The following is a 57,671-nucleotide window of genomic DNA, read 5'->3' on the forward strand; positions in this document are numbered from 1 at the left end:
GGACTGGGGACTGGGGACTGGGGACTGGGGACTGGGGACTGGGGAATTGTCATTTGTTATTAATTATTCTCCGCGTCCCCGCGTCCCCGCGTCCCCGCGTCCCCAGTCCCTCACTGAATCAAATAACTACGCCAAACTGGTTGAGTATTTTTACTAGCCTTATCTGGTAGTAGTAATCGCCAAGTTTTGCCTTCTTGCTGAATTTGCAGGTAAACTTCAAAGGGTTTTTGGGGTTGCGTCAAGCGTCTTTTTGGTAGTTTGATAATCAAGTCGTAGGTTCCCCGGACACGGAAAGCTGGTAAACTATCAATATTCAGCGGTTGTTCTTGCTCAATTGATAGCCGTTTGATTTCAAATCCTCGGAAATCTAAATCTAGTTGCTGGCTGAGTTGCTGCTGGGTTTGCGATAGCTCAAGTGCGATCGCTTTTTTGACTAACTGGTTATTCGGTAACAATCCAGCACTACCACAAGCTGTCAATAATACTAGCAAAATCGCTGTCAAAACCCACCGCACCATGTTATTCCTGATATCTGACTCTCCAGCGATAGTATAACGGTAGATGCCTTACATTTTCTCATCTACCATGCCGAAACAAACCACTAATCTTGATAACCAACTTTACAATTACCTTTTATCTGCTTCGTTGCGAGAACCGGAGATGCTTTTGCAGTTGCGCCAAGAAACTGCTAACCATCCCAGAGGTGGAATGCAGATTTCACCAGAACAAGGGCAATTTATGGCTTTATTAGTAGAGCTAATTGGCGCGAAGAAAACCTTAGAAGTTGGCGTATTTACAGGTTATAGTTCACTTTGCATAGCCTTAGCACTGCCTGCTGACGGGAAAATAATCGCGCTTGATGTGAGTGAGGAATATACTGCGATCGCTCGACGCTATTGGCACAAAGCAGGGGTTGCTGATAAAATTGACCTACGCTTAGCTCCAGCTTTGGAAACTTTAGATGAGCTGTTGGCAAGTGGACAAGCACAGACATTTGATTTTGCTTTTATCGATGCGGATAAAGAAAATTATGATGGATATTACGAGAGATGTCTGCAACTAGTACGTCCTGGTGGATTGATTGCTATTGATAATGTGTTGTGGTCTGGACAAGTTGCCGACTCACAAATTCAAGATGAAAGTACTCAAGCTATTCGCGCTATTAATAACAAATTACACCACGACGAACGCGTCGCCCTCTCCCTTGTCCCCATAGCCGATGGACTAACTTTGGCACTCAAGCGAGGGTGAGAATGGGGACTGGGGACTGGGGACTGGGGACTGGGGACTGGGGACGCGGAGAATAAATCAATGATTAATGACAAATGACAATTACCAATTCCCAATTCTCAAGAATTTAATTAACATCATGTTTACTATTACCTAGTTCCATCCAGGTTGAGTCTAGTTCCAACAATTCTAAATTTTGATTAGTAGTTTGAGGAAGGTTATTTTTTTCAGGTAGAGGGTTGTTTTTTATTAAGCGAACGAAGGTGCGATAAGGTATATATTCTAGAGGATTATACCCAGTAAAATAAAGGATTAAAACACAAGCCCACGAGTATTTACCAGCGAGAATGGCTTGGATAATTTGTGCTAATTCTTCGTTTTTTAAATTATATATCTTATTTATTGCTTCGTTTGGCTCGAAGAAATCTTGAGTCATATAATTACCTTCAAAAAATTACAAAAGCTTCTGTTTTTTGGGTATAAAAGTAAAGGAATAGGGTGTAAAGTAAATTTACACCCCTTTTTTCTTGGTGACAAACTTGTTAAGCGTTCCCTTATTCGATAATTTTTATAACTTCAATGAAGTATAGATATCTTCTGAGTTGGCGTTGAGATAAGGACGCTGTAACTCAATATTGTGTAAGGAGAAGTGGTTTAAAATTGATACCATTCTACCATCTGGAGTGTCGTTACCATTTAGCCACGCTTCAATTAAACCATTAGCAATAACTTGACAGCGGTTTGTGCCAAAACTTTCTTGTTCACCAAATTTGTGGTCTGGTTCTTCAGCAATTGCTAAGCCTGGTGCAATTAATTTGGTAAACAAAGGTACTTCTTCAGAAAAATAGGATTGATGTTCTATATATAATCTCTCTAATACAGAATGAACAATTTGATAATTAATTTTGTTAAAGTAAAACACCGCTGAGTCATAACGCTCATAATCTGAAGGGTTGTATAGAGCTTTAAACGAGAAACGAATTGAGAGAGCGTTGAGTTGTTCGGTCAAGCTGCTCATCATGGCAACTGCGCCTTCTGGAGTTAAATTAAAGTAGACGCGCACCATGTTCTCATGAGATTGAGAAGCACCAGCATTCCCTACAGCCATATAAAACCCATTTTGCACAATATTCTTGGGCATTTTGATTGCTACTGTGTTACCAACAGTAGCAGCTTGATGTTGTGGTTGCAAATGGTGATCGCGTTCTATATGTAATGTTAAACCATTCCTAAGTACTGCCAAAGTACCATCTGTTTCTTCTCTGACAACTAGCCAAGCGTCACTCCAGTAACCTTCACCTCTGTTGCTATCATGCAAGCGATTGTAAAATCCTACATCAACACCTAACAATGTATTGTTTTCTAAATTTTGATTAAGTGCTAAATTCGTTACATCCGCATCAGGTGCAAGGGCACTTTTCAAAGAGCCATTGTAGTAAATGCCATAAAGAAAACTACGTAATTGTATACTCAAATATCTATTTTGATTTTCTAAAGGCAATTGCTGAAAGCGAGAAATTGCTGACTCTGGCAATTCTAAAGCTTTGTAGTCTGGATGTTTAATAGAATAGTGAGATTCTATCTGAACCTGGTTAACAATATCTTGCAGCAATGTCTGCAATGACTCTGAAAGTTCTAACAGTTGGTTTTCTGGCAAATTTAATAGTTGCATATGTGTTGAGTGGGGAGTAGGGAGTAGGGAGTGGAGAGTGGCTCTTATGGGTAGGTTTTTTAGATTTCGCGTTTTGGTTGACGCGGAGACGGGGAGACGCGGGGACGCGGAGAAAGATTTCGGAACGGAAAAATAGGCTTTTTCAGACTGAATATGAAAAACCTACCCTTGAAAGGTGGAGAGTGGGTTGAGCGAAGTTGAAACCCACGGTAAATTGAGAGTAGGGAATAAACAGTGGGTTGAGTAAAGTCGAAACCCATGGAGAATGATTATTTCTCCCCTGCCCCCTCATCCCTCTACGCGAGAGACAAGGTTGCAGGCATGAGATCTGAGATTTCAACACCAAAAATCGATAAAATTGACTCTTCCGGACGGCAAAGCAAACTCTTAGCAACTTGCAGCATACAAATCCCGGCATTCCCAAAAGTTTTTTCATGCTGGAGTGTTGCTTGAATAGCTCTAATTAAAGCTAAGCCGCAAAATTGCATCACTCGCTGCAAGAAATCGGGACGTTGCTCTAAGATTTCTGGGAAGTTAATCAAGTAAGCATTAACTAGTGCTGTCATCGAAGGTTGGAGCAGTTGCAAAGGAGTTGTCGCTAAACGTAAAGATTGCTCAATTGCCATCGATTTGCTGGTAATCATGCTATTCAACCATATTTGCAAATAGCTGGCAATTACTGTTCCTAAATCGTTAGCTGGATCTCCCCATGCACAGCGTTCCCAATCAATAAATCGAATGATGCTTTCTTCTAAAGGGTAGTCCTCGTAAATTGCTGCTTCCCAACTCAAGGATAAAAGAATATTGTTCAGCTTGAGGTCATTATGGGTTAAACAACAGGGTGTAAAAATATTGTTTAAATCTGCGATCGCTTTTCCTAAGCTGTCATAACGTTGATATAAAGTAAAGAATTTCAAACCATCGCTAGGAACAGCACCAAAAATTGCTGGAGTGATTCTCTCTAGACTCCGAGCTAAGTTAGGAGTCTGTTGCTCAAAACCATTCTCAGCATTTTGAAAGAAATTTTGATAGTCTTGACAGTCAATAGTTAGGCGATGAATTGATGATAGAGTAATTCCAATTGCCGTGGCAATTTCATGAGGAAAAAAAGTCTCTTTAATGTAGAAATCTGTTAAGTCACGATAATCATTGAGATAATTGAAAACAATGATTGAATGATCATTATCAAAATTCACTGCTTCTGAGAAATAATGACGAATTGGACTCAATTTTGTAAATCTGTGGAGTAAGTCGTGAACTCGCCATTCTTGCAAAAATTCGCCAGCGGTTTTACCTTCACGATTATAACGCTCTTGTTTAACCAAGAGTTTCCGATTATTCGGTAAATTCAGTAATAAATTAAAGTTTTTAGCAGGTTTTAACTCTATTTGGCTTGATGATTTTTCTTCTTGAGTACACAAACCTTGGGCAATTAGGTAATCAAAAACGTTTTGAGAACTTAATACAAATGGTGGCATGGCTTTAAATAAAGTTCAAAGTTAACGACTAGTGAATGACTTAGCTATTTGCGTAATAGCATAGATTGCAAGCAGTGCGATCGCAGCCCTAGTAATCATCATTAGAAACTCAATATTTTGCTCAAGCACATAGTCTTGACCACCATATACAGATGTCGAATCCCTATCGGTCAAGTCGTTGATAAAATTTTCTGCATCAGCAGCTTGCAATTCATAAAATATGATAGTTGCCATTTTATTTATATCTTAGACAATGGCTAAGTAGGAGCCAAATTAAGCAATTAGTATCTTAATTTGGCTCAGCAATTCACTACAAGCTAGTCAATCACAATGTAGGCGAGTTAGCGTTAATTAATAACTTGGTTAAAAAGACAACTTTGTTAATGTTAAAGCGCGATCTATCTCAATAAACTTATGTAGCTCAGTAATCTACTACAAAACTAAGCTTCAGAATGGCTGCTGAATGACTTAGCTAAGTAAGCAATATGTCCAATAGCGTATATATTGACATATCCTTCAATTAGCTTGTCAAATCCAGACATGTCGCTAAAGCCATAACTACCACCGGAAATAGCGTCTACATCACTTAAGTCATTGAGAAAGCTTTCAGAATCTTGGAACAATTGAGAACCAACGTGAAGCTCAGAAAGAGTGATATTTGCCATGACTAACTCCTACAATGTTTATTACAAATTGTTTAGTTTAATTAGTAGCTATCCTGGGGGTTGAATAATCTAAAAATCTCATATTTATCACAGAGATTACTTTGATTTTTATGGCCCAGGAAAGCCATCTAGCTCAGTAGTTAATTACAAAGCTATTATTAGTAGCCGTAACCATCATTTGAGCTAAAGGATTTAGCTAAGTAGGTTACATGACCGATGGCGTATACGTTGACATAGCCTTCGATGATTTTGTCAAATCCGTAAAAATTGCTAACGCCATAATTACCACCAGAGATTCCATCTACATCGCTCAAATCATTGAGGAAGCTTTCGGAATCTTGGAACAATTGAGAACCAACATGAAGCTCAGAAAGAGTGATATTTGCCATGATTAACTCCTAAAATGCTTATTACAAATTTTTTAATTTTGTTGGCTATCCTGGGCGTTTAGTAATCTAAAAATCTCATATTTATCACAGAGATTACTTTGATTTTTATGGCCCAGGAAAGCCATCTAGCTCAGTAGTTAATTACAAAGCTATTATTAGTAGCCGTAACCATCATTTGAGCTAAAGGATTTAGCTAAGTAGGTTACATGACCGATGGCGTATACGTTGACATAGCCTTCGATGATTTTGTCAAATCCGTAAAAATTGCTAACGCCATAATTACCACCAGAGATTCCATCTACATCGCTCAAATCATTGAGGAAGCTTTCGGAATCTTGGAACAATTGAGAACCAACATGAAGCTCAGAAAGAGTGATATTTGCCATGATTAACTCCTAAAATGCTTATTACAAATCATTTAATTGGGGTTGCTATCCTGGGTACTTAGTAATTCAAAAATCTCTTGTTAATCACAAAGATTGTTGCTTTTATTTTGTAAACCCAGGAGAGCTATATAGCTTAGTAGTTAACTACAAAGCTATTAGTAATCGTAACCACCGTTTGAACTAAAGGATTTAGCTAAGTAGGTTACATGGCCAATAGCATATACATTGACATAGCCTTCAATTAACTTGTCAAATCCCCAGAAATCACTGAAACCAGAACCACCACCAGAGATTCCATCTACATCGTTCAATTCATTCAGAAAGCTTTCAGAATCTTGAAACAATTGAGAACCAACGTGAAGTTCAGAAAGAGTGATATTTGCCATGATTAACTCCTGAAAGAGTAGCTTAAAATCAAGTTTTTTTGCAATCGATTAAGCTGTGTTTTGCTTAACCGTTAATGCAATTTTTATTCAGAACAATTTAGAAAGTCAAGGCTATAAATTGGCTGAAAAAGACATAAATAAATGACTTGTGTCTTTTATAGTTTTATTTGTAAACTGAGATTCTTTCACATAATAGAGATGTGAATTATGTGGAATACACTTGTTTTTCTCTCTAACAGGGGTAGGTTAATAGATAAGCTGTTAAACATTTAATTTGCGCGTTGAAAGGCAGGGGAGCAAGAAAGCTACTGCGGTCTTTACTCCCCACTCCCCACCTATCGCGCTCGCGCTGCGCTTCTGCGTGAGATGCTTCGCGAACGCGTACCACGCAGATAATTTCATGAATTTACTCAGATTCTGACATTAATATTTACCATTAAAAATCGTGTATTCTAATGTTAATTAAACTTAGAATACACGATTATAAGGAAAATTCAATTCCAAAAATCTGCTCAAGAATGTGTTTCTTAACCCAAACTTTGAAGTGATTCATCCAATTGACCGGCAATATCAGCGAGAATAACGCTGATATCATCTAAAGTGGCTGATAGATTGGTTGAATCGATTGTCAGTGAGCTTCTCCGTCGTCTTCGTCTTCTTCTTGTGCCATTCTCTACAGTACCTTCTTCTACTGTATTACCACCTTGTATCGACCTCATTTCCCAAGATTCTAGTTCAGTGAGCAGATTTTCTTCTCTAATAACAACCAAATTGGAGATTATTACCCTAGCCATTTTTCACCTCTCAAAAGTCAGTGAGCTTAAATAAATAACTTTGGATCAGATGAAACTTCAAATCCAAAATATCTCTCTTCTATTTTGGAGTTTTATTTGATAAAATCAAGGCTTTTAGGTTAACTTCAAGGACACAATTAAAGTAATTTGGTCTGGGAAACTGAATATTTTAGAGTATTGGAAGTTTTTTGTCTTACTTGTTAGTTAGGTGGGAATTGACAATGGAAGTGGATACTTTTATTTGCTCTGGTAAATTGTATCTGCAAATCAAATTTTATTGCTGTAGTAGTTTAAGAGCGATCGCTCTTGGGTAGAAGTAGTAATTTTACTTATCCCACCGCTTTTGATAAAAATAAGCAAATCGATGTTTTGATAACCGCGAGATTTTGAGTTATTTAGTTACCAGTATTAATTAACTAAGACTAATACCTAATGAATTTGGAGGCAGGCAATTATTCCTCCTAACCCTTGAAATAACAGGATTACCACCGATTTTTTTGAATTCTCAAATCACATAATTGTGTAAGATAATACTTAAACTTATTACTTCAGATGGATACATGATCAAGTAAGTAAATCTATTACTTCAGATAGATGCATAAAATGTATTTTTTATGTCCACCTTTTACTCTTTTCTTAGTATAAGTTAAAGCTACTTAATAGTAGTTTTTGAATTTATTAAGTATTACCCTCATCAAAAATTTCATAAAAAAGCTCATATTCCGGCTTAAATCAGCCAAAATTAAGCTAAAATCCGGTTGAAATGTTGCTTTACTTTAAAAGTATGTTGACTAAACAGAGAAGAATCTGCTAATTAAATAACAGTGCTATTAGCACATGGTTAAAAAATAAGAGTTGCTAGTAGACTTCAAAAATCCCTATCGTGACTATCTTCCCTTGTAACTCTCGTTTAGTACAAGCACAGATACTGGTTACGGTCAAGTCTAGGCAGGTCTTTGAAACTTAACCCATTAGTGTAGAGTTTCCTGTTTGATTTAGGTTTTAGAGTCAGGTTCGGCTGTGTCAGTAAATAATGTTGCTGAGATTGGAGGTAAATCTCTGATGCAGAGCATATATCTGGGGACTAATTTTATAGCCATGTTTCCCACCTACTACGTGCAAATGCCTTGAAAAACTTTACTCAAGGTTGATCCGGTATCCGAGTTTTTCCAAATAATCAAGCACTATTATTTTTGTTACTCAGCAAAGTTTTAATTAAGATTCAAGATTTCGTGAGATTCGCAAAACCACAAATTATCATATGGTGTGCTTTAGATTTTTTAAGTGTTTTTCTGCTTTAGGCTTAGCGGCTATCGAAAGCAGACCACAACACAATAAAAATTTCTTATAAATCCGGGACAACTTCCCTAGACTCGCAAAGCACTAGGGAAGAGAACCCGGTATTTAGTTGCACATCATGTAAATGGTTAATTAGCGTTTGCAGGACTAATTAATTTTGCAGCTGCTGAATTAGCTGCCAGGCTTTTGACAGCTGCAAAGGACAAGTTCGTCCACGTTTTACATTGGAAGGCAACTGGGTTGTATTATGCCACACTATTACAGTCAATACAAGGCTTTCGAGAATTACAACAGCACGCGAAAGAACAAGTTTTCAACACCTTTTCAGCTACAAAAGCAAGTAAGTAGCTTGATATTAGATATACAAGTAAATATTGTCGAAAAATCCAGATTTGTCAGATATTGGGTTTTTTTAAGTTAATTTACCTGATAATCAGCAATTGTTACACCAATAGCTGTGTAACGAATAGGTTTGCTTACTCAGTAAAAACTCTTGAGTGTCATCTTTAAATGGGGAGTGGGGAGTAGGGAACTTTTATGGGTAGGTTTTTGAAATTTCGCGTTTTGAGCGACGCGGTGAGTCCAGTGAGTAAAGGAGGGTTTTCAACGCCAGTCGCTCATGGGGGAAACCACACCACTTGCTACAACGGGGGTGGCTCCCAGGGGAAGACGCTAATATGCAACGTTAACACTCAGCATTGATTCGGTGATGTGAAACTTGCAGGAGGAAACTGTGTTTTCACGGCAACAGTTAGAACAGCAACTTAATCAAGTTTTGGGCGAGAAACTTTCGCATCAGGAACTTGACGGATGTTTGGCAGCGGTGGAAATCTTGGAACCAACTGTAGCAAGGCAGTTCTGGCAAACAACGGAGGCAAAGGCGGGAATTTATCTGATTTTGGCGGGAAAAGTCAGACTGCTGGATAGTTCTGAGAATTTAATCACGACGCTGACGACTGGGGGGTCGTTTGGCGAGATGACTTTATTTGGAAAACAGGAGTTTCAACCTTACGCCGCTAGATCTGCTGTGAATTTAAAGCTGGGCTTTTTCGAGGAGAAAGCTTTACAAGAGGTGATGTGTAAATATCCGATAATTTGCGATCGCCTTTTTGCTCGTGCTGAGATGACAGATGTGCTGCTCTGTTGTCAAAAGCCGCTCCAGGGAATGCTCGGCGCTCTGTCTCTATTTGAGAGGCATCAACTAGCAATAGGTTCTGTGAGTGCTTCATTACCTCCAGATGCCAAATTGTGGTTGTTGTACAAAGGTCAACTAGAGCATTGTGATGGTTATATCTTGACACCAGGAAACATTTTGGCTTTAGAACCAGAAAAACAAGCCAGCTGGCAAGCAACGCTACCCACCACCCTATATGTTCTCAGAAATGCGGATTGGGAAACTGCACTGCAACATTGTCCACAGTTAGGGGAATTAGTAGACGATGAACAGATGCTTGTGGGGATATCGCCAAAGCCGCAGACATCCTCAGAACGGATTTCCGCTAGGAATGTCATACCCTTTCCACAGCGAGATTTCCAGTCACAACCGCAGCCAAAAAGCGACCCCTATTTTCCCACACCCAAGGTTGCAGTTGGGCATTTATGGGAACGCCTAACCAAAAGCTATCCTTTCTTTGCTCAACATAGCGCCTCCGACTGTGGCGCAGCTTGTTTGGTAATGATCGGCCGTCATTGGGGTAAGCATTTCAGCGCCAATAAAGTGCGAGAGTTAACCAACGTCAATCATAGCGGTGCATCCTTGCCTGCTTTGGCAGTAGCGGCCGAAACTCTCGGTTTTATTAGCCGTCCCGTGAAAGCCAGCTTAGATAAATTAGCAGAGCAAGCTTTACCTGCGATCGCTCATTGGCAAGGCAAACATTACATTGTTGTTTATGAGATTACCAAAAAACGGGTGATTATCTGCGATCCCGCGATCGGACAACGCAACCTGACTCGCGCGGAATTCAACGATGGCTGGACTGGTTATGCATTGCTATTGCAACCCACCGCAGCACTCCAAGATACCGAAGTAGCAAATAGCTCCTTGTGGCGATTCTTTGATTTAGTTAAACCCCATTGGAGAGTGCTGCTAGAGGTATTTCTAGCATCTTTGTTACTCCAAGTATTCGGATTAATTACGCCAATCTTTACCCAACTACTACTAGACAGAGTGATTGTACAGGGCAGTACCATTACTCTAACCGCCGTCAGTTTAGGATTAATAATTTTTGGATTGTTTAGCATTGTCATGAACGCCGTGCGGCAATATTTGCTAGCGCATACAGCGAACCGTGTCAGTGTTGCACTTTTGGTAGGTTTTATCAAACACACGTTTCGATTACCCTTATCTTTCTTTGAGTCTCGTTACGTTGGCGATATTGTTTCGCGAATCGAAGAAAATGAGAAAATACAGCGTTTTCTCACAGGGGAAACTCTATCGATCATCCTGGATTTATTAACAATAGTTATCTATCTGGCAGTGATGTTCTGGTATAACAAGAGCATGACATTGTTGGTGCTGTTGATTGTGCCGCCATTTTTCATCTTGGCATTGGCAAGTACAAACATTTTGCGTCGCATGTCCAGAGAGATTTTTAATGCTGGAGCCGAGGAGAACAGCTATCTAATTCAATCTCTGACAGGGATTCGTTCTGTGCGCTCAATGGCGATTGAGCAGACAGTACGCTGGCATTGGGAAGAATTACTCCACACTTTAGTCAAAAAAGGTTTTAATGCACAGGTAATTGGCATTCGTTTGCAAGTAATCAGCGCTAGCATCGATACCTTGATGTCTGCGGGGTTGTTGTGGTATGGGGCATGGCTGGTGATTAATCAAGAACTCACCATTGGACAGTTGATAGCTTTCAATATGCTGATGGGAAACGTTATCAGTCCCTTCAAGCGATTGGCAGGAGTTTGGAACCAGTTGCAGGAAATCTTTATTTCCGTAGAACGACTAAACGATGTCTTGGAAGCAAAGCCAGAAGAAGACCTACTCACCTGTTCTCGCAAACCTTTATCTACACTCCGCGCTCATATCCGCTTTGATAACGTGACTTTCCGCTATCACCCAGAAAGCGATGTGAATATCCTCGAAAATATCAGCTTTGAGATTCTACCAGAGCAAATGATCGCCGTTGTTGGGCGTAGCGGTTCAGGGAAAACAACCCTGAGCAAGTTAATTTTAGGTTTATATCCCCCCACAGATGGCAAAGTCTTAATTGACGGTCATGATCTTAAGAGTATTGCTTTGCGATCGCTACGGACGCAGATTGGTGTCGTTGATCAAGATAACTTCTTGTTTGGCGGAACAGTCAAAGAAAATATCGGCATTGCTCATCCCCACGCTTCCTTAGAGGAAATTACAGAAGCAGCACATCTAGCGGGAGCAGACGAATTTATTCAACAGTTACCCATGGGTTACGAAACCCAAATAGGTGAAGGTGGCGGAATGCTCTCCGGTGGACAACGCCAACGCTTAGCAATAGCCCGTGCTTTGCTAGGGAATCCCCGCTTATTAATTTTCGATGAAGCCACCAGTAATCTCGACGCCGAATCAGAACACATAATTCAAAACAATTTAAAAACAATTCTCAAAGGACGGACAAGCTTAGTGATTGCTCATCGCCTTTCTACCGTGCGTCATGCAGACTTAATCCTAGTCTTAGATCACGGTGTTTTAGTCGAAAGCGGTACTCACGAAGAATTAATCGCCAAAAAAGGTCATTACTTCTACTTAAATCAACAACAACTGGATGTCAGTTATAGCAAAGTGCTGAGTGCTGAGTGCTAAGTGAGAAATAAAATCTTTCCCACCCACTCCCCATTCCCCATACTTCTCCTGTCGCAAGATCCCGTAGGGTACGACTCCGCTCAGTAGAAGTTCCGAATTACGAATTACGTTAGCGCAGCGTTAGCGAGTCCTCGAGCGTCATTACGAATTACGAATTATGCCACACCCTCATAATTCATCCTCTGCTCTTGCTGATCAACAAGCAGAACAGGATGACCAAATTTACATCGAACCTGGTGAATCTGTTGAAACTGCTCATCAAGCAGAAACTGAAGATTGGTTTTACGGAACTGAAGAACTACTAGATGCCCTGCCCAAACTTTGGACACGTTCTGTACTGTACGTCATGCTGGGTTTTGCTGTGATTGTCCTACCTTGGTCGATGTTTGCCAATGTGGATGAAACAGGCAGCGCCAGAGGCCGCATAGAACCTAAAGGAGCAACACAAAAATTAGATAATTTATTTGGAGGTAGGGTTACTGCTGTCAGAGTCAAAGAAGGAGACACCGTTAAAGCAGGGCAAATTCTACTGGAACTAGAATCTGATATGCAGCAAGCAGAACTGCAACAAGCTCAAGCTCAGCTATTTGGGTTACTCACTCAGCAGACGCAGCTAGAATTACTCAAAAACCAATTACAGTTAACAATCAATGTCCAAGAGCAACAAAACAAATCTCAAGAATTAGAAAAAGTTGCCCAACTTAACCAGGCACAGCAGAATTTTAAGGCTAAACAGAGTAACTACAACCTACAAAAATTAGAAAAACAGGCGCTAGTTAGTCAGGCGCAGCAGCAGATTAACGCTACTCAAGACGATCAAAAGACAGCCCAAACTCGTTTGGGTATAGATTCAAGACAAGTCAAACGCTTTAGCCAACTTGTGAGTGATGGTGCAGTTTCTGCAACTCAAGTTGACGAACTCAAAAAAGAACAACAGGAGAGTAAAAGACTTTATCAAAAAGCACAGTCTGACATCAAACAAGCCCAATTGCGCTTAAGCGAAGAAACAAATCGTTACCAAGCAACAATCAATCAGCTCGAGTCTGATATCAACCAAGCAAAACTCCAACTCCAAGAACAACAGAGCAACTATGAAAGCGTGGTGCAAGCCGGAAAACTAGCTGCGCTCAAAAGTCAAGAACAACTCAACAACCTAGAGACACAAATTACTGGACTGCGATCGCAAATCGTTCAAACCACAAGCCAGATTGCATCCTTAAAGTTTCAGTTAGCGCAAAAAGTGGTGCGATCGCCCATTGACGGGATGATTTTTGAGTTCCCAGCCTCTAAACCCGGAGTAGTACTACACCCAGGCCAAAGGATTGCTCAGATTGCCCCTAAAGATGCTGGTTTTGTCCTCAAAGCTAATATGCCCAGCCAGCAAAGCGGCTTTTTGAAAGTAGGAATGCCAGTAAAAATCAAGTTCGATGCTTATCCTTTCCAAGAATACGGGGTTATGCCAGGACAGGTAAATTGGATTTCACCCGATACGAAGGTGCAGCAAACACCCCAAGGTAGTATCGAAAACTTTGAGTTAGAAATCACCCTCGATAAACCTTATCTCCAGAGTGGTAAGCAACATATTCAATTAAGTTCTGGCCAAACAGCTACAGCAGAAGTAATTACCCGTCGCCGTCGAGTAATTGACTTCATCTTAGATCCATTTCAAAAAATGCAAAAAGGCGGTTTAGAACTTTAGTCAAAATGCTGCGTAATACAAATCAGGACTTACGGTTTGATTCTTCCGTCACTCCCTCATAAATCCTACAAATAAAACAAAAACTTTCTTCCCCCACTCCCCACTCCCCACTCCCTACTCCCTCAATATATTGGAGGTATCGTATTATGCCCCAGAGCTTGATAATTTCTAGTTCCGATATTATTCACAGCCTTAAACTTTCCTGCCAAATACCTGATGTAGTCAATACAATAGCATCCCAAAGCATTATTGCTGAAACAGCTCAAAATCTGGGAATTACAGTCATACCAGAAGAACTACAGCAAGCAGGAGATGATTTAAGGTTTGCAGAAGGGCTTGTAAAAGCCAAAGATACTTGGACATGGTTAGAAAAACATCACCTATCTGTGAATGAGTTTGAAGAATTAACCTACAACAATGTTTTGTTCAAGAAGTTAGCAAATCAATTATTTTCAGATCAAGTTGAAAAGTTCTTTTATGAACACCAACTAGATTATGTTGCTGCTGTCACCTACGAAGTTCTCTTTGATGCACGAGACTTAGCTTTAGAGCTTTTTTATGCCCTAAAAGAAGGTGAAATCAGCTTTCCACAAGTCGCCCGTCTATATATCTCAGAACCAGAACTCCGCCGCACTTATGGATATCAGGGATTCCAATACCGCAAAGATTTTCGTCCTGAGATTGCAGCAGCTATCTTTGCTGCTGCACCACCAGAAGTTCTCAAGCCAATTACGACTTCCAAGGGAGTGCATTTAATTTGGGTGGAAGAAGTTATTCAACCCCAACTAGATGAAAAATTGCGGCAAAAAATTATTACAGAATCATTTTCTGACTGGTTAAGGCAACAAGTCCAAGCGGTGGAAATTTATCTGCAAATAAACTCAGAGAATAGTTTGCGATCGCCGCATCAATTACTAGAACAATCTTAAATCTGTTACTCACAACACCAAGCTTTAAAACCTTTAATTCCTCCCATTTACAAAAAATATTTTTGGCATGATTAAAACATAAAAATTAATCACTGTAACTCATGTCAGACAACGAAAATTTACTTTCGCTGCTTTATTTTTTTATGCGTTTTTATCCTTTATTTTTGTTAAATACTTGCTTAATAAAATCAAAAGTACTAATCATTTTTTTAGTATTTTTCTGCAAAAGCTATTGACTTTTTATCAAAGCAGACATATAGTAAATGTGTAACCAACAAACACAAATTGGTTAAGGCAAAAATCCCAAACAACTTACACATTCGGGAGAAAGATGATGATTATTTCTGATCTAAGCTACTTGGAAAATACCTCTGAAGAAATCTTTGGTGGTCGTGGTACTACAATCAGGAACACCTTTACTTCAGACAAGAGAGTTAGAGCCGTTGTTGACGAAACATACACTAAGACAGTTACTACTAACTTGGGTGGCTTAAGAGGATATACAGCTGAATTAGTTGTTAGCTCCGATGCTACTAGCGGCAGAGGAACCTTCACTAGTGTTATTGGTGGTGTACAAACCGAACGCGGCCGTTCTGAAACTTTCGTTAACGCTATTTCCGTTAGCAGATAGCAGAAGTGGCTAGCTGATAAAACTGAATTGGCTTGATATGAAGCTTAAAAACCAAAGCAGGCTAGAGTGAGCAAGAAAACCAACACTTAGGGGCAATTATTTTGTTGGGTTATTCAATACTCTACTCAACCTACTATTGGATGTTCAAAAATTGCTGAAAACTATAACTCCAATATAGTTTTCAGCAGTTTTCTAAATTTATGCAAACATACACTAACATAGTTCGTGAGATGGTTGCAAGGCTTATGCTTCCATTAATCACGAATATCTCTTCATTAATCGCGAGATTTTCGTACTTTGATTCAGCAACGCCGTAAAATTCAGTTGCACTAGTGCGATAGTATTCAATCCTGATATCAAGTCAATAATGGTAACACTTTCACAGTTTAGTCTCTAATTATAAGTACCAAAGTTGACGCTTCAAGATTAGAGGAGTTGTAAGGCTGATATTACCACTCAAGCAGGGTAAAGAGAGAGTGTAATGAGTACCTTTAAAGCCAGAGTTTCCAGTAGCAGTGTTTCTGTCAGAGGTCTGTCCTACACCAATACAACTGGTGCTGGCAGTAGTATAAATGTAATAGCTACTTCCCCTACAGGCCGGAAAATTAGCAAAAAAGAAGAAGTTTTTATAATCGGAGCGACATCGAATAAAACTACTGTAACAGCCAATGATTCCTCCATTACGTTTTTAATCAGCATTGACGGCGACGCTCCCGCATTTATAGATACAAGCTCCAGTCAGGAAACTGATTTTTTTGGGAACAACGCCCTTTTAAGGACAGCAGACCGCGACATTTTGATTGGTACTGCTGGTAACAATAATCTCCAAGAGACTAAAGGGAATAATGCTAATTTCATAGCTGATTTCAGTGCGTCTAGAGATTATAAGATTGACATCGTAGCAAATATAATCAATCAAAAAGATTTGGTATTTGCAGGCTTTGATTCAACGCATGATGGCAAAGCTGACACCATTCTTATTCAATACCAACAAAATGACGTCCCTATATTCGGTGGGGATATTTTGTAGATAAAACCTAATTTTTTCCAAGTGCAATTTCAAGAAAGCTATTTTGCAATAAAAGTAAACATCGTCCTGTTAGCAAAGTTACCTCTTTTATCGCTTTCGGCAGAAAATAATCCATAACCCTCATAGTATAAAACTTTCACCAAAAATCTTGGTTTTAGCCATTTGGCTAGAAAATAAACGTTCAAATTGAGGAGAGAAAAAGTATGCCTACCTTACGAGGAACTAGTCGCAATGATGTATTAAGTGTGCCTGGTGGAGATACTAATCTTAATCGTTACAGTATTTATGGAATTGGTGGTAGTGACATTTTAACTGGTGGAGGTGGTAACGACAAAATTTTTGCAGGTAATGGAGGCAATTCCATACTGAATGGGCGGGGTGGCAATGATTTTTTGTTCGGCAACCTTGGCGACGACACCCTTTATGGGGGTAGCGGTAATGATAACTTAAGCGGCAGCCTTGGCGATGATAACCTTTATGGGGGTAGTGGCAACGATCAGCTCAATGGGGGTCTTGGCAATGACATCCTTTATGGAGGCCTCGACAATGATGCTCTGTTCGGCAGTATTGGAGATGACTTGCTTTTTGGTGAAGCTGGCAAGGACAAACTCTATGGAAGTGATGGTAGTGACGTATTGTTTGGTGGCAGTGGTGATGATGAACTGAATGGAGGTTCTAATGGATCTCCTGATGCTCCTGAAGGATTCTTTGAGGATTATCTTGTTGGGGGTGCTGGTAGCGACATTCTCAATGGGTTTGGTGGTGGTACAGGAACCTTTGAGATCGATTCATTGGTGGGTGGTGGTGCGGTTGACAAAACTGGCACTATCACGAGTTTTTCCCCCGATGGTAAGAAAGATATATTTGTGCTTGGGGATGAAGAAGGTTCTTTTTATACTGCCGCTGGTTCCGATGACTATGCGATTATTTTTGACTTTGAAATAGGTATTGATGAGTTACAGTTGAACCCAACTGGGACTTATAGATTTGGAATTACATCTGCTTTTAGTGAACTTGATACATTGATTTTTGCTCAACTTCCTAGCGGTCGTGATCTGATAGGTATTGTGGTAGGCGTTGATCTGATTGGCTAGTGTTGTAATTTGTAATACTGATATAGCAGATTGCAGGTAAATGAGGTACAAGTTTTAAGAACAGAGTCATATAATAAAAGACTTTTAACCCTGTTTCCTGTTCCCTGCTGTATATATTTCGTAGATAAAATACATAACAGGATAAAAGGAGAATTTTATGCTGTCGCAGACTCTATTTCTCCAACCAATTTTAGATCCACTTCCTAATCCCAATCCTAACTTTGCTGAAGCTGAAGGTGTTGCTTCTTTCTCCAACTATAATCAAACTCCTTCGGGAGCATTGACTAGCGCTCAAGTAGAAACGTTAACCAAAGATGGCGTTGCTGCTGCTGTGATTGACGCCGGAGCTATTTTTCAAGCTGACCCAACTTTCTCTTCGCTATTTACTAATAGTTCTGGCATTGGTTTAGAAGGGCCTTTTGAGGGCAGTGCTAACAATCAAATCAAAGTAGTTGCGAGTTTTGATGTTGGCGCTAAACAAAACTTCTCGTTCAATTTTGAAGCAGATTTAAATCTCACAGCTAAAGAAATTGAAAACTACAAAACTGAATATAACAGAGCAACGTCAAAAGCAACTTTTGTGGTGTTAGACACTACAGATATCAATAAACCTAAAGTATTAGATTATTTTGGTATCCAAGGTAATTTAATTTCTTCTAAGCAGATTGGTAATTTTCAGATTGGAAGTAGTCGTAACGTCACTATTACTAGTAGCCAACAAACTGCTGATATTGATGGTAATAATCAAGAGGACTCACTGACAGCTAAAGCCACTGGTACTTATCGCCAGAAGTTTAAACGCAATACTAATATAACTGTCATAGAAATTAATACTAGTGCCGTTGAATTTCAAGGAGATACTTTAATCGGTAACTTGGGTGAAGACGTTATCTATGGAACGATTTGGAGCGATCGCCTCAAGGGAACTAATCGGGCAGATAAAATTTATGGCAGCCTGGGAAATGACAGGTTATATGGGTACAAAGGTGATGATATTCAAGAAGGTGGTAAAGGCGATGATGCGTTATATGGATCTAGGGGTAATGATAAGCTTTATGGTGGTTGGGATGATGACCTCCTAAATGGTGGTCGTGGTAGTGATATTTTATGTGGTGGCGATGGTTATGACAAGTTTGTTTTTAACCGTCAAGACAGCTTGCTTAAAGGTGAATATGATGTAATTCGAGATTTTCAGGTTGGTATCGATAAAATTGTATTTCAGAATTGGGGTTATGCTAATAGTGATAATTGGTTAGAGAAAATGTTTGCTCAAGGGAGAATTTCGGATACCCAAGCTGGTGTACGCTTTGAACTTAATTGTGGATTAAATCAAGGGGTATTACTGCTTTCAGGTATTACTTTTAACCAGATTAGCTCTGAGTCAATAATTTTTTAGAATCAATATTGTACCAATCGCGATTGTGCCCTTCGACTTTGCTCAGGACACGGTGTTGGCTGAGCGAAGTCGAAGCCAACACCCTGGTATATCCCTACTCCCACTTCCTCACAAGTGTAGGTTTTTCACATTCAATCCGAAAAAGCCTATTTTTCCGTTCCGAAATCTTTCTGTGCGTCTCCCCGTCTTGCGTCAATCAAAACGCAAAATATTAAAAACCTACACCTGTCAGCTCCCCACTCCCTATTTGGATTAATTCTTTGCTTGTGGTTGTGGGGTTGGAATTGTCACATCTATTGGTGTTATTTGTGTCGCTAGTTGTGTTAAAGGTGGTTGAATTGTGGTTTGATTTCCGACTACTAGTGTGACAAGTTTTTCTGGTTTGAGGTATTGTTTTGCTACTCGTTGTACGTCGGCTGCTGTGGTGGCGGCTACAGCTTTTTGATAGCGAAACAGAAAGTCAGCTGGGTAGCCGAAATATTCATATCGCATTAACCGCGTTAAAGTTTGACTGGGGTCTTGAAAGTTGAATACAAAAGAGTTGAGTGTAGACTCTTTGGCAAAAGTTAGTTCTCGGGCTGTTACTTTTTGGTTTTGGATGCGCTTGATTTCGGCTTGTAACGCTTTGACAAATTGTACAGTAGCATCAGAACGTGTTTGTCCACCAGCGATGAATATGCCTGGGTAATCGTAGCGGGGACTCCAAACGCCATATACAGAATAAGCTAAACCTTGACGCGATCGCACTTCATTAAACAAGCGTCCACCAAAGCCATTTAATACTCCATTTAACACATCTAGGGCGGCATAATCGGGATTATCGAATCTTCCTCCCAAATGCCCAATTAAAATATTGCTCTGAGTCAGTTGTGGCTGATTTACAAAAAAGACTCCACCAGTATTAGCTGGTGATACCTCTGGTAACGGAGACTTAGCGATTTTGGGGTTAGGTTGCCAATTACCAAACTTGGCTTGAATGAGCGATCGCATTTTTTTCGGATCAAAATCACCCACAATCCCCAAAATTATATTATTGGGATGAAAATATTGCTGATAAAACTTCAGCAAATCTTCACGAGAAACCTGATCCAAGGTAGTATACTCCGTAGTCCGAGCATAGGGGCTATCCTTGCCATAAATCAACTTGCGAAATTCCCTACCTGCAATCTCATCTGGGCTATCATTGCGACGGGCAATACTACCCCTTTCCTGAGTCTTAGCCAAATCTAGCTTTTCTTGAGCAAACGCAGGTTCTCGCAGCACCTCAGCAAATAGCCCAAACACCGTTTCTACATCTTCGCTGAGTGCTTGAAAACTTGCATTCCCAGCAGCCTCGCTAATACTAGTTTCTACCGCTGCTGCTCGTTGTTCCAGCATCTGGTTCAACTCATCAGGTGAATGCTTGTTAGTACCTCCAGTCCGCAGTACTGTACCCACCAAATCGGCTAACCCGACTTTCTCTAATGGTTCCCAACGGCTTCCTGTACGAATAATAGCTGTACCATTCACCAACGGCAGTTCATGATCCTCCATCAAATAGACAACCAAACCATTTTGTAAAACAAACCGCTCATACTTAGGTACTTTAATCTCAGGCAAAGGCGCTAACTGCAACTCCGTATAATGCTTAGCCGCTGCTGCTGCTGCCCAAGAAAAATTAAAAGTAAACGCTAAAAAGGCAAAAGCAACTACCAAAGCATAAACCAACCTCTTCCCATCTTTAATTTTGAACTTCATTCGCCTTCTATCCTTCACCTGATATCTCTGCATGTCTCTGTTCCTTTGCGTCTGGTGCGGTTCATTTTTCTTTTGACAACAACTTACCAATAGTGCGATTTTCTGGCGTAAACGTTGCCTTTGCCACCCGTTGAATATCACCAACCGTCACCGCTGCAATTTCATCCAACTGCTTAAACAAATTCCGCCAAGAACCCGTTTTCACTTCATATTCCAGCAACTGTTGTGCCATCCCCATATTGGAATTGAGAGTGCGTAACAAACCCGCCCGTGCTTGAGTTTTCACTCGTTGCAACTCAGTCGCAGAAACAGGTGTATTCTTCAAAGAGTCTATTTCCTGACGTAAAGCCACTGCCAACTCATCAACTGTACGCCCAGGAGCTGTTAAAGCAAAGAAAAGCATCAAATTTGGATACTTATCTCCAGGAAATCCACTAAAACCTTGAGCATTCAACGCCAAGCGTTGCTTCTCCACCAAAGACTTATATAGCCGCGATGTGCGTCCATTACTTAGCAAACTGCCAATAATCTCATAAACCGCATTATCTGGATGGGTAACTGCTGGGCGATGATAACCTTCCAAATACAAAGGTTGAGAAGGGAACTGTACACTTACCTCCCTGATTTGCTTTTGCTGGGGTTCCGCTGCGATTTTAAACTGGGCTTTGGGTTTTGCCCGATAACGTCCAAAGTAAACTTGCGCCAGTTTTTTAACTTCACTTGGGTTAACATCTCCAACAATGGCGATCGTTAAATTACTTGGTACGTAGTAGTCATCAAAAAACTTCTGGACATCTGCCACCGTCAAGTTACGGATATCTTCGTCATAACCAATCACCGGGCGTCGATAAGGATGGACTTTATAAGCAGCATCTTGAAACTTTTCTACCATCAAGCCAATAGGCGAATTTTCTACCCGCAGGCGTCGTTCCTCCAGAATCACATCTTTTTCTTTGTAAAACTCGCGAAATACAGGCTCTAAAAATCGCTCTGATTCCAACGACATCCACAGTTCCAACTTGTTCGCCGGAAAGCTGTAAAAATAACGAGTTGCTTCGGTAGAAGTGTTGGCATTTAAACCTGTGCCACCTGCTTGTTCGACGATTTGCCCTAGTTCGTTTTGCTTAACTAACTCGGCTGCTTGTGATTCTACTTGCTTAAACTCAGCTTGCAACCGGGCAACTTCATCTTTTTTACCATCGGCTTTCGCTGTTTGAATTTGGGTATCCAACTGTTCCAAGCGTTCCAGTAACGGTTTCTCTGCTTTGTAGTCTTTTGTACCGATGCGTGTTGTTCCTTTAAAAGCTAAATGCTCTAGAAAGTGCGCTACACCAGTTTTTCCAGTTGGTTCATCCACACCACCGACATCTGCGTAGGTAAGAAATGAAACTACTGGCGCTTCATGTCGTTCCAAAACAATAAACTTCATGCCATTTTCCAGACGAAACTCAGTCAATTGCTTAATCACCCGATCCAGATAAGGTTGTATCGAAGTTTGAACTGGTTGGGTGGGGGTTTTGACAGGTTGTAGTGGTTGTTGGCGAGGGGGTAATGTTTGAGTTTCAGCTAGAGCAATTTCTGGTAGTAATCCCCACCAGAACATGATCATAGCCAACAAGGCAATAAATAGCCGACGTAGTGTGAGGGATAGTTGATTTAACCAATACAACTTTGGTCGAAGATAACTGTGCTGGATCATAAGCGAAAATTAATTTAAAGTTACATTACCTGAGAGATAGGTAAAGTGGCAAACAGAGGATTAATCTTGTATTAAGCTTAAGCTTTCTGTGCTTTTTGTACCTGACGTTAGACAATAATGCTACAAGTCGTGTTCCGGAGATTTCACCAGAACTGTTATGCGAGTTTTTAATTCTCCCCCGCCCTCAGAGGCTCAAACGCGCACCCGAATTCTACAGGCAGCACAAAAATTGTTTGCCTCGCAAGGATTTGATGGTACTACCACCCGCGACTTAGCACAAGCAGCAGGTGTTGCTGAAGGTACCCTGTTTCGTCATTTTCCCAACAAAAAAGCGATTTTGGTTGAACTAGCAACTAGTGGCTGGGTGGAGATTTTGACAGATTTGCTCACAGAATTGAGTGAAATGGGCAGCTATAAGGCTGTAGCTCAAGTGATGCGTCGGCGGATGTGGAATTTACAGAAAAATGCTGACATGATGCGGGTGTGCTTTATGGAAGTGCAGTTCCATCCAGATTTGCGCGATCGCATTCAAATAGAAGTCATCAATAAAATGACCGATGTTGCTGAAGCATTCTTCCAAACTGCAATGGATAAAGGAATCTATCGCCGGATGGATGCCAACCTCGTCGCCAAAGTTTTTTTAGGAATGTTTGCGATCGCAGGTTTTTCTGACAACACCCTCATGGAACCCAACGCCTCCCCCCAAGAAATGCAACACATGGCAGAAGGATTGGCTGATATCTTTCTTAATGGTGTTTTGGCGAAAGATTAGGGACTGGGGAAGGGGACGCGGGGACGCAAAGAAAATTTCTCCCTCATCCCCCTCATCCCCCTCATCTCCTCACTCCCCTCGCCTGTTGACTCCATTGTTGAACTTGCTCGATTGGTGGACACAAATCTCGTCGCTGCATTGTGGCTACTTGTAAGCGCATAATTTGTTTGTGCAATCTGTGGGTAGGTGTTTGAGCTAATTGGGCTACAGAACCGATACCTGCATGTAGTAACAAACCGCAATATTGTGGCCCAACGCTGGGAATACTCGCTAAGTCAGCCAAAGCTATCCATTTATTCACATACTGAAGATGGACTTGTAGTTTATTGGCTAATGCTATTCGTGTTTGCAGAGTCTTGCCTTGTTGAACTAGTTCTGTTGTGGTTGTAATCCCACAATTTTGTAGTTGAGATTGTTCCTCCTGGCTCAATCCTGGTAACTGCTCAATTGGCCAGTCACATGATAATTGATAATTCATAATTCGTAATTCGTAATGACGCTCGCGGACTCGCTAACGTAATTAAGTTTTGTAATGGGGATCTGACCCTAACACAAAACTTACAGGTTATAGAACCGGGGGAATTAAACCCACGGAACTAGTTAACTAGAACTGGGAAACATTTAAATCAACTCGCCGCGTAAGACAGTGATTGCTTGGCCGCCGAGGAAAACGCGATCGCCCCCAGGATATTGCACCTTGACGACGCCACCACGACTGGATGCTTGGTAAGCTAAGAACTCATCTTTGCCCAAGCGATCGCGCCAAAAGTAAGCAAGGCAGCAATGAGCTGCGCCGGTCACTGGGTCTTCATCTATACCTTGACTTGGGGCAAAGAAGCGAGAAACGAAATCGTAGTTTGAATCAGGGTGAGTCAGGCTGGTGACGATAAAATCAGAAACGGGTAATGTTTTGAGTAATTGGAAATTTGGCTTGATTTGTCGCACTAACTCTTCAGACTCTACCTCTATTAAGTAGCCTAAAGAATTTTGCACAATAGATATGTATGGTATACCCAAAGCTGCGTCAAATTGGGGAGGAGCGATCGCGACTTGTGAGCGATTGACGGGAAAATCCAACTCAATCCACTCATCCAGACGTTTAGCAATGAGTAAACCACTTTTGGTATAAAAACGCGCAGCTTGATCAGGCGATAAATGCCCCTCTGACCATAGCACATGGGCACTGGCTAAAGTTGCATGACCACACAGCGGCACTTCTAGCACTGGCGTAAACCACCGCAGATTAAAGCCATCATCTTGTTTGAGCAGAAAAGCCGTTTCCGATAAATTCATCTCTCGCGCTATGTTTTGCATCCAATCATCATCTTGGGGAGCAGGCAAAACACAGACACAAGCAGGATTTCCTGCAAATTGCGTATTGGTAAAAGCATCAACTTGAGTAATGATTTGTCCCATAAATTTCCTTTTTTTAACGAATTACAGAGGAAGGGAGTAACGATCATTTCTAATTAGGAATTGGTATTAATCTAAGCGATCGCAGTACCTTATAAATTAGTGGTGTTGTCTCCAGAGGTTTGAGCAAATGCTAAATTCAAATCAGAATTTGAGGATCAAAATTATCGGAGGCGTCTTTGCTGTAATTAATTTAGGGCTAATTTCTCTAGGATTAGTCAGCTGTGGTGGTGAGGACAAAGAAAAACAAAGACTAGCACCCACGGAACAACAACGACCAGTTCAACAGCCTAATCGGCAAGACGACGATGATCAAGAAGATGACGAAGAAGATGGACAAGACGATAAAGACTAGTAATTAAATTTGAGTCTTCATTTATGGTTATTAACAATACCTCTAGTTCACTGATTGATATTCTACGTCAGCGACGGCAACGTCTAGCTAGCCTGATAGATTTTCCGGCTATTCTTTGGTCAGGAAGCAGCAATCCACGTAACTTTCCAGCCAATGTTTTTCCCTTTCGCGCTAGCAGCCACTTCCTCTATTTTGCTGGACTACCATTACCAAATGTGGCAATTCGCCTAGACGCTGGCAAATTAGAGCTATTTATGGATGATCCCCAACCCAATAGCGCCCTTTGGTATGGAGAAATGCCTCAGCGTCACGAAATAGCTGCCCATATTGGGGCAGATGATGCTAAACCAATGGCTGAGTTAGAATCTTGCTTGGAAGATGCAGCTACAGTTGCTGTTCAAGATGCTGCTACTTGGACACAACAGTCACAGTTACTAAATAGATGGGTTCTGCCACAAAAATCTCCGATAGGCATTGACTTGGAGTTAGCCAAAGCAATTATTTCCTTACGCCTTACTCATGACGCAGATGCATTGGTGCAATTGCAGAAAGCTGCTGCTGTGAGTGTAGCAGCACACAAAGCTGGGATGGCAGCAACACCCAAAGCCAAAATCGAAGCAGAAGTCCGGGCGGCAATGGAAGGAGTTTTTATTGCCCATAACATGACCACTGCCTATAACAGTGTTGTGACTGTTCACGGTGAAGTTTTGCATAACGAGCATTACCACCACCCTTTACAACCAGGTGACTTACTACTTGTAGATGTTGGTGGCGAAACTGAAATGGGTTGGGCGGCTGATATCACTCGTACTTGGCCGGTTTCTGGTCAATTTTCTGCTACTCAAAAAGATATTTATAATATTGTGCTAGCAGCTCATGATGCTTGCATTGCCAAAATATACCCTGGAGTTGAATATGCAGACGTTCATCTATTGGCTACCAACATCATTGCAGAAGGTTTAGTAGATTTAGGTATTCTCCAAGGGAATGCTGAAGATTTGGTAGAAATGGATGCCCATGCATTGTTTTTTCCTCACGGTATCGGACATTTACTCGGTTTAGATGTCCATGATATGGAAGATTTAGGAGACTTAGCAGGGTATGATGAGGGGCGTCAAAGAAGCGATCGCTTTGGGTTAAGTTACCTACGTTTAAATCGTCCTTTGCGTCCGGGGATGTTAGTGACAATTGAGCCTGGTTTTTATCAAGTACCAGCAATTTTAAATGAAGCTAAACTGCATCCAACATATCAAAAATTAGTCAATTGGGAGCGATTATCTCATTTTCATGATGTCCGAGGAATCCGCATTGAAGATGATGTTTTAGTTACTGAAAATGGTACTGAAGTTCTCACAGCAGCATTACCTAATAACATCAGCGCTGTAGAGAATTTGTGTAAATGATGTCAAAGGGATTGTGGATTGGGTACTGGGTACTACTAAAAATTATGGCCTTGCTGAATAATGGGATGATTTTTGCCTCACGCAAAGGCGCAAAGAATCAACCTTTGGTTTTGGACAAAAATCTCAATTCATACCGCATTTATGCAACGCCAAAATTCTTTTATTCTCCATTCTCCATTCCCTATTAAATTAAAATATGGAAACAATTTCATCTTGATTCTAAATTTCTAAAACTAATGTTTCTCCAGCACGGCGACAATCATCTAAAAGTGTGTTTAACAAGTTCCGTGGGTTTAAGTCCCCCGGTTCCATAACCGACAAGTTTTGTGTTGAGGTCAAATCCCCATTACAAAACTTAATTACGCGCTTCGTAGCGTAAAGTCTGCGGCATAGCTTCGCTTAGAGCGAGTCCGCGATAGCGTTAGCGAGGTACGAGCGTCAGTGATAGCGTAGCGTAAAGCCTGCGGCATAGCTTCGCTTAGAGCGAGTCATCGAGCGTCAGCGTAAAGCCTACGGCATAGCTTCGCTTAGAGCGACACAGGAGCGTCGCGTCATTACGAATTACGAATTACGAATTATTTAACTCCATTAGTCACAATTTAAAAGTAAGTGAATTTTGTCAATACGTCTTTGAGTAGAAATAAATCTTTTTCCTGCTTATAGAGGTGATTTGTAATGCGTCAGAAAAAATCAGTGATTCTTGAAGCAGTTCATGAAACAGCAAAAGACCTACACAAAGCTGGGCTAATGAATCAAACTACATTGCGCGAATTTGAACACCTATGTTTACCTCCTATTGAGCCTTTAGAACCATTACAAATTAAAGAAATACGGGAATCATCTCAAGTAAGTCAAGCTGTTTTTGCACGTATTTTGAATATAAGTCCTTCAACAGTTCAAAAATGGGAAATAGGACAAAAACGGCCTAGTGGAGCATCTCTTAAGCTACTGCACTTGATAAAGAATCGTGGGTTAAATAGTGTGCTGTATTAAAAACCCCAAACTAAGAAAATCCCGTCCCTAATTTCTTACTTTTATAGTTACAGAATATCAGACACACCATGATGTTGAGATAAATCCATCAAATTTGCCAATTTATAAACAATTCGCGCACCAACATTACCATCCCATTCGGCATCACCAACTTCGCAAAGGTCAAAACCAATAATTTGGCGATCGCTTTTTACCAATTCCCGTATTAAACAAAAAGCTTGCTCTAATTCGAGTCCACCAGGAACGGGTGTACCTGTATTTTGACAAAGTTTGGGATCAAGTCCATCGATATCAAAGCTAATATAAACATATTCAGGTAAATGGCTGATAATTTCTCGACATAATTCTATCCAAGTTGTCCCAGAATATAGCTTTTGTTTAATCACTGGGTCATAATAATCAATAATGCGATCGTGAGATTGGTTAATGATTTGTACTTCATCATGACAAATATCACGTATGCCCACCTGCACTAATTTAGATATTTGTGGTAGCTTCATCGCATTAAACATAATAGATGCATGGGAAAATTTAAATCCCTCATAAGCATCACGTAAATCTGCATGTGCATCAATGTGCAAAATTCCGTAATTAGGATATCGAGTTGCTAATGCTTGCAAATAACCCAAAGGTGAACTGTGATCACCACCAATAACTGCAACCCGCTTCCCACGATTAATTGCTTGCTGGCAATTTTCAAACAACCATTCATTCACTTGTTCACAAGCGTGATTAATTTCTCTTAAAACAGGTGTTAAATCTGGTGGTTGTGTGAGTGATTTACCTTCTGCTAATCGGGTAATAATTTTTGCTGCCAGTGTACGATAATATTGATTTTTTTCTAAAATCTCCCCAGAGATTTCCATCATAAAAATTCCTTGTTTCCACCCATCAGGATGATCGAAATCAAATAAATCTAGTTGAGTCGAAGCATCTAAAATTCGCTGTGGCCCTTTAGCAGTACCTGCACCATAGGAAACGGTGACTTCCCACGGTACGCCAAAAACAATGAGGTTGGCAGACTCGTAATCGAACGGCAAACCTAAAAGGTTGCCATTAATTTCACCGACACCGCTGGGATTGTAGTTTTGTAGTTGATTGCTCATTGATCATCTTGGGAATTTATGTGTACAAATAAAATGAAGCTTGTTGATATTTGCAATTATAGTAGAGACGAGCTTTGCGATCGCTATCCTCAAAGCCTGAAGATATCGTATCGCTAACAAGGTCAAGATGCCTGCGAACCAGCCCTCTTTTTTTACGAGTCATCAATTGAGTCTCCCCAATTTTTCCCACAATCCCTAAGTGCCATCAAGAAAACCAGTAGACATCACTCCCAAAGGTTAAAAGGTTCAGCTTTGGTATCAGTTGGCTATATCGACACGACTAGACGACTTGATGATTTTATACTCAATCAAACTCATAGGAAACATAATTCCCCGCTTTTTGGTAGGAGGATTTAGTGTGTTAAATACTCTGTCCCAAAATCCTTGAATGCCATAGTTTCCCTTAAAGCAAGTGTGATGAAGATCATGAAAATCTGAGGGAATAAGTAATATTGATAAAGAACTATGACCTTCCAAATTATAAATATTACCTATAATGCTCCATGCACAGAGTTGAGTAATATCATACCCAAATATGAAGATAGGCAAAACATCAGTAATGGTAACAATAATATATTCAATCAGACTCTTATGTCCAGCAACAAAACTTGATGAATCACGAAACTCATGATGTTTCAGATGGATTTTCAGCAAAAATCTTGTGTGAAAGAGCCAATGAGCAACGTAAAAACAGAAATCAGCAGCAACTATTCTCATCAAAAACCATCCCAGGTTTAAGAGTAAACCATTTCCTCTGTGAACCTCCGGTGCTAGATATAGAATAACTAATGCTGATATGAACGCTTTGATTTCTCCTGTAATGATTCCCTGCACAGTAAATGAGGGAAATGGTTGATTTTTTACATGCTTAACTCTGACAATTAGTTTTTCTTTTAAAAAGTCGTTGCTTTTAATTAGTTTTTCGATGATAATACCAATACTATAAAATGAGATAGAACCAACGAGCCAGTATAATAACACCTGCGCGAGCAAGTTGAGTTCAATATTCTTTAATAGCCAATAAAATACCTGTTGAACAAGTGTGCAACTGATAGCAATCTTGAGATAAAATTCAATCTCAACGCAGAAATCGAAAAAATTTTGAATTTTCATCGCTCGTAATATTGGTATATTTTCAGTTACCAAGAGATTAACCAACTGAGAAACTTTGAGGTATCCTGTTAGTCATAATTAATTAAAATAGCAGGTTGTTAGATATCTTACAAAAACAGGGAGTAGGGAGTAGGGAGTGGGGAGTAGGGATACAAAAACATTAAAAACTGTCTTTTGTGGGTTATTGCCCACTGTTAGGAAAAGATTTGTGCCGAGATTGCTTGCAACGAGGCACAATGCGTCCTGACTTCAATCCCACGCCTTAAGGCGTGGATTCCCTACTCCCTACTCCCACATCACCACTCCCTCTGAATGCTGTATTGAAGATGTAAATGATCATAAAATCTACGTAATTTTACTATATGTGTCGTAAATCACATTTTTGTATGTTTTTAATCGCTGACAAATTAAAATAGTGCATTAAAAACTCTTGTGAGATGAACGTCTCGCTATACATGGCGGGTAAGATACCCGCCCCACAAGAAAATTTATTGCAACATTGAGGCTTGCTATGTTCCCTTTCCTAAATAGATAATTTATTTTGCACGACTACTTATGTCTCGTCTTTTGAGAAAATTGATGAAGACGATCGCAAATAGTTGCGATAATGGCAGGTAAGAAAAAAATGTCAGAGAATTTAAAAAGCCGAGCTATAACCCAAGGTGTGCAACGATCGCCTAATCGAGCCATGCTGCGTGCTGTTGGTTTTAAAGATGAGGATTTCACTAAAGCTATTGTAGGTATTGCCAACGGCTACAGTACGATTACGCCCTGTAATATGGGGATTAATCAACTAGCGCTCGTTGCAGAGGTTGGTATTAAAAATGCTGGGGCGATGCCGCAGGTGTTCGGCACAATTACTATCAGTGACGGAATTTCCATGGGAACTGAAGGGATGAAATATTCCCTAGTCTCACGGGAGGTGATTGCCGACTCGATTGAAACCGCCTGTACTGGGCAAAGCATGGATGGAGTGTTGGCGATTGGTGGTTGTGATAAAAATATGCCAGGGGCAATGCTGGCGATCGCCCGCATGAATATTCCTGCTATCTTCGTTTACGGTGGCACAATTAAACCCGGACATTACAACGGCCGAGACTTAACTGTGGTAAGTTCTTTTGAAGCTGTTGGGCAATACAGTGCTGGGAAAATTGATGAAAAAGAATTATTAGAAGTCGAAAGCCGTGCTTGTCCTGGTGCGGGTTCCTGTGGAGGAATGTTCACAGCCAACACGATGTCTTCTGCTTTTGAAGCGCTGGGAATGAGTTTGCCTTACTCCTCAACCATGGCGGCGGAAGATGCCGAAAAGGCCGACAGTACAGAAAAATCGGCATTTGTTTTAGTCGAAGCGATTCGCAACCAAATCTTACCCAGGCAAATTATCACACGCAAATCCATCGAGAATGCTATTTCGGTGATTATGGCTGTGGGTGGTTCGACAAATGCCGTGTTACACTTTTTGGCGATCGCTCGTGCTGCTAATATCAAGCTAACTTTAGATGACTTTGAAACTATCCGCGCCCGTGTCCCAGTGTTGTGCGATTTGAAACCAAGCGGTAGGTATGTAGCCACTGATTTACACAAAGCTGGTGGTATTCCGCAAGTCATGAAGATGCTACTCGCGCATGATTTGTTACATGGTGATTGCCTGACAATCAGCGGTCAAACTGTTGCAGAAATCCTAGCAGATATACCAGACGAGCCTGATAGCAATCAAGATGTCATCCGTCCTTGGCATAACCCGATGTATTCTCAAGGACACTTAGCCATCCTCAAAGGTAATTTAGCTACAGAGGGTGCTGTAGCTAAAATTACCGGAGTTAAAAAGCCGATAATTACCGGCCCAGCGCGGGTATTTGAGTCAGAGGAATCTTGTTTAGATGCGATTTTGGCGGGTAAGATTCAAGCTGGCGACATCATCGTCATTCGTTACGAAGGGCCAAGAGGTGGCCCTGGAATGCGAGAAATGTTAGCCCCTACCTCAGCAATTATTGGTGCTGGGTTGGGTGATGCGGTGGGGTTAATTACCGACGGCAGATTTTCCGGTGGTACTTACGGCATGGTAGTTGGTCACGTTGCACCCGAAGCAGCAGTTGGAGGGGCGATCGCTCTTGTCGAAGAAGGCGATAGTATTACCATTGATGCCCCTGCCCGCTTGTTGCAGTTGAATATCTCTCAAGAAGAATTAGCGAATCGTCGTGCCAACTGGCAACCTCCCACACCGCGTTACACCAAAGGAGTATTGGCGAAATATGCCAAATTAGTCTCCTCTAGTAGTGTCGGTGCTGTAACGGATCTGGACTTGTTTTGATGTGGGGACTGGGGAGACGCGGAGAATAACCAATGACAAATGAAAAATAGACATCTGGGGAAATTAATTCTGCGTTACCCGAAACCCTTGTAGAGACGCTTCAAAAGCGCGTCTCTACATTCATTAGACTTCTTGCAAAAATACTTGAACCGTCAGAGACTCAAGTCTCTGCCTAATAGCAAAAGTCCGTTGAAACGGACTAAAAATACTGTTATTAGTCGGTTGAAACCGACTTGAGTTATCAGCCAGAAAATTTATTTTCTGGCGAGTATCCGACTTTTGCAAGAGGTCTATTGTCTATTCGGTCAAATCGTCATAAAAACGTTTTGCCCTGGGAATTTTGCGATAGTGGTGTAATTGATCAGCTTTAATTGGCTGTTGCTGTAAAGCAGCGTTATCTGACCAACCCAAATCTTTGAGGATTCTTCGGGCTGCAACTTCGCCTGTTCGACAACCGCCTTCCATATACCCTTGGTAGGACAGAGAACAGTGTTCGCCAGCAAAAAATAGATTACCTACACGCTTTTGTTCAGCTCCGGCTATGCTTGTCCATTGTCCTACTAAATAGCAAGCATAGGAGCCTCGTGTGTATTGCTGTCCAGGCCAATAAGCACGAATGGCTTCACCTTGGCGTAAGTTTGCAATTCCAGGAAAAATTTGATCTAGTTGTGGTAGCAGTGTTTGGGCTTGAGATGCTGCTGAACCGTTGCCCAAAGATAAACCTTGTTGACCACCAGTAAAGTTAGTAATTAAACCTTTGGTGCCTTTTTGGTAGCGACTGGCTTCCCAGGTGTTTTGAAAGCCTGTATCAGTAAATGTTGATCCTGTGGAATTATATTGAGTGCGCCACAATCGTTGTTGATAGGCTGTAATTAATTTCGCATTTGTGCCATATCCTAATTCGGCGATCGCTTTGTGTTTGATTGCTGGTAAATTGACATTGAGCGCTACTAAACGCAAGGTGCTAAAAGGCAGTGTCAGCAAGATTCTTTCATAGTTGCGCTCAAAGGTTCTATACCCACACCGTAAACTGACTCGATAACGACCATCAGGACGGATATATATAGCTTCTAATTCTGTTTCGGTTTCTATTGCATTTGCTAAGGTATTCGCTAATAAACGGGGTACTTGGTCGTTGCCACCACGAATGGTGTAACGTTCGTCGCTTTCACCGTAGACTGAGAATGTATCGGTGTTAGTACCAATCAAAAATAATAGATTCAAACAGGATTGTTCAGTTGCTTCTCGACCATATTCGGTAGTGTAAGCAAACTTGAGCATTTCTTGCAGAATGGGATTAATTTGTGCCTGTTCTACATACTCTGCAATGGAGGTATGATCTAAAGCGAAAGCGGCTTGATTGTAAGAGCGATAAGTGACATCTCCGTCTCCAATGGCAGCTAAATCATCCTCAATCTTCTGTGCTAAAGGAATAAAGTAATTAATAATTTCTAGTTCGGGGATTTTGCGTCCTTGGAAGTACCAGATTTCCGACACTAAATCTTGATCAGTGGCGAGTAGATCGACTATTGTTAAACCCAGTTCTTGAGCAAGCGATCGCAATTTCCGATGATCTGTATCAATAAATTCTCCACCTGTTTCCACAGTCACACCAGTATTTGCGGCATTAGCTAAACTCCGCATCCGACCACCAACGCGATTTCTGGCCTCGATAATGTCTACAGGAACCCCAGCTTGACGTAAGCGATAGGCAGCAGTCAAACCAGCAATTCCCGCACCTACTACCAGCACTTTGGGAATTGTGGCAAAAGCTTTAGAATTATGTCCGTGATGCCAGGTAACAGTAGCCAATGCACTTGCTAATCCCAAACCCCCATACAGAAAGCGACGCCGAGTGGTTCTTTGTTTTAAGATATCAACTATCTCATCCGTGGGAATACCTGTTTTGAGCGATGCGATCGCAATTTTATAAGCACGTTGCAAAGACACCATTAGCCCAGACTTAGCCATTAATAGCACCTCAATTGCTGCTAATTTTCAAATAATATTAATAATTGCAGGTTGAAACGATTTTTTTGATGAAGTAATGAAAAGAACATATGAAAACTAAGCAAATTCCTCCTGGCAGCTTCGGTATACCTATATTAGGTGAGACACTTGCTTTTCTTTTCGACCGAGATTTTATCAAAAAGCGCTATCGTAAGTACGGATCTATTTTTAAAACTCATTTAATTGGTAGACCAACCGTGGTGATGGTAGGGCCAAAAGCAGTTGATTTCGTTCTTTCTAGCCACATGGATTATTTTTCTTGGCGTGAGGGATGGCCTAATAATTTCAAAATATTGTTAGGAGAATCGCTGTTTCTGCAAGATGGAGAAGAACATCGCAAAAATCGCCGCTTGATGATGCCAGCCTTGCATGGGGCAGCATTAGCAAACTATGTCTCCACAATGGAAGATATTACTTGTACTTATTTGAAAAAATGGGAAAACAAACAGGAGTTTACCTGGCACAAGGAGTTTAAACAACTGACGTTTGATATTGCCAGTCAACTTTTACTAGGTACTAGTCCTGGTGATGAATGTGTGCGTCTTAGCCAGTTATTTACAAATCTCACAAATGGGCTGTTTGCTATTAATACGCTGCCATTACCATTTACTCAATATGGCAAAGCCATAGCAGCTCGCAATAAAATCTTAGAACATTTGACAAAAGTTGTCAGAGAACGCCAGCAAAACCCCACAAAAGATACTCTAAGTTTGTTAATCCAAGCTAAAGATGAAGAAGGTAATAGTTTAAGTGAAAAAGAACTTATTGCCCAAGCTGTACTATTACTCTTTGCTGGGCATGAAACTACTACATCGATGCTAACTTGGTTGTGTGCAGAGTTAGCCCGTCATCCAGAAGTAATGCAACGCGCCAGAGAAGAACAATTACAACTAGCAAGTAAAAGTAATTTAAATTTAGAACAATTGGGACAAATGCCCTATTTAGATCAGATTTTATTAGAGATTGAAAGATTGCATCAACCTGTTGGAGGTGGGTTTCGTGGTGTAATTAAAGACTTTGAATTTGATGGCTTTCATGTTCTTGCTGGTTGGCAATTGTTATATTCAATTCTCATGACTCACAAGCTAGAGGAAATTTACCCAGAACCAGAACGTTTTGATCCTGAACGTTTCAATCCCCAGCGTCAAGAACACAAACAGTATCCTTTTAGCTTAATTGGTTTTGGTGGTGGGTCGCGCCTTTGTATCGGCATAGCCTTTGCCAAAATGGAAATGAAAATTATTGCTGCTCATCTTCTACGCAGCTATTATTGGGAGATATTGCCCAATCAAAGTTTAGAAACAGTATATTTTCCTTCAAATCGTCCTCAAGATGGGTTGCGAGTTCGATTTCAAATTAGGTAAAGTTTGTTATCAACAAAAGTAAAGGTTTAAAACCCAGCCCACAAGTGGCACGAAAGAATTTTGGTATTGTAATGCTTTATTTATTCCCAATCCTCTCTCATGACACCTCCAATCAATATAAATTTACCCCCAGAAGTTTTACAACGCTGGCAAACTGCGAGAGATTTTGTTAATCAAAACGTTAGCTCTCTAACTAATTCTGCACAGCAAGTTGGGGAGACTTGGCAGCAAACCGCAACTCAAGCAACTGATAGGGCAATTGATAGAGTAACGACAACCTTAGAAAATGGTTGGCAAACAGCCGAGCAAATTCAAAATACCACATCGACAGTAGTTCAAGGTGCAGTTGCATCATCTGTTAATGATTGGCTAACACAACACCCTGGATTATTTCGATTAGTGCAAATATTAGGCTGGACAACTAATCATCCTATTATTAGTTTAGTAATTTTGCTTGTTGTCTTGGCTGTAATTTGGAGTATTATCAAAGCAATTGTCCGTTTAATTGAAACGGCTAGTTGGTCAATACTACAAGTGCCATTCAAATTAATTTTGACTTTCATCAAAGTTAGCTTTGTCTCTTTGACGAAAGTTGGTAGATTTACTATTCAACGGCTAACAAATACTAAAATAACTGATAGCTTGCCAGCTTTAATACCCGCGACTACTTCAGAAATAGACCGAGATAAACAACAACGACTAGCAGAAATTTCTAGCCGTTTAGCAGCTATTCAACAAGAACAGAATCAGCTTTTACAAGAAGCAGCAGACTTGATTGATTCACAGACAATTGAGGTGGAAATTGCCAAAATTAAACCGCTAAAAACTGTTGAATCATATCTTGACTGAGTTCGCTAGTTGAGCCAGAGGCAACAATACCACCTTTTTGCATGGCGTCCACAAATCGATGCGATCGCTTCGGCAGAAATAGAATCAAGAACCTGTTTTAGCTTATGTCTTAATTGCTCTAAATGGGTGCAATGTTCTCAAGACAATTCGTACTTAATTCTTGTGTCATCTATATTAACCTTCAACCGTGTTCATTTCTTTGCTTGTATTACTTGTAAACTACCACCTGCATATAAAGTTGGCTGTTCTACATCAAACCCAGTTTCTATTAACAACCGAGGCAAATCTGTTTTCAGCAATTGCCAAGCTGTTTCCGTTTCAAACAACAGTAAAAATAACGACACACCAGGCCAAAATATCGGATTAGTGGGGGCATGAAAATCTACCAATACGAATACTCCACCCGGCTTTAATACTCGATACACCTCCTTGAGAATTTGCTGTAATTGTTCAGGCTGCATTTCATGTAACGCTGCACTGGTATGCACTACATCAAACAAATTGTCTACAAATGGCATATTTTCTGCAAAAGCTTCTACATACGAAGCTGCGGGTACATTTTGCCGCGCCCGTTGCAAAGACAATGGTGATGCATCTAAACCTGTTACATTTTGTGAATATTTCACTAAAAAGTGCGTCGCTTGCCCACTACCACAACATAAATCTAAAACCTGAGTATCTGAGTCAATCGTTAAGCCTTGCAAAGCTAATTGTCGAAAACGGGCTTCACCACCTACACTTATAGCTGCTAAACGGGCGATCGCATCATACAACCACTGATAACGGTAACTCCAATCTCTTAAAATTGTGGCCATTGCATCTTTCCTTGCTATTAAGCTTTATATTTAATAAAGATATATTGTTAACATTAGTAAAAAAACTGAAAAGATTGGGGGAAAGTAACTGCTATGGGTCGTGTAGGCGTATTATTACTCAATCTCGGGGGCCCCGATAAGTTAGATGACGTTGGGCCATTTTTGTATAACCTGTTTTCTGATCCGGAAATTATTCGCCTACCGTTTCGTTGGTTACAAAAGCCCCTAGCTTGGTTCATTGCCTCGCGGCGAACCAGAACATCTCAAGAAAACTATAAGCAAATTGGCGGTGGTTCGCCATTACGGCGGATTACAGAAGCTCAGGGCGAAGCACTTAAAGAACAGTTGGGTTATTTGGGTCAAGAAGCCAATATCTACGTAGGAATGCGCTATTGGCATCCGTATACTGAAGAAGCGATCGCTCTGCTCACTCAAGACAACATCGAGCGTTTGGTGATTCTACCACTGTATCCCCAATTCTCGATCAGCACTAGCGGTTCCAGCTTCCGGCTTTTAGAAAAACTTTGGCAAGAAGATGCGAAACTTCAGCGCATTGACTATACCGTTATTCCCTCATGGTATAAACAACCAGGCTATCTCCAAGCAATGGCGGAACTGATAGCTCAGGAACTAGATCAATTTCCTCATCCCGATGAGGTTCATATTTTCTTTAGCGCCCATGGTGTTCCCAAAAGCTATGTAGAAGAAGCGGGAGACCCTTACCAGCAAGAAATTGAGGATTGTACTGCTTTGATTATGCAGACACTCAATCGACCCAATGCTCACACCCTAGCCTATCAAAGTCGCGTCGGGCCAGTTGAATGGCTGCAACCTTATACAGAGGATGCGCTTAAAGAACTAGGCGCACGAGGCGTAAAAGATTTGGTTGTCGTGCCTATCAGTTTCGTCTCAGAACACATTGAGACACTACAAGAAATTGATATTGAGTACCGAGAAGTAGCCGAAGAGTCAGGAATTCATAACTTTCGGCGCGTGCCTGCTCCCAACACCCATCCAGTATTTATTCAAGCACTAGCAGACTTAGTGATTGATGCGCTGAAAAAACCCAGTTTCAAGCTTTCCCAAGCTGCCCAGATGAAGAAAAGAGTAAAAATGTATCCCCAAGAGCGTTGGGAGTGGGGTATGACTACTAGTGCGGAAGTCTGGAATGGTCGAATTGCCATGCTAGGCTTCATTGCCTTAATTATTGAACTGATTACCGGTCAAGGTTTATTGCACATGATTGGTATTTTGCACTAGGGGGAATGGGGAAGAGGCTGGGGGTGAGGGGGACGTCCCCATCTCTTATGGGTAGGTTTTTTAGATTTCGCGTTTTGGTTGACGCGGGGACGCGGGGACACGGTGAGACATAAAAATTTCTCCCTTGTCCCCCTTCGGGTGACGCTCGCAAGCTCGCTCTAAGCGAAGCTATGCCGCAGGCTTTACGCTGCGCTAACGCAGTCGCCTGCGGAGGGAAACCCTCCTTTACTCGCTGTCTCACCGCGTCTCCCTATCTCCGCGTCAGCCAAATCATAAGTCTTTAAACGGACATGATATAATTCCTAAATTCCCAGCCTCTGATAGATATCTTCTAAATGCCGTAGATGCTGCTGGGGATCAAAACATGTCTCAAGTTCTGCTGGGGACAATTTTTGAGTGACGCGCGGATCTTTGTTAATCAAGTCCTGAAAATTGCCTTCTGGCTTGTTCCATGCAGCATGAGCGTTTTCTTGCACCATCGCATAAGCTTCTTCTCGGCTAAGTCCTTTATCTACTAACGCGAGTAGCACTTTCTGGCTAAATACTACACCACCATAACAGTTGAGATTTCGCTCCATGTTCTCTGGATAAACCAACAAGTTTTTCACTAACTCGGTGATTTCATGCAACATGAAGTGGGTTAAAATGCAAGCATCTGGTAAGATTACCCGCTCTACAGAACTGTGGGAAATATCTCGTTCATGCCAGAGTGCGACATTTTCTAAAGCTGCGCCGGCGTGACTTCTGACGAGTCGGGCCATTCCTGTTAGCCGTTCAGAACGGATGGGGTTACGCTTGTGCGGCATGGCACTAGAGCCTTTTTGACCTTTGGCGAAGTATTCTTCTACTTCGAGAACGTCTGTTTTTTGCAGATTGCGAATTTCTACTGCAAAGCGTTCGATTGATGCCGCTACTAGAGCTAATTGTTGGACATAATCGGCATGACGATCGCGGGAAATAACTTGTGTGGAGGCGGTATCGGGTTGGAGTCCGAGTTTTTGGCAAGCGATCGCTTCTACACGCGGTTCTACATTGGCATAGGTTCCCACGGCGCCGGAAATCTTGCCCACAGCGATAGTTGTATGGAGAATTCTCAGGCGTTCTTGGTGACGTAACACTTCCGCTAACCATCCAGCTAGCTTAAAGCCAAAGGTAATTGGTTCGGCATGAATACCGTGCGATCGACCAATCATCACCGTATGACGGTGTTCCTGTGCTTTTTGGCGAATTGCTTGAATCAAGTCTTCTAGGCGTTGCAATAACACATCTAAACTAGCAACTAATTGCAGTGCTAAAGCCGTATCCAGCACATCTGAACTAGTTAAACCCAAATGAATATAGCGTCCTGCTTCACCTACATATTCATTGACGTTTGTCAAGAAAGCAATCACATCATGGCGGACTTCAGCTTCAATTTCTAGCACCCGTTTGGGGTCAAAATCTGCCTTTGCCTTAATTTCCTCCACTGCACTAGATGGAATGTAACCTAGTTCAGCCTGAGCCTCACAAACAGCAATTTCTACTTGCAGCCAGGTTTTTAACTTGTAGGCTTCACTCCAAAGATTACCCATTTCGGGCAAAGTATAACGCTCAATCACAGTCCGCCACAAAATACAACCGTCATATTTTAGTCTAAACTGTTTGCTGGTTTAAGAGGAAGTTTGAAAAGTCTTGGACGAATAGAATGAGATTGAAAGGATTTGACACTCCCTGGGCTAAAGCCACAGGGATTCTTGGTTCAACGAGTCCACTTAGATTAAACCCCTTGCGGTATCTAAAAAAGAGGTGGTTCTCTCCACGCCATTTGCTTCAAGTCGGCAAAGCCGCCCAACGCACTGGCTCCCAAGCGTTGACTTTCCGAGTGCCCCTCGGTAGCGCCTGAAGTCCGAAAAACGCAACTACGTTGCTGTTTGTCAAGGGTTTTCGGCATTTTCCTTATAAATTGAAGTTTGGAATTGAATAGGAGATTTTTAGATGACCAACGCTGATCAACCAATCGAAGAGAGGTTAATCAATATTGAAACTCAATTAGAGGATTTGGGTGACGAATTAGATCTACTGAGGACAATCCAAAATGCCAATAGACGGGAACTCCGCACTGTATCTCAAACATCTGCACGACTTGAACGCGCAATTAACCAGCTTGCTGATCTCTCCCGTCTTCAGGCACTAGAAGCCCAGCGCGATCGCACAGTGTTTCAAGCTGAGATTCGGCGTATTTGGGAATACCTACTGCAACAAGGCGGTAACGGCAACACTCCGCCTAGTAACTAAAAACTTCTAACTAAAAAATATCCTATCGCTTTGGGGAGCAGGGAAAGTTAGCGAACATGATATTAGATTGGAATTTCAATTACAAACTCAGTTCCTTTTCCAGGTGTGGAATCACAGATTAAACTACCTTTATGTTTGTTCACGACAATCTGATAACTAATCGATAAACCCAATCCTGTGCCATTTCCTACTGACTTAGTGGTGAAAAATGGGTCAAAAATTTTCTGCTGTACTGCTTCTGTCATGCCAAAACCGTTATCAGCAAACCGGATTTTGATTGTATTGATATCTGTTAATTCAGTAAAAATGTGAATTTGTGGTTTAGTGAATATTTCACTGCTATTGGCTATTGACTCTTCTATAGCATCGATCGCATTACTCAAGATATTCATAAATACCTGATTAAGTTGACCGGCGTAACAGTTGATCTCTGGTAATTTTCCATATGTTTTGATGACTTCAATTGCTAGGCGATCGCTCTTTTCTTTCAGTCGATGCTGTAAAATCATCAAGGTATTATCAATTCCTTCATGAATATCGACAGGTTTCATTTCCGCCTCATCTAAGCGGGAAAAGTTACGTAAGCCTAAAACAATATTGCGAATGCGCGAACTTCCTAGTTTCATCGAATTTAAAATTTTTGGCAAATCTTCCGCGAGAAAATTTATGTCTATCTCTTCTTGTTTTGCTTCAATCAAGGGTGAAGATTGGGGATATTCTTGCTGATAAATATCGAGCAAATTGAGCAAATTTTGGACATATTCACTAGTGTGAGCAATATTGCCATGAATAAAATTGATGGGATTATTGATTTCATGAGCAATTCCCGCAACCATTTGCCCTAATGCAGACATTTTTTCACTTTGAATCAGGTGAGTTTGGGTTTGTTGTAACTCCTCTAAAGTTTGTTGCAAGTGTTGATTTGTTTCATTGAGTTCTTGAGTTCTAGCTGCAACTTTCTCCTCTAGAGTATGATTGTATTCTTCTAAGCGTTCATTAGCTTGTGCTAAATTTTTGTAGAGGATGGCATTTTCTAGTGATATTGCAGCTTGGGTAGTAATGAGCTTCAAAACTTCTACGCGATCGCGTGTAAATGCTCCTGTAGTTAAATTATTTTCTAGGTAAAAAATCCCAATCAATTTACCTTGATTAATAATAGGTATGGCTAACAAACTTTTAGGTTCTTCACGAATGATATAGCTATCGGCTGCTAGCGAGGGTACAACCATTGCATTATCAACAACGAAGATTTCACGAGTTCGTTTGATGTAATTAATCAAAGTAATGGGAACATCAGAACTTGACTCTAAGCGAATGGATGGAAATTCTGTTTTAATCAGCTGATATTTTGAGCTTAAACTAATTGCGGTAACAGTTAAATTCGATTTATTACCTCTAGCCAAAATCAAGGCAGATTTAGAAGCCCCTGCATTCTCCATCACTACTTCCATTAAAGTAGAAAGTAATTGCTCAAACTCAATTTCTCCAGAGAGGGCTTGAGATGCTTTAATTACAGATGCTAAATCTAGAGAATCGGAGATGCTTGTCTTTGAGGCAATTACACTTTGTTGATTGTTCAAAGTGGATAGAGACACGTTATTTAAAGAAATCTCTTCCTGGCTGGGATCATAACTCAGTTCTGCTTGCTTTTCTGGCTGAAGTATGGAAACAAGTAGTTGGGGATAGCGGTTGGCTAAATCGTCAGCTTTGGCTTTTGCCCCCCAGCGGAGGTAGCCATGATAAGCATCGCTTAAATATGCCTGTGCAATCTTTGATTTACCCCATTCTAAATAGAATCTAGCGGCAAGTTCGTGAGCAAGGGCTTGATCGTTGATATACTCGTTATCTTGGGCAAGGGAGATAGCGCGATCGTAATCGTCCATTGCTTCGATATGTTGTTCTTGAATCCGATGCCATTCGGCTTCTACTAAATAATATTTATGTAAAAAATTCATTGGGGCATGATCTGCCCATTTCTTCATTTTCTCTTGATTGGCTTGTACTTTATCGAGAATATGCTTTTGTTCAGATAAGTCGGTATCTAAATACAGCGCTAACCTCGTTAAAGAATCATAAAAATAAAAAGCGGGAACAATTAGATGCCCAATACCACTATCTAAATATTTTTCTGCTAAGGTTGCATTTTCAGATGCTTGATGAAATTCTTGAAACAAATAACACAGATGAAGTTTACTAAAATAAAAATATAAAAATCCTAAGCTATCTTTAGCTTCTATGAGAATCGGCAGCATTGTTTCTTCATATTGATGCTGCTTAGAACCTAGCAAATTAAATACGATCTGCTGATAGATTAGATTCCAGTTTAATACCGCCTCTTGCTGGATTTTTCTAATAGCATTGTTGTAAGTTGACATCTCTTGTGCAAGTTCTGCCAATTCTTTGCCGACAAAATATGAACAATAACAATAAGCATGAAGAGAATAAGCTGCGTATTGCAAATCTCCTACTTCTATAGCATTAACATAAACATCTAGTGTCGGGTTTAATATTTCTCGAATATGCTCTTTCCAAGGTCTAATCAAAGGTTGAAATGTTCCTAGTACCTTAACATTAATCTCTTTAGTCTGGAATTTCAGTAATAGATTTGCAGCTAACTTTCCAAATTGATAACCAGATTCAATATCACCTATAATTCCACATAGTATTACTCCATAATTAGCGTAGACAAAAGCAGAAAAAGGTGTATTACCATATTGGAGTGATAAGTTGATTTGTTTAACAAGAACTAAAGGAAAAAGTTCTGGTTTAGCTCGGTAGATCATAGCAGTAGTGCTAGAGAGAACACTCATAACTGCTAACATTTGCGGTTCTCTCATCTTTGGTAAGTCAATTAAGTTTTGGATATTCTTACCAATTAGATTGGATGATATTTCTGACATTATTAGCTGAATATCAGCTATGCTGATTTTTTCAGGAAATTCTACTCCTAAAAGCCTTAAAAAGGCTAGTCCAATATTAGCAGCTTCTAAAGCTTGGTTTTTTGCTCCATAAGTTTGAATTTTGACTTGATAAACTTTCACTTTATCTAGCAGTGTTTTACTTCTTTTTAAAACTACTTCTATCAATTGTTCAGTTTGCTCAAAATCGCCAGCCAAATATGCTGCCTCTGCGGCTGTTTCATACAAAGCTAAGATTAATTCATATTTTGTCTCCCAACTATCAGTAGCTAACAGTTGAATTCCGGTAGTTAGATAGTTAATTGCATTTTGATAAGCAGTTGATGCCAAAGCTTTACGCCCAGCAATCAAATTCATGGCAGCTAGTTCATCTCGCTTCGCTTGGGAGGTAATATCTTCCAGTGCGATATTGAATTGATTGACGATTTCAAAAATCTTTTCTTCTCGTTTGGCAACTGGGATATTATCAAATAGCAGTAATGCAATTTTTAAGTGAATTTGCTTTCTTTCTTCTGGAGAAATTAAAGAATAAGCTGCTTGCTGAACACGATCATGTACAAATTTATATATAGGTAAGCGATTAGCTGGTTTATCATTAATGACTAACTGATGATTTTCATCATCTTGGGGAAATAGTTGATAAACATCTGCGTGAGGTAAAACTAGCCCTTCAATTAATGCTTTCCATAAGTCTGACGCTGTATCAACTACAGATTTTTCATGAACGATCGCCAGAGTATTTAAATCAAATTGATTACCAATACATGCGGCTAGTTTCAATATTTTTTGCGTATTGATGGGCAATTTTACTAGTTGAATCGCGAGGAATTCTACAACATCGTCTGTAAGAGCTAATTCTTTGATTTTTTGAATTTCGTACTGCCAATAGCCAGCTTCAAGATTCAGTGTAATCAATCCAGAGTTATGTAATGAATAGAGAAATTGTAAAGAAAAGAAGGGATTGCCTTTAGTTTTAGCAAATACCATTTGAGTGAGAGAAACGGCTAAAACTTCTTGACAATGCAGGGTATCAGCAATCAGATGATTTAAATCGCCTTGATTTAATGGTGCAAGTGCGATCGCATTCATAGCTGCTCCCGTTTTCTCAATTTCCTGTAGCGTTAAATAAAGGGGATGCGCCTTAGAAACTTCGTTATCACGGTATGCACCAATCAACAAAAAACCACCCTTGGTTTTACCCGTATTTTCTGCTGCATCTAAAACAGAAGATGAGGCATTTTCGTTCATTAATAATTGAATTAATTTTAAAGAAGTTACATCTGCCCATTGTAAATCATCTAAAAAAATCACTAAAGGCTGTTCTTTAGTAGTGAAAACCTGGATGAATCTTTGGAATAATAAATTGAAGCGGTTTTGAGCAGCAATACCAGAGAGTTCTGCTACTGAAGGTTGCTTGTCAATAATCTGTTCTAGTTCAGGAATTACATCAGTAATTACCTGACTTTGTGTACCCAATGCTTTTAAAACTCTAGCTTTCCACTGCTGAATTTGGGTATCAGTTTCAGAAAGCAACTGCCCAATTAAATCTCGAAAAGCCTGGACTAATCCTGATAAGGGAATATCACGCTGAAACTGGTCAAATTTACCTTTGATAAAATAACTACGTTGCCGCACAATAGGTTTGTGAACCTCGTTGACTACAGCAGTTTTACCAATACCAGAGAAACCGGTGACTAAGATCATTTCTGTTGTCCCGCGAGTCACTCGTTGAAAGGCAGCGAGTAAGGTTTCAACTTCGCGTTGGCGACCATAGAGTTTTTCAGGGATAACGAAACGATCTGAAATGTCCCTGACTCCTAACTCAAAAAACGCTATATTTCCACTCTCTTGCCACTGGTGACGACACACTTCCAAATCATGCTTTAACCCCAAGGCACTTTGATAGCGTTCTTCGGCGTTTTTAGCCATCAGCTTGCTAATAATACCAGACAAAATGGGGGGAATATGAGAGTTAATTAAGTTTGCTTTTAGCGGTTCTTTAGCAATGTGACAATAAACTAACTCCATCGGGTCACTACTGGTAAAGGGTAGCTGCCCAGTTAGGAGTTCAAAAAAGGTAATACCCAGAGAATAAAAGTCGGTGCGGTAGTCGATACCTCGGTTCATTCTTCCGGTTTGTTCAGGAGAAATATAAGCTAAAGTACCTTCTAGAACGTTGGGATTTGTGAGAGATTGCATTTCTCTTGGCAAAAGAGTGGCAAGACTGAAATCAATAAGTTTTATCTCACCTGTTGTAGGGTTAATCAGAATATTGGCTGGTTTAATATCTTTGTGAATTATGCGATGTCGATGCAATCCTTCAAGGGTAGAAATAATATTAATAGCGATATGAAAAAACTCACTTAGAGAAACAGGATTTTCCCCCTGTTGCCAATCTTTAAGAGAAACACCACCAAAATCTTCCATCACCAAAGCATAGCTGTTGGAGTAGTTTTCTAAACTGTAGGGTTTGACTATACTAGGGAAGTTGAGGTTTTTGATGATGAAGTATTGATTACGGAATTGAGCAATGTCTGCAAATGATGAAAATTCATTCCGCATCAGTTTGATAATAACTGATTGCTGATCTTGTTCTCTGATACCTCGATAAACTAAAGTTTTGCTGCCTGAGTAGATTTGCTCTGTGATACGATAACCAGGAAGTGCAGGTAATGTGTCTAATGCTACTAACATTGCAGCTTGTACCCATAATTTTATTTTCTATCGCCTATTATTCCCATGGGGCATCTGCAAGTATCATTAAATTTTTATTTTTTTGATAAACAAAAAACCTGTCACTTACTTTGGTTAAGAGTAAGTTTTGACAGGTTGAGTTTGTGATAAAGCTTTGTAGACTAGCGACTGAATTTACTAATCCTGTTTTATGAGCTTAAAAGAATTTTGGCGATCGCATCTATACTCTAATCTGCAAAAACAAAAATAATAATGGATGCAAATGCTACTTGATTTTCTGTTTAATAAAGGTCACAACCTGAGTTAACTGCTTTTTCAAGCTATCAATTTCCGCTTGCATTTTATCAATTTTCTCATTGAGAGCATTGATTTCTACAGAGGAGTCTGTTGTTTTATTAGAGGTTGCAACTGTGTCATTAGTTGTTAAATTAGGAGTTGCAACTGCACTACTGGTTGCGCTAGAGATTGTTGCGACTGCACCATTTTTAGTAGCAACAGCCGCGCCCACTAATACTGGTTCAGAACGTGGTTGTTTAGCCTTGGTCATGGCTAACTTGATGGCGTTAATTAGTTGCTTTTGGTCAAAAGGTTTTCCGAGAAATTCAAAATATTCAAAGGGTTCTGAAATTTTCTCCGTCACCTCTTCCTTACGACCAGACATGATTACTAAAGGAATCTTTCTTAACTCTGGCTGGGCTTGAATTTGCTGAAAAACTTCCCAACCACTCATTTTAGGTAACAGGAAATCCAACATAATCAAGCTGAGTTTTTCTTGAAGGATGAAATTTAGTCCTTCCATACCATCTTTGGCTTCTAGTACCTCGAAATTACCCGGAGGCAACATTTCACGTACTTTCACCCTGACAACTGTAGTGTCATCTATAACTAGAATTTTGTTGCTTGCCACGACTGATTGCTCTAACAGAAACTTTAGGTGTAAATAGCAGATTTGCTGATTGGCTTTGAGAATGCTCCCACTATATCCAAAATTTTTGTTGATCGGGGGATAGTATATTTCGGTATAAATGACATTATGTATAAGTATTTGACAGAACTTTTACTGGTGTTGTCTGGAATTTGTGTCATGGTGATATTTAAGGCTTTGACTTTGCTCTCAAGCATAGGAATTTAGCCTTAGTCTATCTGCGGATTTTGCTGAGACATCTATGAATTCGTCACCACAAGCTGAACTCAAGTCTGTAATTATGGAGATGCCTAGCTGGTTACGTCGCCCCATCGGCAAAGCCAGCGAACTCTCCACTGTACAACGCATTATTAAGCAGCGACAAATTCATACGATTTGTGAAGAAGGTCGCTGTCCTAACCGGGGTGAGTGCTATTCCCAAAAAACCGCTACTTTTTTATTGATGGGGCCAACTTGCACGCGCTCTTGTGCTTTTTGTCAAGTAGATAAAGGTCATGCCCCAATGCCTGTGGACTCAGAAGAACCGCAAAAGGTGGCGGAGGCAGTGCAACTGTTGGGATTACGTTACGTGGTGTTGACTTCTGTGGCTCGTGATGACTTGCCTGACCAAGGAGCAGGTCATTTTGTCCAAACGATCGCGACTATTCGCCAGTTGAACCCAGAAACTCAAATTGAAGTGCTAACACCTGATTTTTGGGGTGGCGCGGGTGCAGGGGAGGCAGGTCAACGCCAAAGGATAGCGGCGGTTGCTACAGCCAAGCCAGCTTGTTTCAATCACAATATCGAAACAGTACGACGGTTAACTCGAGCAGTCCGTCGAGGAGCAAAGTACGATCACTCGCTGCGAGTACTCGCTATGATCAAAGAAATCGATCCCACTATTCCCACCAAATCAGGTTTGATGCTAGGACACGGCGAAACAATTGCTGAAGTCGTCGAAACAATGACCGATTTAAGGGCTGTAGAATGCGATCGCATCACTATTGGTCAGTACATGCGCCCTTCTTTAGAGCATCTACCAGTACAAAAATACTGGACTCCAGAGGAATTTGCCCAACTAGGTCAAATCGCATCGCAAATGGGCTTCAGTCATGTCCGTTCCGCCCCCCTGGTGCGTAGTTCGTATCATGCGGGGGAGTAGGGAAGATGAGGGGGATGAGGGGGATGAGGGAGCAGGGGGAAGGTTACACATAGATCTCCCCCAATCCCCAGTCCCCAATCCCCAATCCCCAATCCCCATTCCCCATTACGCCACACAAATATTTCTAAAGAATTTAGGCGATTGGTACACCAAATTTGGTATTTCTTAAAAAGTCCTGACATTAGGAGAACCGATTATGACTGCTAAAACCAAAGACTCGCCAGTTGCTGATAGTGGAGCTAAACCTCCATATACCTTTCGTACTGGTTGGGCAATACTTTTGTTAGCTTTGAACTTGTTGGTGGCAGCTTATTACTTCCACATTATTGAATAACTAGGGGTGGAGACGTTGCCTGCAACGTCTCTACTTAAATCGTGCCTTTGAATAAACCTTTGGGACGAATCAGTAGCACTAAAATCATAATTACCAGTGCTACTACTTGTTTATACTGAGAACCTAACCAAGGGGTGCTGACTTCTTGGACGATGCCAATGATGAAAGCTGCTGCGATCGCCCCGTAAGGATTACCAATTCCGCCAAGGATCACTGAAGCAAATAAAGGTAAAATTAAGAACCAACCCATATTGGGCCGTACTGCTGTAATTAAACCGTACATACTGCCACCGAGAGAAGTCAAAGTCCCAGCAATTAACCAAGTCCAAAAGATTACTTGGTCAACATTAATACCAGAAACTCTAGCTAAGTCCAGGTCGTCAGCTACTGCTCGCATGGCTTTACCAATTTTGGTGTTTTGCAGGAGGTAATGTAATGCCAAAATTGCGGACACTGCTAAACCTAATACCAAAATTTGGTTTTGCGGCACTTTTAAGCCCGCAATATCTAAAGCAGGGGTAAAAGGTAAATCATAATTCTGGTTTCTACCACCCCAAGTAAAAATAATGCCGTTGCGAATAAATAAGGCTAGTCCGATGGAAATGATGATCAGTGTAGTGGAAGTAGCACGGATAGAACGCATTCTCGACCATAGTAGTTTTTCTGACAACAGCATTGCGACTACTGTTCCCAAGGCTGCTAGTATCATTGACAGCCAAATGTTAACGCCAAAAGTGTTGATGAGCCAAGTTAGATAAGCTCCTAAAGTGAGAAAATCACCATGAGCAAAGTTAGATAACCGTAAAATCCCATAGGTAAGAGTAAGTCCAACTGCGGCTAAAGCAATAATGCTTCCTACAGCAATCCCATTCACGATGAGTTGAGCGAATTCTAAAGTCATAGTCTTAAACTTGCTGTTAACAAATTTTAAGTGAATAACCGATATTTTTTTGTTTAGCTGCTACATACGACACTATGAGTTATGGTTTATAAATAAAAAGGGAATTGTCCGCTAATCTACATAGAATCTTGTTCGCATTTTTATGCGAAGTCAAATTTGTTCAACGTTTAGTTGACCATGCAGCAGTATTCAAGTTTACCAGAACAGAACTCACAGATAGATGCTACGTCCACACTTTTGACAACAATCCAACAACTCCGCACTGAGTTGTGGCTGGAGAAGACCTTAAACCAGCTGCAAAGTCGCCTGAATGATTGCCTGCTTTCTGCTTGTACCACTGTCTCAGTGGCAAGTGTCATCGAAGCAGAAATCTTCCAAATCGTAGTCAACGAGATCAATGGTGCTGTAGAAGATAGTAAAGTAGCGATCGCTCTGTTTCAACCCCACGAAACAGTTGGCAAAATTTGCTATGTTTGTCGCTCCCCAAGCACACAATCTCCATTACCGCAAGTAATGCTGACGGCACGCAAAAGGCTACGGTTGAGATTAAAAGAGGTCATCAAACTCGAAGATTTACAGCAGCTTGAGAACCAACAACCACCAAATGCTTGGCGGTTAGTAGATCATTCTGGCGGTGTCTTCGGCTGGCTAATTATTGCCACAGCACCCCCAAGTTCTGATAATGAATCACCAATAGCATTGCCGAGTCAACTGAGAGCGCAATTAATGGCCAGGTGTGCCAAGCAATGTACCACAGCTGTTGCACAACTCAGGCAAATGATATTTTGGCAGCAAAGGTATCAACAGTTGGATGGTTCTAATCAAGAACTTGAGCGTACCAATCAACTCAAAAACCAGTTTCTAGCAAACACCAGCCATGAAATTCGCACACCGTTAAGTTCTATTATCGGTTTCACTCATCTACTTTTAGCCCAAGGCTACGACCAAACCAGAGAACGCCACCAAGAGTATTTAAATATTATTCAGTCTAGCGGTAAACACTTATTAGCTCTGATTAACGATATTTTGGATCTCTCAAAAATAGAAGCTAACCAGCTAGAAGTGCAGTGGGAAAATGTCAACGTGCCAGAATTGTGTCGTAATGTTTTTGCACTGGTAAAAGAGAAAGCTGCTAACAAGGGTTTGAAACTTTGCTTAGAACTAGATCCCAGTGTCACAACCCTAGTGGCTGATTCTTTGCGTCTCAAGCAAATGCTGTTAAATTTGCTATTTAATGCTCTGAAGTTTACTAGTACAGGCACTGTTGGCTTAAAAGTTGTGTCCAAGGATGCATGTTTAAATTTTATAGTTTGGGATACTGGCACTGGCATTTCTCAACAAGACCAGGCTCAACTATTTCAACCTTATTATCAAATTGCTAACGCCGTAGTTAGTCGCAATGAAGGCACAGGTTTAGGTTTAACCGTAACTCAGAAATTGGCGGAAATTCATGGTGGCTGTGTGGAAGTTGAATCAGAAATCGATCGCGGTTCTCGTTTTACTCTCGTACTTCCCCTGAAGCCTGTGGAAGGAGTGGGGGATGAGGGAGATGAGGGAGATGAGGGAGATGAGGGAGTTAAAAGATTAACTGAAAATTATTTACCTAGTTCATCTTCAGAGATTTTGTTGGTAGAAGATGATTTACCCAACGCCAAGTTAATGCAAATTTATTTAAGCAAGTTGGGATATCAAGTCACTTGGGTGAGGAATGCTGTTGAAATGTGGGAAGCGCTAAAACAGCTAAATCCTGTGGTTATTATTATGGATGTTTACCTACCAGATGAAAATGGTCTTAATTTGGTACAACAACTGCGAAAAAATCCTCAATATGAGATGATTCCAGTGATTGCTCAAACCGCAATGGCAATGAAAGGCGATCGCGAAACTTGCATAGCTGCTGGAGTCAATGATTACACTCCTAAACCAATAGATTTACCGCTCCTAGCAAGTTTGGTAGCAAAATACAGCAAACCAACAACCTCGAATGATTGACAGTGTTACAAGGTTCTGTTTGCATTGTCAAAAATTAAATAAAGTAAAATTTTGCTATATTTTTGATACTTTTAAGCGAACATTTGCTTATAGGCGCATTTACGTATAATCATGTAAGCTAGCACCACATAGCAATCCATGACTAACGCTGATCCTCAATCTAGGTACTCTGAAATAAAGCGTTTAGTAGCTGAAAATGATCTGAATGCAGCAACGAAACGACTAATGGATTTTGAAGAGGATTTGCCCAACGAAAACTATGAAGCAGAAATTTCCGTCATTCGAAGCGCATATACTGGTTTAGAATCTGATGAGCGTATTTATGGTTATACAGCCAATATAGATGAGAGAAAAAAAAGATTAATAATTCAGATTATACAAGTTGCTGCATTGATTCGAGATAACTATCAATTAAAAAAGCAAGAAACACCTAATCAGCAAAATACTAGTTTAATACAACCAAAATATAACCCATTACAAACTGAGCTTTCTCATCTACCAAATCTAGATGAGATAAACAATAAAAAAACTCAACTTGAAATAGATGAAGAGCAATTTATAGAAACCCAGAGACAGAAAATTATCTCTCGTCCTACAATTTCTTCAGTCGTCTTTCAATCTCATGAATTATACAAAACTTATAATAGTCGTTCTGTTGAGTTTAAATTATCTAATATCAATGTAACTCTAAACCTTGGTGAAATAACTGCTGTTGTTGGTGAAAATGGTAATGGCAAAACAACACTTTTAAGAATAATTGCAGGAGAACTTGCACCAACTCAAGGAAAGTTAGATTACCCATGTCTAACCTCCAACAAAAAAACTGATATATATTCAATTAAGCAACAAATAGCTTATATTCCTCAACAGTTACCTTCATGGGATGGTTTACTAGTCAATAATTTACATTTTACAGCAGCTATTCATGGCTTCAAGGGTCAAAAGAATAAAAATAGAGTCGAGTTTATTATTAAACGTCTAGAATTAGAGCGTTATAGAGAAGCAAAATGGAGTGAAATATCTGGTGGTTATAAAATGCGATTTGCCCTAGCAAGGGCACTTATTGGTAATCCTAAACTAATGATTTTAGATGAACCATTAGCAAATCTAGATATTAACACCCAATTACTTTTCTTACAAGATTTACGATATTTAGCGAATTCTGTTGGCAAACCTAAATCAATTATTATTAGTTCTCAAAGTTTATATGAAATTGAAAATATTGCTGACAATATTATCTTTATTAAAAATGGTCAAGCTGTATATAATGGCTCAGTCAAAAACTTTGGTGAAGACAGAAAAGAAAATTCTTACGAGATAGATTGCAACTTGTTGATAGAACAAGTTAAAGATTTACTGCAAAAAGTCAGATATATAAAAATTGAAAAGTCTGGTAGTGGATTTATCGTTCATACACATAAAGAAGTAACTGCCAACGATTTGCTAAAAGTTTTTCTGGAACAAGACATTTCATTAAAATACTTCAGAGATATTAGTAAATCTACACGTAAACTTTTTGAAAATCTATCATGAATCAGAAATTATTTAATAGTACAAAATATCTGTTAGCCAAGATTTTATCTCCTCAAGCATTACAAAAGTTTGATCGTTATCTTTTATTAAATCAGCCGAGACTATGGGTATTCAAATTACATTACGTTGCTTACTATGCATTGCTAGCAAATTTATTAATTATTTTTTTGGTTATTATTTATCCGATTAAACCGGATCATGTTTTTATTTTTTCGCAGATCAATTTTATTTTCCTTCCTGCTGTTGGCATAACTGCATTTTATTATTGGTGGATTCAGCAATATTTATATGATGTCAAAAAACAATATAATAAAATTCCCAAAAAGTATGGCTTCCTTGAAATACTAGGTTATGCTACTTGTATAGTTTTGATTGCTTCAGGGGCGATAACATTCAATTTATCAATGTCATGCAAAATGATGCAAGTTGTTGCTACTCATAATCAGCTAAATATTGATTTACTAGTACTAGAATCAACTGCTGATAAATATAGAGATAAAGTTACTCTTGATACATACATAGAAGCTCTAAAATCTAAAGTTAATGAGCAAATAAGGTCTGATAATTGTAGTATAAAATATGAGAGATTAAGTATACCAAAAAATACTGTAGACAAGATTATACGAGGAATAGTTGAGTGTAAACATCTAAATTTTTTGGGATTATTAAGACCATCTAGACGAATAGCATTTTTTAATGCAATTATAGCGAATAAAAACTATCAATTAGCAAGAGAAGACCTGAGTGATTTAGTTGAGTTAGTAGAATCCATAACAAAAGGAGACGAAAACGCTAAAAAAGCGATTACTAAAATGATAAAAAGATATACACAAACAGATATATATGAGCAAGAAAATAGACAAAAACCAATAAGAGATTTGCTATATATGTCCACAGATAATGCCTATAAAATTAATGATTTCTACTTACTCAAATCATCTTTATTGTTTTCAATCTATATTATTTGCAACTTAGGTTCGTTACTCCTATTTTTGGTTAAAAATACATTTTTTAATGTTTGTTTTTTCGGATTTTTTTACATAACAATTGCAATGATTTTATGTCTATTTATTACTGCTTTCTTATCATATTTATCGGTTTTTAGCATCAAGCCAGAGATAATATTCAGTATATTATGTTTGATATTTATTTTGTTTATTATGTATCAATTACTAAGTACCAAACAAACAGAAAAATATTCTTTATTTAAGGTAATGAATCTTGTAGCGCTTCCATTTGCAGTAATTATTTGTGTGATGATGCTTCCATATGTCTTCATAGATTCTTATAAAATATCCGAAAATAGTTTTACATTTGCGGACAAATATTTTATCATTGCCAGCTTAGCATATTTACCGTTGATACCTTATCTTAAGCGTGAGTTGATGAATCAATTATATCTACCTAAAGATTAAACTATGAACGACAAGTTAAATAACATTAAAAATCTCATTGAACAGGGTGAATTAGAAAGTGCTATTTTGCAACTAAAGGAAATTACTAATGAATACTCATCTCGCTATCATGACGAAGTGATTTTGCACGCTGCTAGCTTAAACCAATTGCAAGAAAACGATCGCAAAGGTATTCTTAGTAACGAAGAGATCCGCAGAGAAAAAAATCGGCTTACAGACGCACTCCTAAAATTAAGGAATAAAATTCACCAAGAAATCGCTACTAAAGAGAGTATTAATAATTCAAATAACCCTAAAAATCCAGTAATTAAAATCCTTTTTCTAGCCGCTAACCCTTCAGATAAAACTCATTTAAGTTTAGATCAAGAAAGTCGCTCAATTGACCAAGCTCTGCGTCAGTCAGAATTTCGTGATCGGTTTGAGGTGATTCAGCACTGGGCTGTGCGTGTGAGTGATTTACAAGGTCTTCTGCTACGCCATAGGCCTAATATTGTACATTTTAGTGGTCATGGCAACGAAGATAATGAGATTCTTTTATTAGATAACTCTGGTAATAGTCATTCTGTTTCAGTCAGAGCCTTGAGTCAACTATTTTCTGTACTAAAAGATGACATTCGCTGCGTAGTGCTAAATGCTTGCTATTCTGATATACAAGCAAAAGCGATCGCCCAACACATCGACAGCGTAATTGGTATGTCTCAAGCAATTCAAGACGAATCAGCTATCAGTTTTGCCACATCATTCTATCAAGCATTAGGTTATGGGCGCGACCTCAAAACAGCCTTTGACTTAGCTTGCATCCAAATAGATATGCAAAACTTAAACGAGCAAGACCTGCCACAACTAATTGCTTTAAAATCCGATCCAGCAACTATTTTCTTGACAAACTGAACTCTATTGCAATTTAGCCACAGACAAATTTGAGAATATTATCCCATTCCCCATTCCCAATCCCCCGTGGGCTGAGCGAAGTCGAAGCCCAATCCCCAATCCCTAATCCCTAAAATAGATATATGGTTTTGGCGGAATTGGGCAATGATACTAACAGAAAAACTTGAGCAAATAAAAGCTTTATTTCAAGAAATGGAGCAGGCATTGATTGCCTACTCTGGCGGTGTTGATAGCACTTTGGTTGCCAAAATTGCTTATGATGTGTTGGGCGATCGCGCTTTGGCAATCACAGCTGTTTCACCTTCGCTGTTACCAGAAGAGTTGGAAGACGCCAAAATTCAAGCCGCAACTATAGGAATTCAGCATAAAGTTGTTCAAACTCACGAGATGGACAATCCCAATTACACTGCTAACCCCGTTAATCGCTGTTATTTTTGCAAAAGCGAATTGCACGACACCCTCAAGCCTTTAGCTTTAGAGTTGGGTTATCCCTATGTGGTGGATGGGGTAAATGCTGATGACTTGCATGATTATCGCCCAGGAATTCAGGCGGCTAAGGAAAGAGGGGCGCGATCGCCTTTGGCAGAAGTCGGTGTTACGAAGGTAGAAGTTCGGCAACTTTCACAACTACTCGGCTTACCTTGGTGGGATAAACCTGCTCAACCTTGTCTGAGTTCTCGCTTTCCCTATGGTGAAGAAATTACTGTAGCTAAGTTGCAAAGAGTCGGTAGGGCTGAAATTCATCTGCGAAAGCTAGGTTTAATGAATTTGCGTGTGCGTTCTGAGGGAGATACAGCACGTATTGAATTGCCACCAGGACAAATTAAGGAGTTTGTGTTAACTACAGATTTACAGACGTTGGTTTGTGCGTTTCAAGATTTGGGATTTATCTATGTGACTCTGGATTTAGAAGGTTATCGTAGTGGGAAGTTAAATCAAGTTTTAAATCGAGATGTATTAGGCGCTAAAGTCTAGATGAAACTTCTTGCATAGATAATTTTGGCGTTGTTGAATATGAGTGAAAAGCTCACGCAAAGACGCAAAGACGCAAATAATATCATGTCCGTTTAAAGACTTATGATTTGGCTGACGCGGAGATAGGGAGACGCGGGGACAAGGGAGAAATTTTTATGATAAGTGATTAGCCGGACATGATATAAGAGCGCGAAAATTGAAACTTTTGCAAAATACTCTATGAGCTGCGCTTAACAATAAACTATGAAAATATTTCTTCCCCTACTCCCTACTCCCTACTCCCTACTCCCTACTCCCCACTCCCCACTCCCCACTCCCCACTCCCCACTCCCCACTCATGTTTGCAAACTGCATCAGCGTCTGATACCAATCGGTAATTGGCAGCTCGGCTGGTGCTGTTAATTCTTCATAAACACGTCGGCAAAGTTCTCGAAAAGCAGGGTAATGCTCTTGACGCCAATGGATGGCGAGTTTTCCTAGCGAAGCTTCGTTGAGATTTCCTAAAGCGTAATTGCGAGCAAAACCATGCTGCATGGGTACTACTGTCCCATCTGCTTCAATAATTAAGGGTGATACGAGGTCAGCAAAGCAGTATTCTGCTTCATTGAGTGGGAGTTCGTCTGCAAAAAAACTATCAGGATTCAGGCGTAGTAATTCCTGATGAACTAAATCAATTTGAATAAACAGTTTGTCACCAAAAGCTTCTCTCAAGCGTATGGCTTTGAGGTAAGCATGGGATAGGATGTTTGTGCTGGGTTTAGCACCGATGAGGCTTTGGCTAGCTTGTCCGACCTCTACAAGGGGATGAATTTGGAATAATTTCGCTCCCTGTTCTAGAGCAAAATTTGCCACCCAATCTAGTTCACGAAAATTTTGTTTTGTGAGGGTGAAAATAAATCCAAATGGAATACCTGATTCTCGCACCCCTGCTAATCGAGCGGCCATTTTCTCAAAGGCTCGCTCTGAAGCTCGTATCCGGTTATGGGAAGCAGGCATTCCATCTAAACTGATGGCTAGTAGATCAACTTTTCCAGATAGCTGTTCTAGGTGTCGCTCGTCTAAGAGTATGCCATTGGAAGTCAAGATTATCCGCATCTGGCATTGCTGGGCTTGTCTGATTAGTTCAGGTAAAGGTTTGTATACAAGGGGTTCGCCTCCTGAGAAGCTAACGGTTGTGTACCCTTGTTCACTGGCTTCGGTAATTGCTTGTAAAAGGAGCGCGATACTAAGTTGGTCACGCTCCTGGGGACTAGAAGAAGAGTAACAATGGAGACAGTGCAAGTTGCACCGCCTGGATGGGTGGATTTGAATAATACGGTTAAAGTTTCCAGTAGGTGTCATATACTTACACGTCTCCAATGACTCTTGGTAATTTAAAACCCGATAAATCTTTTGCAGAAGATACTTTTACAAGAAACTCTGCAAAAAGTTTTAGTATCTAACTACTCGATTCGCGACATCTAATGTCTTCAACCTGAAGAGGTCGGCAGGAATTCCATAAGGAAAAGGCCGATAGGTGAAATCTCCTAAGTAAGACAGACCTCCACCTTTCAAAGCTTCTAATTCTTCTAACTCTTCGGGAGTTAATTCCATATCTAATTCTTCGCCTT

The 57,671-nt window shown here is 40.3% G+C and carries 51 protein-coding genes and 1 pseudogene (1 of these 52 running past the window's edge); 24 read left to right on the forward strand and 28 right to left on the reverse strand.

Annotated features, from left to right (window positions below):
* Positions 1-110 precede the first annotated feature (110 nt).
* Positions 111-518, reverse strand: a complete 408-nt coding sequence (locus AC5JMF_RS27510; protein WP_495798887.1) for a hypothetical protein — start codon at positions 516-518, stop codon at positions 111-113.
* 67 nt (positions 519-585) lie between these two features.
* On the opposite strand from AC5JMF_RS27510, the gene AC5JMF_RS27515 reads away from it, so the two are divergent.
* Positions 586-1,251, forward strand: a complete 666-nt coding sequence (locus AC5JMF_RS27515; protein ID WP_495798888.1) for a class I SAM-dependent methyltransferase — start codon at positions 586-588, stop codon at positions 1,249-1,251.
* Between the two features lie 106 nt (positions 1,252-1,357).
* Here the strand turns inward: AC5JMF_RS27515 and AC5JMF_RS27520 are convergent, their stop codons facing one another.
* The 9 genes from AC5JMF_RS27520 to AC5JMF_RS27560 form a co-directional block, all read right to left on the reverse strand.
* Positions 1,358-1,666 (reverse strand): HetP family heterocyst commitment protein, encoded by a 309-nt coding sequence (locus AC5JMF_RS27520; protein WP_495798889.1) that lies wholly within the window; start codon positions 1,664-1,666, stop codon positions 1,358-1,360.
* Positions 1,667-1,798: 132 nt separating this feature from the next.
* Positions 1,799-2,902 (reverse strand): T3SS effector HopA1 family protein, encoded by a 1,104-nt coding sequence (locus tag AC5JMF_RS27525; RefSeq protein WP_495798890.1) that lies wholly within the window; start codon positions 2,900-2,902, stop codon positions 1,799-1,801.
* 296 nt (positions 2,903-3,198) lie between these two features.
* Positions 3,199-4,380 (reverse strand): phosphotransferase, encoded by a 1,182-nt coding sequence (locus AC5JMF_RS27530; protein ID WP_495798891.1) that lies wholly within the window; start codon positions 4,378-4,380, stop codon positions 3,199-3,201.
* A 21-nt stretch (positions 4,381-4,401) separates the two neighbouring features.
* On the reverse strand, positions 4,402-4,614 hold the full coding sequence (locus AC5JMF_RS27535; protein WP_495798892.1) for a hypothetical protein: 213 nt from the start codon (positions 4,612-4,614) through the stop codon (positions 4,402-4,404).
* Positions 4,615-4,820: 206 nt separating this feature from the next.
* The gene (locus tag AC5JMF_RS27540) at positions 4,821-5,045 is read right to left on the reverse strand and encodes a hypothetical protein (protein ID WP_495798893.1); all 225 of its coding nucleotides are present in this window, start codon (positions 5,043-5,045) and stop codon (positions 4,821-4,823) included.
* Between the two features lie 158 nt (positions 5,046-5,203).
* Positions 5,204-5,434 (reverse strand): hypothetical protein, encoded by a 231-nt coding sequence (locus AC5JMF_RS27545; protein WP_495798894.1) that lies wholly within the window; start codon positions 5,432-5,434, stop codon positions 5,204-5,206.
* Positions 5,435-5,589: 155 nt separating this feature from the next.
* Positions 5,590-5,820 carry a hypothetical protein gene (locus AC5JMF_RS27550; protein WP_495798894.1) on the reverse strand — a complete coding sequence of 77 codons (231 nt, stop codon included), beginning with the start codon at positions 5,818-5,820 and terminating at the stop codon, positions 5,590-5,592.
* Positions 5,821-5,975: 155 nt separating this feature from the next.
* Positions 5,976-6,206, reverse strand: coding sequence for a hypothetical protein (locus AC5JMF_RS27555; RefSeq protein ID WP_495798895.1), 231 nt, complete (start codon positions 6,204-6,206; stop codon positions 5,976-5,978).
* A gap of 527 nt (positions 6,207-6,733) precedes the next feature.
* Entirely contained in the window at positions 6,734-7,000 is a 267-nt protein-coding gene (locus AC5JMF_RS27560) for a hypothetical protein (protein WP_495798896.1), read from the reverse strand.
* 2,032 nt (positions 7,001-9,032) lie between these two features.
* Here AC5JMF_RS27560 and AC5JMF_RS27565 point away from each other — a divergent pair.
* The 7 genes from AC5JMF_RS27565 to AC5JMF_RS27595 all read left to right on the forward strand — a co-directional run bounded on the left by AC5JMF_RS27565 (position 9,033) and on the right by AC5JMF_RS27595 (position 18,868).
* Complete coding sequence (locus AC5JMF_RS27565) at positions 9,033-12,089, forward strand: ABC transporter transmembrane domain-containing protein (RefSeq protein ID WP_495798897.1); 3,057 nt, start codon at positions 9,033-9,035, stop codon at positions 12,087-12,089.
* 157 nt (positions 12,090-12,246) lie between these two features.
* The gene (locus tag AC5JMF_RS27570; protein ID WP_495798898.1) at positions 12,247-13,788 is read left to right on the forward strand and encodes a beta-barrel domain-containing protein; all 1,542 of its coding nucleotides are present in this window, start codon (positions 12,247-12,249) and stop codon (positions 13,786-13,788) included.
* 146 nt (positions 13,789-13,934) lie between these two features.
* On the forward strand, positions 13,935-14,717 hold the full coding sequence (locus AC5JMF_RS27575) for a peptidylprolyl isomerase (protein WP_495798899.1): 783 nt from the start codon (positions 13,935-13,937) through the stop codon (positions 14,715-14,717).
* Between the two features lie 331 nt (positions 14,718-15,048).
* Positions 15,049-15,348, forward strand: coding sequence for a hypothetical protein (locus tag AC5JMF_RS27580; RefSeq protein WP_495798900.1), 300 nt, complete (start codon positions 15,049-15,051; stop codon positions 15,346-15,348).
* A 481-nt stretch (positions 15,349-15,829) separates the two neighbouring features.
* On the forward strand, positions 15,830-16,378 hold the full coding sequence (locus tag AC5JMF_RS27585) for a hypothetical protein (RefSeq protein ID WP_495798901.1): 549 nt from the start codon (positions 15,830-15,832) through the stop codon (positions 16,376-16,378).
* A 203-nt stretch (positions 16,379-16,581) separates the two neighbouring features.
* Positions 16,582-17,472 carry a calcium-binding protein gene (locus tag AC5JMF_RS27590; protein WP_495798902.1) on the forward strand — a complete coding sequence of 297 codons (891 nt, stop codon included), beginning with the start codon at positions 16,582-16,584 and terminating at the stop codon, positions 17,470-17,472.
* A gap of 157 nt (positions 17,473-17,629) precedes the next feature.
* Entirely contained in the window at positions 17,630-18,868 is a 1,239-nt protein-coding gene (locus AC5JMF_RS27595) for a calcium-binding protein (protein WP_495798903.1), read from the forward strand.
* 252 nt (positions 18,869-19,120) lie between these two features.
* Here the strand turns inward: AC5JMF_RS27595 and AC5JMF_RS27600 are convergent, their stop codons facing one another.
* Both AC5JMF_RS27600 and AC5JMF_RS27605 read right to left on the reverse strand, forming a co-directional pair.
* The gene (locus AC5JMF_RS27600; protein WP_495798904.1) at positions 19,121-20,638 is read right to left on the reverse strand and encodes a M16 family metallopeptidase; all 1,518 of its coding nucleotides are present in this window, start codon (positions 20,636-20,638) and stop codon (positions 19,121-19,123) included.
* 28 nt (positions 20,639-20,666) lie between these two features.
* Positions 20,667-22,214 (reverse strand): M16 family metallopeptidase, encoded by a 1,548-nt coding sequence (locus tag AC5JMF_RS27605; RefSeq protein WP_495798977.1) that lies wholly within the window; start codon positions 22,212-22,214, stop codon positions 20,667-20,669.
* A 247-nt stretch (positions 22,215-22,461) separates the two neighbouring features.
* Between AC5JMF_RS27605 and AC5JMF_RS27610 the strand changes: the two genes are divergently transcribed.
* Positions 22,462-23,076 carry a TetR/AcrR family transcriptional regulator gene (locus AC5JMF_RS27610; RefSeq protein ID WP_495798905.1) on the forward strand — a complete coding sequence of 205 codons (615 nt, stop codon included), beginning with the start codon at positions 22,462-22,464 and terminating at the stop codon, positions 23,074-23,076.
* Between the two features lie 61 nt (positions 23,077-23,137).
* Here AC5JMF_RS27610 and AC5JMF_RS27615 read toward each other — a convergent pair whose 3' ends face one another.
* Together AC5JMF_RS27615 and AC5JMF_RS27620 are read right to left on the reverse strand one after the other, a co-directional pair.
* On the reverse strand, positions 23,138-23,554 hold the full coding sequence (locus tag AC5JMF_RS27615) for a DUF4332 domain-containing protein (protein ID WP_495798906.1): 417 nt from the start codon (positions 23,552-23,554) through the stop codon (positions 23,138-23,140).
* A gap of 143 nt (positions 23,555-23,697) precedes the next feature.
* Entirely contained in the window at positions 23,698-24,492 is a 795-nt protein-coding gene (locus tag AC5JMF_RS27620) for a PhzF family phenazine biosynthesis protein (protein ID WP_495798907.1), read from the reverse strand.
* A 127-nt stretch (positions 24,493-24,619) separates the two neighbouring features.
* Between AC5JMF_RS27620 and AC5JMF_RS27625 the strand changes: the two genes are divergently transcribed.
* The 3 genes from AC5JMF_RS27625 (at position 24,620) to AC5JMF_RS27635 (ending at position 27,240) form a co-directional block, all read left to right on the forward strand.
* Positions 24,620-24,844: a hypothetical protein gene (locus AC5JMF_RS27625; RefSeq protein ID WP_495798908.1), complete on the forward strand. Its 225-nt coding sequence runs from the start codon at positions 24,620-24,622 to the stop codon at positions 24,842-24,844.
* A gap of 23 nt (positions 24,845-24,867) precedes the next feature.
* A complete protein-coding gene (locus tag AC5JMF_RS27630) occupies positions 24,868-26,247 on the forward strand; it encodes an aminopeptidase P family protein (protein WP_495798909.1) in 1,380 nt (459 codons plus the stop codon).
* A 675-nt stretch (positions 26,248-26,922) separates the two neighbouring features.
* The gene (locus AC5JMF_RS27635; RefSeq protein WP_495798910.1) at positions 26,923-27,240 is read left to right on the forward strand and encodes a helix-turn-helix domain-containing protein; all 318 of its coding nucleotides are present in this window, start codon (positions 26,923-26,925) and stop codon (positions 27,238-27,240) included.
* 47 nt (positions 27,241-27,287) lie between these two features.
* On the opposite strand, the gene speB is transcribed toward AC5JMF_RS27635, so the two are convergent.
* The 3 genes from speB to AC5JMF_RS27650 all read right to left on the reverse strand — a co-directional run bounded on the left by speB (position 27,288) and on the right by AC5JMF_RS27650 (position 29,459).
* The gene (speB, locus tag AC5JMF_RS27640; RefSeq protein WP_495798911.1) at positions 27,288-28,346 is read right to left on the reverse strand and encodes an agmatinase SpeB; all 1,059 of its coding nucleotides are present in this window, start codon (positions 28,344-28,346) and stop codon (positions 27,288-27,290) included.
* A 16-nt stretch (positions 28,347-28,362) separates the two neighbouring features.
* The gene (locus AC5JMF_RS27645; protein WP_495798912.1) at positions 28,363-28,509 is read right to left on the reverse strand and encodes a hypothetical protein; all 147 of its coding nucleotides are present in this window, start codon (positions 28,507-28,509) and stop codon (positions 28,363-28,365) included.
* Between the two features lie 95 nt (positions 28,510-28,604).
* The gene (locus AC5JMF_RS27650; RefSeq protein ID WP_495798913.1) at positions 28,605-29,459 is read right to left on the reverse strand and encodes a sterol desaturase family protein; all 855 of its coding nucleotides are present in this window, start codon (positions 29,457-29,459) and stop codon (positions 28,605-28,607) included.
* Between the two features lie 625 nt (positions 29,460-30,084).
* On the opposite strand from AC5JMF_RS27650, the gene ilvD reads away from it, so the two are divergent.
* Complete coding sequence (gene ilvD, locus AC5JMF_RS27655) at positions 30,085-31,770, forward strand: dihydroxy-acid dehydratase (protein ID WP_495798914.1); 1,686 nt, start codon at positions 30,085-30,087, stop codon at positions 31,768-31,770.
* Between the two features lie 123 nt (positions 31,771-31,893).
* Here the strand turns inward: ilvD and AC5JMF_RS27660 are convergent, their stop codons facing one another.
* Both AC5JMF_RS27660 and AC5JMF_RS27665 read right to left on the reverse strand, forming a co-directional pair.
* A complete protein-coding gene (locus tag AC5JMF_RS27660) occupies positions 31,894-32,055 on the reverse strand; it encodes a hypothetical protein (protein WP_495794220.1) in 162 nt (53 codons plus the stop codon).
* Positions 32,056-32,067: 12 nt separating this feature from the next.
* Positions 32,068-33,741, reverse strand: coding sequence for a flavin monoamine oxidase family protein (locus tag AC5JMF_RS27665; protein ID WP_495798915.1), 1,674 nt, complete (start codon positions 33,739-33,741; stop codon positions 32,068-32,070).
* An 89-nt stretch (positions 33,742-33,830) separates the two neighbouring features.
* On the opposite strand from AC5JMF_RS27665, the gene AC5JMF_RS27670 reads away from it, so the two are divergent.
* Both AC5JMF_RS27670 and AC5JMF_RS27675 read left to right on the forward strand, forming a co-directional pair.
* Positions 33,831-35,144, forward strand: coding sequence for a cytochrome P450 (locus AC5JMF_RS27670; protein WP_495798916.1), 1,314 nt, complete (start codon positions 33,831-33,833; stop codon positions 35,142-35,144).
* Between the two features lie 99 nt (positions 35,145-35,243).
* Positions 35,244-35,993 carry a hypothetical protein gene (locus AC5JMF_RS27675; protein ID WP_495798917.1) on the forward strand — a complete coding sequence of 250 codons (750 nt, stop codon included), beginning with the start codon at positions 35,244-35,246 and terminating at the stop codon, positions 35,991-35,993.
* On the opposite strand, the pseudogene AC5JMF_RS27680 reads toward AC5JMF_RS27675, so the two are convergent.
* Both AC5JMF_RS27680 and AC5JMF_RS27685 read right to left on the reverse strand, forming a co-directional pair.
* Positions 35,956-36,039 (reverse strand): annotated as a pseudogene (locus tag AC5JMF_RS27680) (ABC transporter ATP-binding protein); the annotation flags it as partial. The gene AC5JMF_RS27675 and the pseudogene AC5JMF_RS27680 sit on opposite strands and share 38 nt — an antisense overlap.
* A gap of 145 nt (positions 36,040-36,184) precedes the next feature.
* Positions 36,185-36,808 carry a class I SAM-dependent methyltransferase gene (locus tag AC5JMF_RS27685; RefSeq protein WP_495798918.1) on the reverse strand — a complete coding sequence of 208 codons (624 nt, stop codon included), beginning with the start codon at positions 36,806-36,808 and terminating at the stop codon, positions 36,185-36,187.
* A 93-nt stretch (positions 36,809-36,901) separates the two neighbouring features.
* Between AC5JMF_RS27685 and hemH the strand changes: the two genes are divergently transcribed.
* Positions 36,902-38,068 (forward strand): ferrochelatase, encoded by a 1,167-nt coding sequence (gene hemH, locus AC5JMF_RS27690; RefSeq protein ID WP_495798919.1) that lies wholly within the window; start codon positions 36,902-36,904, stop codon positions 38,066-38,068.
* 302 nt (positions 38,069-38,370) lie between these two features.
* Here hemH and purB read toward each other — a convergent pair whose 3' ends face one another.
* A complete protein-coding gene (gene purB, locus AC5JMF_RS27695) occupies positions 38,371-39,666 on the reverse strand; it encodes an adenylosuccinate lyase (protein ID WP_495798978.1) in 1,296 nt (431 codons plus the stop codon).
* Between the two features lie 176 nt (positions 39,667-39,842).
* Complete coding sequence (locus AC5JMF_RS27700; protein ID WP_495798920.1) at positions 39,843-39,998, reverse strand: hypothetical protein; 156 nt, start codon at positions 39,996-39,998, stop codon at positions 39,843-39,845.
* Positions 39,999-40,042: 44 nt separating this feature from the next.
* Here AC5JMF_RS27700 and AC5JMF_RS27705 point away from each other — a divergent pair, with 44 nt between their 5' ends.
* Entirely contained in the window at positions 40,043-40,342 is a 300-nt protein-coding gene (locus AC5JMF_RS27705; protein WP_495798921.1) for a hypothetical protein, read from the forward strand.
* 62 nt (positions 40,343-40,404) lie between these two features.
* Here AC5JMF_RS27705 and AC5JMF_RS27710 read toward each other — a convergent pair whose 3' ends face one another.
* Entirely contained in the window at positions 40,405-45,954 is a 5,550-nt protein-coding gene (locus AC5JMF_RS27710; protein WP_495798922.1) for a trifunctional serine/threonine-protein kinase/ATP-binding protein/sensor histidine kinase, read from the reverse strand.
* A 265-nt stretch (positions 45,955-46,219) separates the two neighbouring features.
* Positions 46,220-46,861, reverse strand: a complete 642-nt coding sequence (locus AC5JMF_RS27715) for a response regulator (RefSeq protein ID WP_495798923.1) — start codon at positions 46,859-46,861, stop codon at positions 46,220-46,222.
* Positions 46,862-47,120: 259 nt separating this feature from the next.
* On the opposite strand from AC5JMF_RS27715, the gene lipA reads away from it, so the two are divergent.
* Together lipA and psaX are read left to right on the forward strand one after the other, a co-directional pair.
* Entirely contained in the window at positions 47,121-48,020 is a 900-nt protein-coding gene (gene lipA / locus AC5JMF_RS27720) for a lipoyl synthase (protein ID WP_495798924.1), read from the forward strand.
* Between the two features lie 196 nt (positions 48,021-48,216).
* Positions 48,217-48,354: a photosystem I protein PsaX gene (psaX, locus tag AC5JMF_RS27725; RefSeq protein ID WP_495798925.1), complete on the forward strand. Its 138-nt coding sequence runs from the start codon at positions 48,217-48,219 to the stop codon at positions 48,352-48,354.
* Between the two features lie 34 nt (positions 48,355-48,388).
* On the opposite strand, the gene AC5JMF_RS27730 is transcribed toward psaX, so the two are convergent.
* Complete coding sequence (locus AC5JMF_RS27730; RefSeq protein WP_495798926.1) at positions 48,389-49,255, reverse strand: branched-chain amino acid ABC transporter permease; 867 nt, start codon at positions 49,253-49,255, stop codon at positions 48,389-48,391.
* 177 nt (positions 49,256-49,432) lie between these two features.
* Here AC5JMF_RS27730 and hrmK point away from each other — a divergent pair, with 177 nt between their 5' ends.
* From hrmK to larE, 5 genes are all read left to right on the forward strand, one after another.
* Positions 49,433-51,247 carry a hybrid histidine kinase/response regulator HrmK gene (gene hrmK / locus AC5JMF_RS27735; protein WP_495798927.1) on the forward strand — a complete coding sequence of 605 codons (1,815 nt, stop codon included), beginning with the start codon at positions 49,433-49,435 and terminating at the stop codon, positions 51,245-51,247.
* A gap of 138 nt (positions 51,248-51,385) precedes the next feature.
* A complete protein-coding gene (locus AC5JMF_RS27740; protein ID WP_495798928.1) occupies positions 51,386-52,780 on the forward strand; it encodes an ABC transporter ATP-binding protein in 1,395 nt (464 codons plus the stop codon).
* Positions 52,777-54,195: a hypothetical protein gene (locus tag AC5JMF_RS27745; RefSeq protein ID WP_495798929.1), complete on the forward strand. Its 1,419-nt coding sequence runs from the start codon at positions 52,777-52,779 to the stop codon at positions 54,193-54,195. The genes AC5JMF_RS27740 and AC5JMF_RS27745 overlap by 4 nt, the downstream gene beginning before the upstream one ends.
* 3 nt (positions 54,196-54,198) lie before the next feature.
* A complete protein-coding gene (locus tag AC5JMF_RS27750; protein ID WP_495798930.1) occupies positions 54,199-55,086 on the forward strand; it encodes a CHAT domain-containing protein in 888 nt (295 codons plus the stop codon).
* Between the two features lie 144 nt (positions 55,087-55,230).
* On the forward strand, positions 55,231-56,061 hold the full coding sequence (gene larE / locus AC5JMF_RS27755; protein ID WP_495798931.1) for an ATP-dependent sacrificial sulfur transferase LarE: 831 nt from the start codon (positions 55,231-55,233) through the stop codon (positions 56,059-56,061).
* A gap of 282 nt (positions 56,062-56,343) precedes the next feature.
* On the opposite strand, the gene AC5JMF_RS27760 is transcribed toward larE, so the two are convergent.
* Positions 56,344-57,402: a radical SAM/SPASM domain-containing protein gene (locus tag AC5JMF_RS27760; RefSeq protein ID WP_495798932.1), complete on the reverse strand. Its 1,059-nt coding sequence runs from the start codon at positions 57,400-57,402 to the stop codon at positions 56,344-56,346.
* Between the two features lie 90 nt (positions 57,403-57,492).
* Positions 57,493-57,671, reverse strand: partial view of a hypothetical protein gene (locus tag AC5JMF_RS27765; RefSeq protein ID WP_495798933.1) — the 3' portion only. It continues 31 nt past the right edge of the window; 179 of the gene's 210 nt are visible here — the last part of the coding sequence; its start codon lies beyond the right edge, outside the window; its stop codon occupies positions 57,493-57,495.

It is taken from the genome of Desmonostoc vinosum (assembly GCF_059505385.1).

What these genes read in the sequence shown, in the direction of transcription:
- AC5JMF_RS27710 (WP_495798922.1), bottom strand. Translation starts at nt 45,954, where the DNA reads ATGTTAGTAGCATTAGACACATTACCTGCACTTCCTGGTTATCGTATC.
- AC5JMF_RS27665 (WP_495798915.1), bottom strand. Translation starts at nt 33,741, where the DNA reads ATGGCTAAGTCTGGGCTAATGGTGTCTTTGCAACGTGCTTATAAAATT.
- AC5JMF_RS27750 (WP_495798930.1), top strand. Translation starts at nt 54,199, where the DNA reads ATGAACGACAAGTTAAATAACATTAAAAATCTCATTGAACAGGGTGAA.
- hrmK (WP_495798927.1), top strand. Translation starts at nt 49,433, where the DNA reads ATGCAGCAGTATTCAAGTTTACCAGAACAGAACTCACAGATAGATGCT.
- AC5JMF_RS27610 (WP_495798905.1), top strand. Translation starts at nt 22,462, where the DNA reads ATGCGAGTTTTTAATTCTCCCCCGCCCTCAGAGGCTCAAACGCGCACC.
- AC5JMF_RS27510 (WP_495798887.1), bottom strand. Translation starts at nt 518, where the DNA reads ATGGTGCGGTGGGTTTTGACAGCGATTTTGCTAGTATTATTGACAGCT.
- AC5JMF_RS27730 (WP_495798926.1), bottom strand. Translation starts at nt 49,255, where the DNA reads ATGACTTTAGAATTCGCTCAACTCATCGTGAATGGGATTGCTGTAGGA.
- AC5JMF_RS27585 (WP_495798901.1), top strand. Translation starts at nt 15,830, where the DNA reads ATGAGTACCTTTAAAGCCAGAGTTTCCAGTAGCAGTGTTTCTGTCAGA.
- AC5JMF_RS27745 (WP_495798929.1), top strand. Translation starts at nt 52,777, where the DNA reads ATGAATCAGAAATTATTTAATAGTACAAAATATCTGTTAGCCAAGATT.
- AC5JMF_RS27590 (WP_495798902.1), top strand. Translation starts at nt 16,582, where the DNA reads ATGCCTACCTTACGAGGAACTAGTCGCAATGATGTATTAAGTGTGCCT.
- AC5JMF_RS27575 (WP_495798899.1), top strand. Translation starts at nt 13,935, where the DNA reads ATGCCCCAGAGCTTGATAATTTCTAGTTCCGATATTATTCACAGCCTT.
- AC5JMF_RS27600 (WP_495798904.1), bottom strand. Translation starts at nt 20,638, where the DNA reads ATGCAGAGATATCAGGTGAAGGATAGAAGGCGAATGAAGTTCAAAATT.
- AC5JMF_RS27515 (WP_495798888.1), top strand. Translation starts at nt 586, where the DNA reads ATGCCGAAACAAACCACTAATCTTGATAACCAACTTTACAATTACCTT.
- AC5JMF_RS27520 (WP_495798889.1), bottom strand. Translation starts at nt 1,666, where the DNA reads ATGACTCAAGATTTCTTCGAGCCAAACGAAGCAATAAATAAGATATAT.
- AC5JMF_RS27645 (WP_495798912.1), bottom strand. Translation starts at nt 28,509, where the DNA reads ATGACTCGTAAAAAAAGAGGGCTGGTTCGCAGGCATCTTGACCTTGTT.
- hemH (WP_495798919.1), top strand. Translation starts at nt 36,902, where the DNA reads ATGGGTCGTGTAGGCGTATTATTACTCAATCTCGGGGGCCCCGATAAG.
- AC5JMF_RS27620 (WP_495798907.1), bottom strand. Translation starts at nt 24,492, where the DNA reads ATGGGACAAATCATTACTCAAGTTGATGCTTTTACCAATACGCAATTT.
- AC5JMF_RS27560 (WP_495798896.1), bottom strand. Translation starts at nt 7,000, where the DNA reads ATGGCTAGGGTAATAATCTCCAATTTGGTTGTTATTAGAGAAGAAAAT.
- AC5JMF_RS27605 (WP_495798977.1), bottom strand. Translation starts at nt 22,214, where the DNA reads ATGATCATGTTCTGGTGGGGATTACTACCAGAAATTGCTCTAGCTGAA.
- AC5JMF_RS27580 (WP_495798900.1), top strand. Translation starts at nt 15,049, where the DNA reads ATGATGATTATTTCTGATCTAAGCTACTTGGAAAATACCTCTGAAGAA.
- AC5JMF_RS27525 (WP_495798890.1), bottom strand. Translation starts at nt 2,902, where the DNA reads ATGCAACTATTAAATTTGCCAGAAAACCAACTGTTAGAACTTTCAGAG.
- AC5JMF_RS27630 (WP_495798909.1), top strand. Translation starts at nt 24,868, where the DNA reads ATGGTTATTAACAATACCTCTAGTTCACTGATTGATATTCTACGTCAG.
- AC5JMF_RS27675 (WP_495798917.1), top strand. Translation starts at nt 35,244, where the DNA reads ATGACACCTCCAATCAATATAAATTTACCCCCAGAAGTTTTACAACGC.
- AC5JMF_RS27530 (WP_495798891.1), bottom strand. Translation starts at nt 4,380, where the DNA reads ATGCCACCATTTGTATTAAGTTCTCAAAACGTTTTTGATTACCTAATT.
- speB (WP_495798911.1), bottom strand. Translation starts at nt 28,346, where the DNA reads ATGAGCAATCAACTACAAAACTACAATCCCAGCGGTGTCGGTGAAATT.
- AC5JMF_RS27570 (WP_495798898.1), top strand. Translation starts at nt 12,247, where the DNA reads ATGCCACACCCTCATAATTCATCCTCTGCTCTTGCTGATCAACAAGCA.
- AC5JMF_RS27760 (WP_495798932.1), bottom strand. Translation starts at nt 57,402, where the DNA reads ATGACACCTACTGGAAACTTTAACCGTATTATTCAAATCCACCCATCC.
- ilvD (WP_495798914.1), top strand. Translation starts at nt 30,085, where the DNA reads ATGTCAGAGAATTTAAAAAGCCGAGCTATAACCCAAGGTGTGCAACGA.
- AC5JMF_RS27685 (WP_495798918.1), bottom strand. Translation starts at nt 36,808, where the DNA reads ATGGCCACAATTTTAAGAGATTGGAGTTACCGTTATCAGTGGTTGTAT.
- AC5JMF_RS27705 (WP_495798921.1), top strand. Translation starts at nt 40,043, where the DNA reads ATGACCAACGCTGATCAACCAATCGAAGAGAGGTTAATCAATATTGAA.
- AC5JMF_RS27740 (WP_495798928.1), top strand. Translation starts at nt 51,386, where the DNA reads ATGACTAACGCTGATCCTCAATCTAGGTACTCTGAAATAAAGCGTTTA.
- AC5JMF_RS27635 (WP_495798910.1), top strand. Translation starts at nt 26,923, where the DNA reads ATGCGTCAGAAAAAATCAGTGATTCTTGAAGCAGTTCATGAAACAGCA.
- AC5JMF_RS27595 (WP_495798903.1), top strand. Translation starts at nt 17,630, where the DNA reads ATGCTGTCGCAGACTCTATTTCTCCAACCAATTTTAGATCCACTTCCT.
- lipA (WP_495798924.1), top strand. Translation starts at nt 47,121, where the DNA reads ATGAATTCGTCACCACAAGCTGAACTCAAGTCTGTAATTATGGAGATG.
- AC5JMF_RS27545 (WP_495798894.1), bottom strand. Translation starts at nt 5,434, where the DNA reads ATGGCAAATATCACTCTTTCTGAGCTTCATGTTGGTTCTCAATTGTTC.
- AC5JMF_RS27550 (WP_495798894.1), bottom strand. Translation starts at nt 5,820, where the DNA reads ATGGCAAATATCACTCTTTCTGAGCTTCATGTTGGTTCTCAATTGTTC.
- larE (WP_495798931.1), top strand. Translation starts at nt 55,231, where the DNA reads ATGATACTAACAGAAAAACTTGAGCAAATAAAAGCTTTATTTCAAGAA.
- AC5JMF_RS27555 (WP_495798895.1), bottom strand. Translation starts at nt 6,206, where the DNA reads ATGGCAAATATCACTCTTTCTGAACTTCACGTTGGTTCTCAATTGTTT.
- AC5JMF_RS27625 (WP_495798908.1), top strand. Translation starts at nt 24,620, where the DNA reads ATGCTAAATTCAAATCAGAATTTGAGGATCAAAATTATCGGAGGCGTC.
- AC5JMF_RS27670 (WP_495798916.1), top strand. Translation starts at nt 33,831, where the DNA reads ATGAAAACTAAGCAAATTCCTCCTGGCAGCTTCGGTATACCTATATTA.
- AC5JMF_RS27540 (WP_495798893.1), bottom strand. Translation starts at nt 5,045, where the DNA reads ATGGCAAATATCACTCTTTCTGAGCTTCACGTTGGTTCTCAATTGTTC.
- AC5JMF_RS27650 (WP_495798913.1), bottom strand. Translation starts at nt 29,459, where the DNA reads ATGAAAATTCAAAATTTTTTCGATTTCTGCGTTGAGATTGAATTTTAT.
- AC5JMF_RS27700 (WP_495798920.1), bottom strand. Translation starts at nt 39,998, where the DNA reads ATGCCGAAAACCCTTGACAAACAGCAACGTAGTTGCGTTTTTCGGACT.
- psaX (WP_495798925.1), top strand. Translation starts at nt 48,217, where the DNA reads ATGACTGCTAAAACCAAAGACTCGCCAGTTGCTGATAGTGGAGCTAAA.
- AC5JMF_RS27615 (WP_495798906.1), bottom strand. Translation starts at nt 23,554, where the DNA reads ATGAATTATCAATTATCATGTGACTGGCCAATTGAGCAGTTACCAGGA.
- AC5JMF_RS27535 (WP_495798892.1), bottom strand. Translation starts at nt 4,614, where the DNA reads ATGGCAACTATCATATTTTATGAATTGCAAGCTGCTGATGCAGAAAAT.